Here is a 57,542-nt window from a genome sequence, read left to right as displayed (position 1 = left end):
TTTAAATTATGGGTATGAATTTAATAGGCAGGCTAAGATCAGCAGAATGAATTGAAGCAAGAATGAAAAGATGAATTATTCAATTATTTTGCGATAAGCCTGCAAAGGTTAGTTATACAAATCATAATCAATTCTCCTTTGCTGTTAAAATTGGTCGGCATAATAATCATGTTTTTCGCTATTGTAAATAGCTTAATGAAATTATTTTTCTTATTGGTTATCTTAAATCAATACGACAATTAATATAATAAGGTTACCACCTTACTCAAATTAGGTAAGGTGGTTTAGGGTTATTGAGGGGTTAATGACATCACTACTGTTTCAAATGGCGCTAAAGTTATCATTGCTGTTTTGTCAATAACATTTGGTTTTTGCGCATAAGATTGACTGTGATAATCAACGTTAATTTTAAAATGCGAACTTGCATTTACCGGTAACTCTAAATCATTTTGTAAATCAAGATAATAAATTTGTTGTTTATCTGAAGGATTGCGTAAAGTAATGATGGATTTATCTTGCGTCCATCCAGCCCAACCATATACCCCTAATTTTGTGGGATCTTTACCTATCCAATGAGTATCGAATAATATTTTTTGGTTATCTCTTGTCCAATTCGCCGCCGATGCTAACGTATCCCAATTGTTTGTTGTCATCAGTTCAGGGGTGATATACATTTCTTGTAATTGCGTTCCTGTTGCAAAATAACTCCAAACTTGATCGGCAAAGTCATTTTCGGTTTCTTGTTGCAAATGTTTTGCTTGTTTAGCGTATACAATTCCATGAAGCATAAGTGAATTTAATGGAAATAAGGGGCCTTTTAAGACAATTGAACGATACGTTTCCGCATCTCGATAAGTCAACCATTGTTGAACTTTACTACCTGGCCCATAATAATTGACATCATCACCACCTCGCCAGATAGAGTCGGCATAAAATAACCAAGACGGCGTCGCCTGTGTTCCGGTTGTTAGATTGATATATAAATGGTCATTCGCTTTACGCATATCTCGAATTAAATGGATCGCTGCATCAAAATCACTGGTAAATTGGCTACCTGCGATCACTTTATCCGCATTGCCTGTTCCATCAAGTTTAAACATCGTAATATTCTGATTTTTAATTAATTCTAAAATTCTCTTATGAAAATTAGCGTAGTATTTAGGGCCAGATAAGGCAAGTTTGCCATCCATGGTTTCGTATCCCAGTTTTAACGCATTGGCAACACGAGTATCACGTGGTTTATTGTATCCTCCCCAAGGTGATAACCAAATACCAAGTGCCGCACCATATTTTTCAGATGCGGTTTTTAATTTATTAAATTCATTCGGAAAATTATTACTAAATCCCCAATTACCGGTTAAGTTATCCCAACCATCATCAAACAGGTAACCGTCAAGGGTAACCTGACGTTTTTTAACTAATTCTTCACCATATTGCTCGATACGTAGCAGTGCCTCTTTTTCAGTATAAGGATTGAAAAAACCAATATCTAGCCAAGAGTTGTAATGCAAATACGGGCTATATGGCCGCTCTCGAACTTGATTAAGAAATTCATTTACATTGCGTCTTAATTGCCCTATTTCATAGGTTCCAATATAGGTTTTGTAACTCAAGGTGTGATTGACTTGTAACGGAATCGCTTGCGGAATTTTTTGCAACACACCCCCTTCATAGGCAACGGTATGGGTTAAAGGGTTTTCGGGAATGATAAAAAAGGTATCACTAATAATCGGCGAACTGACAACGGAACCATAAACAAATGGCGCTTGAGAATGAAATGGCATTAATGAAACAGCTGACATTTCAAGCGCCTGTTTTTTCGGTGTGATTTGCAGTTCATAACTGGCAAAATGTTTATCGTCATTGAGAATCAATCGAGTTTGAATCGCAATATCATGACCAGTGAAATTTAAATAAATTTGATTGTCTTTTTGTTGTAAATTATCTAAGTGGAAATCTTTATCGGTCAATTTTTGCCCCGAATTTAGCGTAATCTCAAATAGTGTATTAACAGTGATTAAATCATTGGTTAAGGGATTAGTAATATTAAACGATGTGACGTTTTGTTGATTGTCACTATCAGATAGCCTGATTTGGGTATGTTGCCCTGTTAATTGATATTCTTTAGCCCACACAGCATCAACTGACAAACAAAATGCGGTGAATAACCCAATTGTGATCCAATTTTTGACATGCGTTTTCATTACTACCTCCTGATTTATAAAAATTCGACAAAAGAATTGACGGAAATATGAATATCAGTATAGGTTTTTGAGTGATGATAAATTGTGATCTTGATTGCAGATTACAGGTGGATTGAAATTCTTAAAAAAAGCTTTTATTTGTATCAAAATGAAAAGCTAATTTGGCTTCATTTTGAAATGCAATGCTATTTTTTCCCTAAAATAGAGATATGATTATGTGTACCGAGTTCAACAATGAAAGATGGTTAATAATTAAATAGCGAATTTGCTTTTATTATCTGATGTGACAAAGATCGCATTTTTGATAAAAGCTTGCCAATTTGAATCCGTAGTTTAAATTAAAAACAGTTGGAATAATCGCTATGATTTTTTAAAGTGATAAATTTAAGAAAAATAATGATATGGATAATAAATCCAAGGTATTTTCCATTTAGATGCTATCAAAAAATTATCTAGTTGAACTAAATAATTAATCAAATAATTTGAATTGAACCGTAATACAATGATAACTGTTTATATCCAATGGCATGAATATTACATTCTTTAAATTTGTTGATTTCTGGTATGCTATCTGTTCGTTATTACCTAATGAATAATGACACTATGCAACAAATCAAAGATAACTTAGAAAAAAATCAGATAGCTATTTATTTTTCTGTGGTCATGATAGCTATTGCGCTGGTATTTTGTTTAGACAACACCTCAATATTCGACATGTTTATCAATCCAGCATTAGCATTCATGTTATTTGTCACTTTTTTACAAGTTCCTGTGACTGATATTAAACAGTTTTGGTCTTATAAGCTATTTATGGTGGCATTACTTATAACAAATTTTGTTATTATACCTGTTGGGGTTGGATTATTAGCGCTATTCCTACCTTCCGTTCCCTTGATTAAGCTGGGCGTATTACTTGTGTTACTTGCGCCTTGTATTGATTATGTTGTCACTTTTTCTCATCTTGGACGCGCAGATGCTCGTTTATTATTGATGGCAACACCTTTATTATTGTTGTTACAAATGTGTTTACTGCCTGTTTACTTAACGTTTATGATTGGCGAACAGGTCAATCAGCTTATTCACCTCCAACCCTTTATCCATGCTTTTATTTGGTTAATGGTCATTCCTTTTTGTTTAGCAACTATAATGCAAATCTGGGCTGTGCGAAGTCAAACAGGCAAAAACATGATACATGGGTTAAATATGTTACCCGTTCCTGCCACGGCATTAACGCTTTTTATCGTTATTTTGGCAGTTCTACCTCAGCTTAAAGGTCATTTTTCAGTCGTCCTATCTGTCATTCCATTTTATATAATTTTTGCTATTGTCGCCCCCTTAGTTGGATGGTTTGTCGGTCGTTGTTTTCATGTTTCCGTCGCAGGAAGTCGAGCGATAGCTTTTAGTGCCGGTACTCGAAATGCGCTAGTCATTTTACCTTTAGCGTTAGCCATACCGAATGCAATACCCATTTTACCGGCAATTATCGTAACACAAACACTTATCGAACTAATCAGCGAGCTAGTTTATGTTTATGTAATTGCTAAACTAAAATGAATGCTTAAAAGACAATGGGCTATATGCCCATTTCCATTGTTTATTGCTCGATCAATTTTAATTTAGCGATTACTGGAATGTGGTCGCTTACAAGTGGCCATTTGATACCATTCCACTCATTGTCATCATTGGGAATAATGAATTGCTCAACTTGCCATATTTGATTTCGACTTGTAAAGATATGATCTAAATCTAATCCAGGATTTCCTGCTGGCCAAGTGCGAGTATCGACATTTTCTTTTTTCACCAAAGTCCAGTATTTTTCAAGCTCTTTAATCACTCTATCATTTTTAACAGAATTAAAATCGCCTAACAATACCATAATTCCTGATACCAAATTAGGAAATTCATCATCTAAGTCCAGATCATCAAACACAATACTATTAATAAAACGTGCTTGTGACATTCTTACCTCATCTTCTTCATGCCAATCAAAATGAGTATTGAATACATAAATTGGCGAATCAAAACCCGGCACATTAATTTGGCTTAACATCACGGATCTTTGTTCAAAATCGCCTGAGGGTAACAAAAAAGTTTTACTTTTTACTATTGGATATTTAGACAATATGGCATTACCGTAATTACCGCCTTTCATCTCCGTTGCTTTGCCAAATAAATAGTACATTCCCGTTTTTTCTGCTATTACTTTTGCTTGATCTAGGCCATCGCTACGTGTGGTATTTTGATCGACTTCTTCAAGGGTTATGATATCCGCATCCATTGCTTTAATCGCATTAGCAACTAAATCTAAATTAACCTTATGCTTTCTAAGTCCGCCTGCAATGTTGAAATTTGCAATGGTAATTTCTGGTTGATCTTTATCGGTATACACTTTATTCGGCGAATGTTGATATTGTGATATCACTAAATCTTCTGTTGCCAATGCATATGAAAATAACGAAAACAAACTCACTATAGTCAATACTAAACAATTTTTCTTCATATCTTTATCCTACAACTTTTTGGGTTTCATAAATTCGAGATAGATTAATTGATGCTTTTTTTGATATTAATTGAATTTGAATGGATATGTTGCGATCACAATCACAACTTAATGATTATTTTTTGGAAAATACTGGCATATGGAAATGACTGATGAAAGCCATGCAATGATACATGGCTTTCGCTATCAAGGTTGTGATTATTTATTTTTAATAATCATTTGCACAGGATAATGATCAGAGTAATTATCCGTAAAATCGTCTTTTAAAACGTTAACTTCGATTACGTCGTTTTTTAATGGGGGGGACACATAAATATAATCATAACGCAACGGTGTTGAAGCTTGATCATAAAATACTTTGGTTGGCGCTGTCGCTATAAATGCTTTATTTTTAATTTTCAAGGCATCAATAAAACCCGCATCCAATAAATTTTGCTGGACGGTATAACTTAATTGTCCGTTAACTAGATTTTCTAATATTGGTCTTTGTTTCTGTTTTTCTTTGATATCGTTTAACAGATTACTTTTATCGTAGGTTTCTTTATCCGCCGGTGAAAAAGAGTTTAAATCACCGGCAATAATCCATTTACCATTTGGATCACGGCTATATTTGATAGAATCGATTATTAAGTTCATTTCATCAATTCTTTTTTCTGTCCAAAATGGATTCATATGGGTAATAACAAAATGATAATTGCCAATATCAGCATATAGCGCACCATGCCATAGATTATCCACGACTTTATTAACATTGACTATTGGATATTTTGACGTAATGGCAACAGGAAAAAAAGCGGCATCATCAGGTTTTTCTTTCAATAATACCGCATATTTATGTCCATAACTTGCGGCAAATTTTTCAAGCTTTTCACGAGTAAAAAAATTCATTTCTTGCCAGGCAATAATATCGGCATCTTGTGTTTTTGCCCATTCGATAAATTTCTGTTTTCCGTCTGTTTCGTCTAATTTCATACCATTATAGACATTGTAACTAATGATTTTAAGGTCTTTTACATCGTCAATTGAAGCAAAAACAGTTGAAGTACTTAGGATAAAACTACTGATAATGGCTGCTAATTTTAATTTCCTTTTAATCATAATGATATACCTTTCTTTAATTAAGATTGGTTATTAGTATGAGGTTGATTGAGGTCTAGAAAAATATCTTTTTCTGATTTTTGTGATGTATATCAATATTTTTTTATCTAGGTTAGTGTTTTTTATGACGAATCAGTCAGCAATCAACGAAGTATTCCTTATAAAAATAGATTTTTTATTGATTATTGTTTGAAAATTAAGACATAAAATGAGTAAAAATTATTTTATGCCTTAACACAAAAAAGACGAAGATTAATGCTTATATCAACACTTCAATTCCTTTTATTCTTTCAAGATAACAAAATTCAAATCGCTAATTGATTCGAGTGCATCAGCAATATCATTTAATGCTTCACTATAACCATCACAATTTTTGAAAACTTCGGTGTTGGCATCGATTATTGTTGATTTAAAATCTTTATAACCTTCACTGAAATCACTCCCTGTTAAGGTTAAAATTTGCTGCCAATTATTGAGTTTTGCTTGAATATCATTACGTCCTTGTTCACAAGCGATGGAATTTAAAGCAATATCAGGAATAGAAAATGTCGGTAATTTGTTTAATTCAGGTGTACGTCCAACAAAACGTACTCTATCTAAAGGTATATCATAATCATCTAATTCTTCTACATATTCTGGCGCAATTTTCCAAAACTCCGCTTCCCGGTATATTTTTTTTATCGTCGAGAATTTGGTAGAGTCCCTGATCGTTATTTTCTCCGGTATAGGTTTGTCAAGATCATATTTCCACCAATATTCGCTTTGATCAATAAATAAGTCATTTGTCACACTAAGAGGTAACTCTATTTCCTTTACCTTTCCATCATACATTACTGATACAGTTGTCATACTTGTTTTTTTAGACATTAGTAGCATACCATAATCAGCAGGTTTCATTTTTTCGACTATGAAATAGAAGTTCATTATTACGTAATTATTTAATGTTGGATTAATGATATTAAGTTCATTCTTTCTATTGGGTTTTACCAGAATATTTAAAGTTTCTTGGTTATAAACTAGAGTATGTTTACCAAATTCAAAAGAGTAATCGATCTTTGAAACTGGAGGAATAACGTGTTCAGTTCCATCAATGGTTACTTTTATTTCGTTCGAAGTTGGATTATCGATCATAGTTTGAATTTTACTTGGTACAAAACAGCCGACTAAAGCCAAACTGCAAACAACAATTAAAAAATATTTAATTTTAGTCATTACTTTTATTTAATTTTATCTTTTTTGGGGATTGCGATTTTACCACAATCATATATAAACACCACGCAAAAATTACAAATATTTCATTTATAATCAATAAGATAAATAAATTAAAAAAAGAAAAATTTGTAAATATTGGAATGAATATTCTTAATAAAAAATTAAAAAAAATTTTTTAGATTTAAATAATGTTAAGTGAAAAAAATAACGATTTGTTTAATAGAACCTAATGTCATTTTATAACCCTAAAAAACTTAACATAGCATGATTAGCTGTTATTTAATGGGTTGAAAATAACTTTAAAGCAAAATGGAGCGAAGGTAAATTTCAAATGCTGATAAGATTAAATGGTTAGATTTTATAATAAAACCAATATCTTTTATCCACATAAAGATATTGGTTGTTTTTTAACTATCCTATTTTGGCCAAATAAATCGACCTTTAGCGTCCGGATCTTCTTCAATAAATTTTTTAAGTTTATCGGATTGGTAAAGTTGCTTAACGTCATTCGCCCATGCCGTGTTGAGATCTTCTTTTTTAACGACAACCATTAGCTCTAAATTGGGTGATAATTCTTCTTGAATTAATACATTATCAGCTGGCACTTTACTCAACCATGCCACACCGCCTGGCATAATTGCGTAATCAACTTCGCCAAGTACTCGCGGAATAATTTCTGATAAAAGCGTTTTAAATTTTAAATTATAGCTGTTTTCTATAATATCATTTAAGGTGATTATGCCTGATTGTGTATCTGGTTTAAGCTTGATCCAGCCTATTTTTTGTAACAACAATAATGATCGAGAAGTGTTGGAGGGATCATTCGGGATTGCAATGATTTGATTGGATGCAATATCATTGATTGAATGATGTTTCTGTGAAAATAAAGCAGCAGATATGGAAGGAATGTGTACTAAAGAGACAAGGTCGTTATGGGTCTCTTTGTTATAAACATCAAGATAATCTTGATGCTGTGCAGCATTCATGTCAATACTCCCTTCAACCAGCGCAGTATTAGCATCCCGCAAAGAACTAAAATTGACCAGTTTGACGCTGTAGCCTTTTTTTTCTAATTCGGGCTTAACTACTCGCTCCATTAGAATGTTGTGCATACTAGGGGGTAATCCAACTACAATTTCTTTTTTGTCTGATTGTTTTATGTCCTTGCTTTTGTCTGTGTCACAACTTATCAACACGAGTCCCAATAATATTAAGGTAGGTAAATATAGATACTTTTTCATTATCATTCCTTCTGGATTGTGTTTGCAATATTTACAAAATATAACTCTTTGTTAATGTGTGCTATTTTTATAACGATAGGGTATTTAGAATTATAATTATCAAGCTTTCATTTTGATAATACTTAAAGTTTATATCATTATTCGATTAAGATATATAAATTTTCTGTTTAATCGCTGATCTATTTGTGGTTAAATATATTTGTCATTCAGGACGTTCAAATAAATATAAAGGATTAAAAAGCATGAAAATAAATCTAATCCCCGTCATCTATAATTGCTTACTATTGACCTTGTTAGGATGTGATAATAAGCAAATCGATTCTAAATTCATCATCAATAATTATATTAATAATGGTCAATATGATGTTGCTCCTCACTCAAAACTGATTAAAAAGCAGCGGTTTGAAGGAAGCTATTTTGGTACGATTGAAACGAACACAGATGGTTTGATCACCTTTTACAATTTGAATGATAAAAAAGTCTATTTTGATTATCAGCAGTCACAATATATGATCAAAAATCAGGAGCTTTCAAAATACAAAATTAATTTTGATGATAAACAAAATATTATTTCGATAACTGACTCATCCGGCAACGAAGTTATCCGCTCAACTTATGACGAACAAGGACGAGTTGTGAAACTTGAAAACAGCATTATTGGGGGTTCAAATTATTTATTTATTAATCAAATTACTTATAAAAATGAATTAGTTGTTGAAAGAGACTACGAAATTTTTGATAAAACTGATGAAGCAAATATCGTTCCACTTTACCTCAATAAAAAGCAATACTTTTATAATGCAGAAAAGCAGCTCGTTAATAGCGTCGAACATGCTTTTATTGCTCAAAATGGTCAATATGAAAGCAATGAACACAATCAATTAATCCCCACAGAGCAATTAAACTGCGTTTACGATGATCCTAATCAGTACGGTGATTGGACAAAATTATATTGTTTAAACGAACAAGAAGAAACAAAGCGGTTTATTTTACGCTCTTTCGAATACTATGACTAATGAAGGAATACAGCAATGAAAAGGATCATTTTCGTATGTGGTTTATCAATCATTCTATTTGGTTGCAATAAAAATGAAAAACTGAGTAATGTTGAGCTAACTAACAACTATTTATTGTTTAGTAGTGTTGAGAATATTCCGTATTCAAAACTGATTAAGCAACAAAAGATTATTGGCAGTGATCGCCAACAATATGTATCAGATGATAAAGGTTTTATTATCTCAGTTGATATTGATCATGTGAAGATCACAAACGACTATGCAACGAAAAAAAGCTATTTTTCGATAGATAATCAATATGATTTAGATTTAAATATGGAACTCGATGATAAGCAGAATCTTTTGCATTTAGAGGATTTAGCCAAAAAGATCGAATGGTCTTCAACTTATGATGATCAAAATAGAATAATAAAAATCGAACGTATTTCCAATCCATCGACGATCAGTGATATTCAGTATGAAAATGGAAATATTTCTCGAATTGTTAATACTTATATCCTAAAAGTGGATTTAGCCAATATTTACACGTCAAGCGAAGAAAAGATATTTTTATATAACGATAAAAATCAATTAGATAAAGTTATCATTAAATTTTTTGATGACAAAGAGTCCAAACCAACTGAGACAAAAAGATGTTCCTTTTATGGATATAATGAACAAGGTGATTGGACGAAGTCATATTGTTTAAAAATGAATGAGAATTTTACTTATTTTAATTCACGAAAAATTGACTATTAAAAGTGCGCAAATAAGCCAATTTAATATGATTCTCCCTAATACTGAATAACGATATTAAGGAGAATTAACATACTTGATGGCTTATAATGCGCCTACAATTCGATGTGGAATATATAATTCCTCAAGATATGTGATATCCTCTGGGGTTAACGAGACGTTTAACGAACCAACTGCATCATCTAAATACTTCGTTTTTGTCGCACCAATAATTGGTGAAGTAACGCCTTTCACAAACTGCCATGCTAATGCTATTTGGGTCATTGTTACGCCATATTTTTCAGCAAGTTCATGTACTCGTTTTACAATATTGGTATCAGTTTGTTGGGTACTATCATATTTTTCGATAGCGGTTTTATCCATTTTGCTACGTAGCGTATCGGTCGTCCATTCTAATCGAGCAAGACGACCAGCAGCTAAAGGACTATAGGGTGTTAATGAAACATTGAATTGTTTACAAATTGGAATTAATTCTCTTTCATCTTCACGATACAATAAATTATAGTGATTTTGCATCGAGACAAATTTCGTCCAACCGTTTTGCTCAGCAGCAAGTTGCATATTATAAAATTGGTAGCCATACATAGCAGAAGCACCTAGTGCTCGCACTTTTCCAACTTGAACCAATTTATGTAATGCTTCCATCGTTTCTGCAATTGGTGTGGTATAGTCAAAACGATGTATAATATATAAATCGATGTAATCCGTACCTAATCGTTTAAGTGATCCGTCTATCTCTTTTTCAATTGCCCCTTTTGATAAGTGACCTTCATTAAAATAGACTTTGGTGGCCAAAACAACTTTATCACGAGCAATATTTTTTTTGATTGCTTGACCTAGATACGTTTCACTGGTTCCTGCTGAATAAATATTGGCAGTATCAATAAAATTGATACCCAAATTTAAAGCATGCTGAATAATAGCTTCACTCTCACTTGGATTGAGTGTCCATGCATGCATTTTACTGGCTGGATCGCCAAAACTCATGCAGCCCAAACAAAATCGTGACACTTTAATATCGGTATTGCCTAGTTTTACATAATCCATGATATCCCCCTCTTTTTCCCAACCTAATTGTAATAGTCAGCATTGAACATTGTTGAATCTATTCTAAAACGGAATGTCAATGAGTTAACTCAGCGATTCTTTTAGAGTATCATGAATTAAATTCACCAATACTGTCAACATGCACAACTTTAAGAACATTTAACTGTATTTAAATTAGTTTTAATAGCGTTAAAATACGAATGATTTAATACGTTATGGCATTCATTCCCATAATTCAGCTTGTACCAATCTGATGCCTTATTTAAGTTATAAACATATAATTAATAAAATTAATGATAAAGTAATCGTGAGTTAAAAAGTGCTCAACACCATTAATATGATTAATATATAACCAAAAACAACACATTTTTTAGTAATGTAATGGTCATTATTGCACATTTTATACACTTTCTTTACTTAATTATGCTATTTGCTTAATTAAATTTAATCAATTAAATTTAATTATTTAATCATTAATTTCATCATACAAACTACTTTTTCAACTGAATTCAACTCATGCAAACATGATTATTTATCATTTGTCAGTCGAGAGTGCATAAAATCTAATATCCCCCTACTTTTTAATTGAACAGGAGCTCTTGATGGATTCACAAATATGGGTTTTAGGTGTGTTGATTAGTAGTATATTGTTAATAGTTATCAGTATTGTAAAATTGAAGCTTCATCCTTTTTTAGCCCTGCTATTATCGAGTTTTTATGTGGCCATATTAATGGGCATGAAACCATTAGCAATGATAAGTGCAATTGAAGATGGTATCGGTGGAACACTTGGCTTTTTGGCTGCCGTAATTGGTTTAGGTACTATTCTAGGCAAAATGATGGAAGTATCCGGTGCAGCAGAACGTATTGGGATAACGTTGCAAAAAAGTCGATGGTTATCTCCCGAAGTCATCATGGTGTTAGTTGGTTTAATTTGTGGTATCACCCTATTTGTTGAAGTAGGTGTAGTTCTTCTTATACCTTTAGCATTTTCGATAGCCAAAAAAACACAAACTTCGCTATTAATGTTAGCTATTCCATTATGTACCGCTTTAATGGCCGTACATTGTATTGTTCCGCCTCATCCCGCCGCATTATATGTGACCAATGCTTTAGGGGCAGATATTGGTAGTGTGATTTTATATGGCTTATTAATTGGACTTATTGCCTCATTAGTGGGGGGACCTATTTTTTTACGAATCATTAAAAATAAGATGCCATTTAAAAAAGTCCCTGAAGAGTTTTCTGATTTAAAAGTGCGTACTGAAGACGAATTACCTTCCTTAGCAGCCACTTTATTTACGGTATTATTACCCATAATATTAATGCTGATCAAAACCACAGCAGAGTTAAATATTGATAAGACTACGTCCTTGTATGCAACGCTGGAATTTATTGGAAACCCTATTACTGCAATGTTTATTGGTGCATTTGTTGCTTATTATGTCTTAGGTCTTAGACGCGATATAGGGATGAATAAATTATTAATTCATACCGAAAACTGCTTTTCATCTATTGCTAATATTCTACTAATTATCGGAGCTGGAGGCGCATTTAACAGTATTCTAAAAACCAGTGGATTAAGTGATAGTTTAGCCAATATATTATCGCAATTAGATATGCATCCGATCTTATTAGCTTGGCTTGTCGCCATTATTTTGCATGCTGCGGTCGGATCAGCAACGGTTGCTATGATGGGAGCCACAGCGATCGTGTCACCTATGCTTAGCATGTATCCTAATGTCAGTCCCGAAATTATTACATTAGCAATTGGCTCAGGTGCAATTGGTTGTACAATTGTGACCGATTCATTATTTTGGCTGGTTAAACAATATTGTGGCGCAACAATGACCGAAATCTTTAAATATTATACCAGTGCTACTTTTATCGCTTCTGTGGTTGCGTTAATTTGCACATTTTTATTATCAAGTATTATTTAATCATTCAACATAAGGGAGCCAAAATGAATCAAATCGAAATTGAACGACTTATTAAAGATAATCCTTTAGTTGAAAAGCTGATTAAACTTGAACCCTGTTACTGGTTTAATCCAAATATTACAACATTAGAAATAGGATTAAATTATGTGGGACTTGATCAACAAGATATTGCCGAGGCAAGCAATCGCTTAAAACGATTTGCCCCTTATTTAGCCGCTGCTTTTCCAGAAACTTCAGCAACAAAAGGCATTATTGAATCTGATGTAGTTGAGATAGATCATATGAAAACAGCCTTAGAAACACGTTATAATCAAAATATTGCTGGTAAGTTACTGTTGAAAAAAGATAGCCACTTACCTATTTCCGGCTCAATAAAAGCACGCGGAGGTATTTACGAGGTTTTAACGCATGCAGAAAAGTTAGCCATCGAGCAAGGTTTATTATCTTATCAAGACAACTATAGCAAACTGTTTTCTGATAAATTTAAACAGTTTTTCAGCCAATATAGTATTGCGGTAGGATCAACGGGTAATCTTGGCTTATCGATTGGTATTATGAGCGCCAAATTGGGGTTTAATGTTAGTGTTCATATGTCAGCAGATGCAAGAGAATGGAAAAAACAGAAGTTACGTTCTCATGGGGTGAATGTTATTGAGTATCAGCAAGATTATGGCGTAGCGGTCGAGCAAGGTCGTAAAGCCGCAGAGTCGGATCCTAGCTGTTTTTTTATCGATGATGAAAATTCCAAAACCCTTTTTTTGGGTTATTCCGTTGCTGGTGAGCGTCTAAAACAACAATTTGACCAAAAGGGCATTGTCATTAATCGTGACAATCCTTTATTTGTTTACTTACCTTGTGGTGTGGGCGGTGGACCTGGCGGTGTAGCTTTTGGTTTAAAAATGGCGTTTGGTGATCATGTCCATTGTATCTTTGCTGAACCTACCCACTCACCTTGTATGTTTTTAGGTGTTTATACAGGCTTACACGATAAGATTTCAGTGCAAGATATCGGCATTGATAATCTAACCGCGGCAGATGGTCTGGCGGTAGGACGCGCATCAGGCTTTGTCGGTCGTGCAATGGAACGTTTGTTGGACGGTTATTATACGTTGTCAGATCAAGAAATGTATGATTTATTATCTTTACTCAATCAAACCGAAAATATTCAATTAGAACCCTCGGCACTTGCTGGTATGAAAGGCGCTATCATAGTCAATCACGATTTACAGTATCAGCAACGTCTACAATTAACACCGCAACAACTAGAAAATGCTACTCATTTGGTTTGGGCAACAGGTGGCGGAATGGTACCAGCAGAGGAGATGCAAAAATATCTTAATGCCGGCACCAACTAACTATCCATGACAGATAAATATCCAATAATGATATTTATCTGTCATGAAACGCATGCTTATTATTCTTTAACACATCAACATTATTTTATTCACAGTGAAATAAAACGAGAGCCTAGTGACTTAATCTAAGCGATGTTATCAGATAACAGCGTTTAATAAACGCATATAAGCTGACATTGTGGGTTTAGCGATATATCGGCATGATAAAATAAAATTTAAATCACCTAGATATTCCTTATTATGCGAGCGAATAAAAATATAAAAAGAGAATATAAGGAAAAGTCGACGGTATTTAAAAAGTATGATTAACTTTTTAGGAACGTATTGCTTTCAAATGAAATGAATTATTTTTGTAATATTTGCTTATTTTTTAAAGCGCTGTCAAAGTCAGCTACAAATATTTATCGCAGGAACTCTTATTGTCAAAACTGTTATAGCAAGAACGAGTTTATGGATTGAATTGGTGCCAGTGGTCGGACTCGAACCGACACGCTTTTAAGGGCGGCGGATTTTGAAAACTAAAACCAACCATTAAAAAACAATAACTTAAAAATAAATCAATAATTTACAATGTCAATAAAAGGCGATATTAGTCAATAATGGGCAACTCTACCGCCAATTTACCGCCATTTATTTTATGTTTGATAATGGATTTAGTGAGGTTGCTTCCTCAAGATGATCTGGCGCAAAATGAGCATAACGCATTGTTGTTTTAATGTCAGTATGTCCCAGTATTTTTTGTAATACTAAAATATTACCGCCGTTCATCATAAAATGGCTGGCAAAGGTATGACGCAGTACGTGGGTTAATTGCCCCTCAGGTAATTCGATCCCCGCCCGTTCAATTGCTCTTTTAAAAGCTTTTTCATGTGTTCCGCTAAAAATCTTATTATTTCGTTTGGGAATTTGGTTATATAGTTTTTTCGTAATTGGTACCGTACGATTGCGACGCCCTTTTGTTTTTGTGTAGGTGATTTTATAAGGTTGTATTTGTGTTAACTTTAAATTGGCTATTTCAGACCAGCGCGCCCCTGTTGACAGCCCAATTTTGACCATTAATAGCAAATTAGCAACGTTGCTACTTGCACATTCATCTAATAATAATTTTATTTGTTCATTAGATAAGAACGCCATTTCTGATTCATCGGTTTTAAATTGTTTGATATTGCCGATCGGGTTGGGTTGATTCCATTCGCCAAGGCGTGCCAGTTCGTTAAACATGGCGCGCAAATAAACCAACTCAAGATTAAGTGTTCTTAACGATATTGTTTTAACTGAATCAGTTCGATAAATTTCGCCGTTCATGCGCTTTTTGCGGTAATCTGTAAATGTTCTAGTAGTGAAATCATTGACTAAAGGATCATTAGTTGACCGGCAAATAAACTCAAGTATCTTCTTTACTCGCTCGCCGTCTTTTAGTGTCTGCCCGTGGGACTGGTACCAAGTATTAACCAAATCAGACATACGCCGGCGATCTTGTTTTTCAGCTATCCACGGCTTAGTCGCTGCTTGTTCATCAATATAATTTTCATATGCTAGCGCTTCGCCTTTCGTGCCGAATGTTTTACGGATTCTGCGCCCACCGTCTAAATATTTTTCAAACAGCCACTTGCCGCCGGATTTTTTACGTACACTCATCCCAGAATTTTAGCCTTTTGCGCTTGGAATTCTTCTTCTGTGATAATGCCCTTTTCTTTTAATGATGCTAGGCGTTCTAATTGCTCAAATGGGTCATTACTAGCGGCATTTTGTTGGGTGTTTGTGCTTTGCTCTTTACTTTGTTTTAGTTCTTCTATTGCTTGCTTAACCATGTTGGTAAATGGTACCACGCCTTTTTTTGAAACATTTTCGACTGTGTAAGTGTGTCCGTCGGCGGCGATTGTAATTTCACCTGATAGAAATTTGGTTTCCCCACCAACTGATGAGATATGACTTAAATCTAACGCAACTTGTTTTAATCCAAAAAAAATTCCTTTATCTAAAAATATTACCCTATGATTGGTTAAAATAATTAACCATGTTTTACCGTCCATTTTTCCCGATGAAACAGCGATTGGCGCTTCGCCGGGCATTGCGATTTGCGGAAAGTGCAAAAATTCTTTTTTTGTAAAAAAACCGTCATCATTAGAAAGTTTTTTTAATCGTTCAAATTCGGCTAGTAATTCAGCCTTTGTTGCTGTTTTATAATCAATCATTTCTACTGCTCCTTTAATTTCTTTCATTATTTAGTTCTTAAAAATACTACTCTTTAATAACTGATATTCGTCATCAGTAATAGCGCCACTATTTTTTAGTGCTGCAATTCGCTCCAGTTTCTCTAATGCCTCGGTCGAAACCTCGATTGCTCCCCTTTCTTCTGTTCCCCTATTTATCCCAGGATTTCCATTGCCAGTACAAAGCCATATAGGATTAACTCCGGTGTCTAGAATACATGTCAAAACAAGATCGTGAGGGAAAGATTCCCTGTGTATTCTATTTCCTATAACGCTGGCAGAAACTTTCATTAAATCGGCAGCATCTTTAATTGTTCTCACATCATAAGCAATCATTATTCTTTCTATAACATTTCGAATATTTAAATCATATTCCATTTAATCACCTCAAAAATAATAACATATTGTTATTGACACTTAACAATACGTGATGATAATCTATAAAACATAACATAACGGATGGACTTTAACCGTCAATAAAGGTCAATAATTCCAAAGAGGACATAATGCACTATGCAAAACGCAATTTCAATCAATTTAAATACAGCGCCGTTTGTCACCGTCGATCGATACTCCGAATTAACGGGGCTACCGGTCGAAACGGTCAAAACGCACATCAAAAAGGGGCTTATCCCAACCAAAAAAAAACCGGTATCAGAAAAATCGAGCCGCACCCGCACCCTGATCAATATGTTTGAGATTTCGGCTGTAGCGGCATCGGAAAGCAAGATCAAAATCAATCTAAATTTTGGAGGCTAACATGAGCCACGCAATCTATTTGAGCCCTAAATCGTCTAATACGCCTACTGTGATCTACGTTCGCGTAAATCAACATAATTCGGCAGGTTGGATCGAAAAAACTAACGGGCAAACAATTAAATTATTTAAAAAATTAATTTCTCGATGAGGTGTTTATGTTTGGTGATGAATCAATAGAACGGGCTAATGAATTGAAATTTGAATGCGATGCAATAAAAAAAAGCATTTTAAAAAGTGCAGAAAATCTGCACTTAGATCCATCTCATCTTGCTGATGAATTGATTAAAGCCTTTATAAAGGTAAATCAACATTATCATCATCAAGATCACGCTGAAAACGATGTGAAAGCGCACTGATAAAATCAGCTAGATTTTCAGCATCAGCTTTGTTCATTTTTATTTCCTCTTTTTTTGTTAGGGAATTTAATTATAACAGGTTCTTTTTTTGTTGGGGAACAAAAAAGAAGTGCGGGGCTAGGCGCACTAAATCCTAGTCATTTTAGGGGGTTACATGAACGCAATACCAATACCAAACACTCAAACAAATATCCCACGTAATTTTTTACGTGATTTTCACCAAATTTTGAGCAGTAAGCGCAGTCTGGCTCGTGCCGCGTTTAACCGATTGGCACCGGATCAAAAACGGCTGTTATTGCTAGCTGCGGACGTTGGCGCTCGATACAGTCACGTCAACGCAGACGGCGCACCCGCGTACACGTTCAATTTAAATTTTGATTCCCTCACAGACGACGAGATCGACCGATTGAAACGGGGATTAAACAAACTGCAAATAATTATTAATTCGTTCGCGTTGTGTGAGCGGGACGATTTTAAACGGGAGAATCGACAATGACAACAGCACCAAAAACACCAAAAACACCAGAACTAACACGCCAATTGTTCGTAACGATAAATGATGCCAAGCGTGATTTACGCCGCGGGTTGTGTGACGTTTTTACTGCTAAGTTGGAACGGTTAGCCGCACATATTCGTTCTGACGATCTGAGTGCGTCCGAGGCGGCGGATCTACTGCGTGACGAGGCGGAATACATGCGCGAACAAATGCGGGAGGAACTTTAACGTGGCTGATTTAGCGGATATTGCTCAGGAACGGATCGACATTTTTACCACTGCCGCGCTGAGCAACAAACACGTTTACACCGGTGAATCGGCACGTTTCTGCATCAATTGTCAGGAGCCTATCCCCGACGAGCGCCGTCGTGCAATACCCGGTTGCAGTCTGTGTATTGACTGCCAACGCGAGGAGGAACTACAAGGGCGAAATTTTGTTTAGTTGTCATTTTCGTCCAATTGGACGTAGATCGGGGCTGAGTTACGCAGCACTCATATATAGAAATTTTTTTGGAGATAACTCAATGTTTAACTCGTACAAAATCGTGACCGTTTCGGATTCTCAATTTGAACTAATTGCCCGCGGTTGTATTTCAGCGGTTATTGTTAATGATCCCGTCCTACCAGAAATACAAAAAACAGAACATTTTATTTTAGCCCACGGCGACGCCGCAATGATTGCTCGTGTGGATCGACATTATCCCAGCGCTATCACCGGCCGCGTGGTTATTGAATTTAGTTTAGTTGAACCGCGCAGTCACAACGAACAATTCGAGCTAACCGAATTGTGCGTAGAACAACTCAAACGGAGTTTTTGCCCTCAAATCTGGAGCTAAATATTATATGTGTGTAGAAAAAATAAAAATCCGACATCCTCTATTGAGGTATTTTGGCGGTAAATTTAGACTGGCCCCGTGGATAATTTCGAATTTTCCTAACCATTCTGTTTATGTTGAGCCGTTCGGCGGTGCGGGTAGTGTTTTGCTACGAAAAAATAAAATCGCCCGCGAGGTTTATAACGATATTGATTGTTCAGTGTTTAATTTATTTAAAATTTTACGCAATCCTCAATCTGCAAAAAAATTAATTCAGTTAATCGCGTTAACCCCGTTTCACAGAAACGAGTATCTAAACGCCTGTTATTGCAATAGTTCTGACGAAATAATTCAGGCTAGTCAATTATTAATCAGATCGTTTATGTCGTTTTCTTCAAATGGGGTACATCAAAAAAATTCTGGGTTTTCTGGTGGCACTAAAAAGGGGGGCACCACCGATGCAACAACGTGGGCAAAAATACCTGCTAATTTGTTGGCAATTGTTGAGCGATTACAGGGGGTGATTATTGAAAATATTTCCGCGATCGAATTGTTAGATCGGCACGACAGCCCAGAAACCCTATTTTATTGCGATCCGCCCTACCTGCACGCAACCAGAACAACTACCACGGGATATCAATACGAGATGACGTTGGTTGATCATGAAATTTTTTTAAACAAAATTAAACGCGTCGAGGGGCGGGTTGTTATTTCCGGTTACAACAGCGAGTTATATAACGACATGCTAAACGATTGGGACAGGAAATGCACTAATGCACGAGCTGCGTCACAACGTGGCTCAATAATTAGGACTGAATGCATTTGGATTAAATATTGAAATTAGAGGAAAAACGGATGACTGTCCAAAAATCATTTTTAAAATGGGTCGGGGGGAAGTCCCGTATTATCGACCAATTGTTACCTCATCTCCCTGTGTCAGACACTCTACGGCTGATTGAGCCGTTTGTTGGTGCGGGTAACGTGTTTGTAAACACAAATTATAAAAATTATCTGTTATCAGATAAAAACAGCGATTTAATTAATGTGTACGTTTGGCTGAAAAATGACCTCACGAGGTTAATTAACGCTACCAAAAAATTATTTGATAACGACGTTGATTTTTATCAGATACGCACTCAGTTTAATTGCCGGCTATTTCCCCCGTCGTCGTTGGAACGTGCGGCGGCGTTCGTTTATTTGAATCGTCACTGTTTTAATGGAATCTGTAGATATAACCAGCGTGGCGAGTTCAACGTACCCAGCGGCAAATATAAACGCCCCTATTTTCCGCAGGATGAACTGATCTCATTTAGTAATAAATTGATATCCGTACCCACTGACATTATGGCGGCGGATTTTACCACAATAATTAAATCTGCTGGTTTTGGCGACGTTGTTTATTGTGATCCGCCGTATATATCAGGTACCAAAAACGATATTTTTACCGGTTACACCGCTCACAAATTTAACTACCCAGTTACTAAATTATTACACGATTTACTCGTCCACGCTGTCCAACGAGGTGCGTCGGCGATCGTTTCTAATAGCGATAACCCAGTCGTACGAGGCATTTTTAGTGAGTTTGAAATTTACGAAATCGACGCCCCGCGCTCAGTTGCAGCCAACGGCAACCGCAGATCGGCACGTGAAATTATTGCTGTTTTAACGCCGGATATGGTTTAGAGGGGGGTGAGCATGAACGTACTATCACTATTTGACGGCATCAGCTGCGGCCGTGTTGCGCTCGAACGTGCAAATATTCCCGTATCTAAATATTATGCTAGCGAAATTGACAAATACGCAATCCAGATCAGTCAAAAAAACTATCCCGATATTATTCGTTTAGGAGATGTAAATAATTGGGAAAGTTGGGATATTGACTGGTCTCAGGTTGATCTGATTCTGGCCGGCTCTCCCTGTCAGGGGCTCTCATTCGCAGGTAAACAACTGGCATTTGACGACGCACGCTCAGCGCTATTTTTTAGATTTGCTGAAATATTGGCACATGTTCAGTCACTCAATCCTGATGTTAGATTTTTACTCGAGAACGTACGAATGAAAAAAGAATATGAGAACGTGATTACGTCAATTGTTGGTGTTGAGCCGGTCATTATAAATAGTGCGTTGGTATCAGCGCAAAACCGTAAACGATTGTATTGGTGTAATTGGAATGTAGAGCAACCAGCAGACAAATGTATTTTTTTACGCGATATTTTGTTGGAGGATTGCTACGCATTAACCGACAAATCACAAACAATATTAACCACATTATTCAAGGAGAATGAAAAATCGATGCTGAAACGGAAAAAAATGGGGTTAATTGTTAGCGATCATTTATGTTCTGATGCCTGGTTAAAATGGTGGCGTAAAAACGGCGATTTTCAAGCACAAAAAAAATACTCATGCATTTGTAACCATGCGCAAAAGGCTATCACATTAACCGCTCGTCAATACGCCAGCTGGAATGGTAATTTTTATCAATTGGGCGACAAAAAATTTAGAAAACTGACACCTGTCGAATGCGAACGACTTCAGACATTACCGGATAATTTTACCGAGGGGGTTAGTAACTCCCAACGCTATAAAATGTTGGGCAACGGCTGGACAGTTGATGTTATTGCATACATCCTCAGATCAATGAAATAACATGACCACCTCAATCATTCAGCGATTACCACCAATCAGCGATAGGGCGCGATTTGCCCTGTCTGTTGTTGTTCGTGATTTTTACGATCGCGTCGGGCAATTTTTGCCAAAAAAATTTATTCAACCCAAATCGCCGCGTAACACTGAGCGTCGGGCGCCGGCTGACCTGTCAATTATTGAGCGCCCGCTGTGGGAACAAATTCCGCATGAGTATAGCTATTTTCACCCATTTTTTAGTGATACACCGCAATTTGTCGGTAGTTATTTTGCTCGTAAATACGGGGAACTATACCAAAAACGCGGATCCAATGCTGCCAACACCTATTTACGGACGTGCGGATTAACCCGTTGTACGCGCGTGCAGGCGCAGTATACGTTTAGCGCGGGGGGTAGTTTAATTGCTCAGACGTTTTACAGGCAATTGTCGTCCCTGCCAACGTTAGACAAATCCGACGTTGACACGCTCAGTCAAAAAATTGGTGATTATTTTCATAATTTGGTGTTGCAATATCTGGATACTGACGAATTTAAATTGACATCGGCCGATTCAACCGTTGACGAGTTGCCTCTCTATCGATTTGCCCTGGAGCAGTTGTCTGCGTTAAAAATCACCGCCCCCTATTACACTGAATACAAAAAAAATCAGATTACAGGGCACCAAATTGTTATAGCGCTCGCTAAATTGTCAGACGGTAACTGGTGGAAAAATCAGCTCCGCCGCCGCTGGGCATTCCAGCGTGAACATTTGGCGATCGCCGCTGGGCAGGTTCAACGGTTAGCCAGTCCATACGCCAGTCGCACCTGTGTTGGTGAATGGCGCGAACAGAAACGCAAAAATCGAGAATGGCTCAAAAACCAATGTATCGAAAATGCCGAAACCGGCGAACAATTCGAGCTGGTTTTGCAGGTTGACAAATCGAACGCCAACCCGGCGATCCGTCGCTGCGAACTGATGATCAGGATGCGAGGGTTTGAGGATATCGCCGACGAATTCGGTTATCAAGGGGCATTTATAACATTGACTGCGCCATCAAAATATCACTCTGTACATGCACAAGGCGGGTTTGTTACCAATTGGAGCGGCGTCACACCACGCGACACACAGCGTTATTTATGTGGCGTCTGGGCAAAAATTCGTGCCAGCCTCAATCGTCGTGGTATTCAAATTTTTGGTTTTCGGGTTGCTGAGCCGCATCACGACGGCACCCCACATTGGCATATTTTGGTATTTATGCGCCCGGAACACAAACAACAGTTACACGACATTATGCGGAAATACGCACTAGACGAGGACGGCGACGAGCCAGGAGCGCGTGAAAATCGATTTAAATTTGTTGATATCGATAAACAGCGGGGGTCTGCCACAGGGTACATCGCTAAATATATTTCAAAAAATATCGACGGTTACCAACTGTCCGATGAGGTCGACGACGAAACCGGGTTGAATTTACGGGATATGGCCAGAAATGTTTCTGCCTGGGCGAGCCGTTGGGGGATTCGCCAATTTCAACAAATCGGCGGTGCGCCAGTGACGGTTTGGCGTGAATTACGCAGGCTCGGCAGTCAAAAAATTGATAGTCCCGAAATTGATCCTGTTCTGGCGGCAGCAGATGCTGGGGACTGGGCAGCATACACCGAACTACAGGGGGGCGCAACAGTTAAACGCCGCGAACTGCGCGTTAGATTGTCGTACGAATCGGAACAAAACCAATTTGAGGAGGACGTCAAAAAAATTCGGGGGGTCTACTCACCTATTATTGGCGCCGTCTCATTTGTTTGTACACGGCTGATTAAATGGTTGATCGTACAAAAAAATAGGCGCGACAGCGCCCCTCGGAGTTCTGTCAATAACTGTACGGAGGTTGAAAAATCACCAACGGACGATCAGCGTCTAAAAATCAAAAAAGAACTCAAAAAAAGGAATATTTTATTTGATAATTGGCATATAGATGGTTTGCTTGCTGGAAGTTTAATCAGTTTTAATGAAAATATACTCTTCAAATGGCTTGGAAATAGATTGATTGATATAAATTTACCTAATTTTTCATCAACAAATGAAAGTATGCTTATAAAACGTAAAAACATCAAACAGATATTTGGTAAAAAAATTAAGCTAATATATCCAGAATTATTTAATGAGGTTTTAGATAACTCAAAAATACTGGCGGCTGAAACTTTATTAAAAACCAGATTACAAGATGAATTTATTAAAAAAATGTATGAGCCGGAAAATATAATCAAACCAACAACAGAACAGAGATCATCAAATGATATGTTAGATAAAATTTTCCAAACCCTAGAAAAGAAAAATATTAAATTTAGCGATTGGCTTAAAAACCCAAATATTTTGACCAGTTTTTAATAGGTGGAATGATGAAAAATAGAGATTCAAAGGAATTTTTAAGAAGATTTAAAAATACATTAACCAGGCGTTATATATTAAGAAGAGAATTGTCAAGAGGTGGCGACGATGTAACTTTGTTTACATATGATCGTAAATCTAAAAAAAATAAAATTGTTAGATTTTTCAATTTTGCAGATACTCCTAATATCACATTACAAAAAATACTCAATGATTTTGATCGTTTTAAAATAAAAGAAGTCAGTCAACATACTAACATTTTAACTATAAACGAAATCAATGTATTTTCTGATATGATGAACTTTGATTATATAGGATTAGATGCTGATTACTTTGATTGCGTTTCATTAGAAGAAAGAGCAATTAACTACATTCCAATGTTTGAACGTTACCGAATCATTTATAGCATATTATCTGCTTTATTACATTGTCATGAATATGGCTTGTTTCATCAAAATGTAGGACCTCAAAACATATTTGTTTCAGAAAAAGAGGTAAAACTATCCGAGCCGAGTTCTTGGGTTATTCCTATACATCATTGCTATTCAATTTATAAAGAATATGAAGCACCAGAATTTAAAAAAGGCAATATAGCAAATGAACAAACGGAGATTTATTCAGTTGGGAAAGTATTTAAATATTTAAACACAATAAATGGTGATAGTAATAACATAGCAGATATGATTATACAAAAAGCAACAGCATTTGATGCTGCCGCAAGATTTAAAAGCATATTTGAGTTTAAGCAAGAAGTAAGCAAACTCATAGAGTTGAGTAGATATTTATAAAACCAAAAACACAGTTTGTAAAAACTGTTCAGGCGTCTATACCGTTTAGGAAAAATACACATGTTGACAATAAAACTAAAATCGATATATATTAAAAATACGTTAGCAAAATCTAGCGTCAGACGTGGAAATCTGAATTTTTACAGGAGCGCAACCGCTTAAGCGGTATTTTTATGCGTTAAACTTAGTCACATCTTTTCAATGGTGGGCTGAGTGGGTCAGCCGTAAGGTTGGCTGGTCTTCCTGTAAGCCAGTTTCCACACCTGCTTGGTTCACCTCCAGAGCGTGGAAACTCTTTAGGTGATTAAACTTTTTTACAGGAATTTAATCATGAAAATCTCACAAATTACACCCGTTGACACATCAGAAAATGTTGTTATTCATTTAAATCAATTCGCAAAAATCGAACAGGCCGAGACAATCGCCCGCGCTTGCATAAACGCACATTCAACCCCTGCCGATTTTATGGTTATGATTTGCTGTATAGCGGATTTATTGCATGCAGTGATTGAAAAAACAGAATAAAATAAATATTAGGTGGTCGATGCTCTTGCTTATCAGGGAAAATTCATTTATCATCAAAATACGTTAGGTAACTCACTTTCTATACGGTGATCGGGTATCAGTGGTGGTACACTGTACCCCTTAAGGCTCTTGGTTGAGCCTTAATTCTTTATAACTGCTTCTTAGTAATTTTTTCAGCTTCATCCTCTGTTAAATCTAAAATTAAACCTTCTCTAATAGGTGAATTTATCGTCTGATTAAAACCGCTAAATAGTTTTATATAAAAATCAATAACATAATAAAATTTTTTCTTGAAATTTTCGTTTTAAATTAATATACTGTATTTAATTACAGTATATTAATTTTCATTAGGAGCTACTCAAATGGGTGATATTGAACTAAAAAATCAAATTAAATTAGAACGTGCAGAATTTATCAGTAGGTTGATGATTGATGCCGAATTATCTCAACGTGACGTTCAGATTGGATTGTGTTTGCTGCATGAATCTCTGTTAAAAATACAAAAAAACACTGAACATAAACCTAACTCGATCAACTCGGATTAACCATGTCCAATGCCAGTTGTGGGCTAATATCACGGCTGGCCAAATAGGTATTTATCCGCCCCAATCCACGCGCGCTAGGACTTAAAACCCGATCAAATTCCGATTTTATTCTAAACGTCAGGCCGCATTCAGGATCAGAACACGAACAATATTGATAGTTTAACAGTTTATGAGTGCGTGCGGTTTTTGTGATCACTGCGCGTTGTCCGCATTCTGGGCAAAATAGTAAAGGTGTTCGGCTCATGTTATTCCCCGGGAAGTTCTACACGAGCCAATTATAACAGATTTTAATCAGTTTGCGGAATAATTACTTCAAAATCAAATAGTAATCGATTGGAAAATGGTGAATTAATGATGTCCTGATCGTTGTTCACTGAATCACGGATTAAATCTTGCAAAACTTTGGTTTCTGTGGCCATATAGTTTTTTCGCAATTTAGTTACATCGCCAGTATTCGACCCGTTGGCAGGAATTACCCCGGATAGACCGGCAGGGAATCGATGTGCGTTCAATAGATCCTGTGCTGAAATGTTTTTGATATTGGCAAATTCGTCTTTGGCCGAGTTTAGATCGCCGACGGGTATTAGTTTTATACCGTCAGGGTTACCCTCCGGAATGCTTACAAACATATTTTTGAAATTACCTACCCCTTTTGAGTTTTCGATCCGTTCTTTTATTTCGTTTTCGACTTCATCAGAAATATTTGGATCATTAACGTAAAAAATGTAGCCCATGTGTGCACCATTATTATAATAACGACGGCGAAACATAGTTGATTCACTGTTCAACATTGCACTATTAACACCACCAAGGTAATCTGGTAGCCCGTATACGTGCTGCTGAGTATCTGGTATTTTCACCTGTATTACGTCGTCAACTGAATAGATAACAGTTTCGTTTTTGTTGGGAAAAACCCAGCCGGTGATCTCGTTTTCATCCTGGTTTTTTTGTGCCCTTAAATATAGTGACATTAACGGCATTAATCCGACTACATTACCGAACACGTTACGCAGTTTTAATAAATAACAATCACCAAAAATGATTAAATCTAAAAATGCTCCCATTGCTTGCATGTTGTTTAAACCACCGCTTTTGTAAGTGCTCAATAACATGTTGCGCCGTGCCTGTACTATTCCGCCGTGCTGAGCGTTAATATTGGGTAATTGTGACAACGCTAGCCGATCAACGGGTAGAATATAACAATCTCTTTCATATTCGTTGCGAGCGCCATAATAATAAGTGAGGTCGGTTAATACTGTTTCTGGCCGTTCAAATGATATTGAACTCATTCGAGTTGTTTTAGTTTTTTTTCGTTTAAAAGGATTAATCATTTTTGTAGTACCCATTTTGATTGTCGTTTTTTTGTGTTGTTCAATGGCTCGTTAAACACAGCGTGCGCGATTGCAAAAAATTCGTCTGCGTGTCCTGTCAATTCTGTTCGACTAGCGGCATATGTGATCTGATTTGATTTGGCCGTAGTTTGTTGCTCAATTGACATAAACGCCGTGATTAGGTTTTTTTGCTCCTCGTCCCACTCGATCCGCCCCTCTTCTACGACGTCAACCATTTTTAATACCAATTGATTTTTTATGTTGACGTTATAGTGAATGTCTCGCACTTCACGGCGAGCAAACTCTTTAATATGCTCATAAACACCATAGCCGATTCCAGTTATATCTATGCCAATATACGTGATGTTGAATTTTGATTTAATCTTCTTTATCTCGTTGGCCATGTATTTAAAATTCATGCCTCGCCATTGATAAATTGCTAATATTCTAAATTTTTCGTCGGGATGTAATGGCGGTGCCACTAATACAAACGTGGCATTATCCCTCGTTCGGCTGGGATCAAAACCTGCCCATACCTCACGATTTCCAAATGGTCGATCTGCCTTTAAGTCCAGATCTTGCCACGCACTAGCGTCGGTTATGCATTTTTGCAATTTTTCGAAGTCAAATACCCCCTTTCCGCTTTCGGCAAATTTACAACAATATAAAATCTTGAACGCTTGAATACTATTCGATTCTTTCAGGTCGTCGATATCGACTTTATCAAAACCGAGATTGATAGCATCTTCCATTGTGATCAACAGCCGCCAGAATTTATCCGGGCAAATGGTACCGTTCATTCGTAGCGTTTCATCGGCCGGAAAGTCAATATTTTTGCGTTTAGGTGATCCGTCTTTCCATTCCTCGCCCGACCATAATTTGTAACAAGGGTGATCTTTGGTGCTAGGTGTTGAAAATAACGTTATTCTAAAATCGCCCAGCGTTGCCATAGCTTTTGCACCGGTATAAAGTTCAATGAATTTTGACATCCAAAAAACTTCATCAAAATAAACATTACCGCTATAGCTTTGTGCTGTGCTTACGTTATTGGCACATAAAATCAAATTGGCGTGGTTGCTCAGTGTGATAAAATCGCCGCCCTTTATTTCAACCCCGAAAAACTCATCTGCAATACGTTTAATGTACATTGCAAATACGCGGGCTTGCGCTTTAGACGATGATACAAATATCTGATTATTTCCCGTTAATACAGCATCTTCAAACGCCTCAAAAGCAAAATAGAAGGTAAATCCGATCTGCCTACTTTTTAAGATAAATCGATAACGTGATGCCGTTTTATGCTCTCTAACATATAACTGGTGGGGATATAGCAACGTTTTTGCAACATTATCAAAATCTTCTTTCGTAATGCCGGAAACGTCATTTTTTCGCTTTTTACGCGGTTTTCTGCCGGGTTTGTCATTCAGTTGTTGTAAATTGTTGCTATCGCCTGTACTTGTTTTTACAGCATCCGCAACCGGCGTTAGTTCAGATTTTAGTTGATTCTTAGCTCGCGCATTGATTAATTTAACGTGCTGAATAATTAAATTATCAATTTCTTTTAATTCAATCTCGGTCTTGTTATCACGAGCGACTAATAGCGCTAACCGACGATTGATAGCATCTTCTACCGATTCTTCACTCAGCAGTAATGACCATTTGTATTTTTCTGCCCAATAGTAAACGATCCTCACATTTTTTAAATGCAACGATTTAGCTATCTCTTTCGGCGTATGGCGTTGTAAATAAAGCGCTTGCGCCGCTTTTATTAATTCGGGATTGTATCTCATGTGACTATTGTCTAACAATCACGTAAAACACTCATCAAAACCTTTTCGGAAAAGGCTTTATATCCGAATCACATCTGGTGAAAATTCAATTATTAATCGTTAACATACACACATCGATTAAATCAATTCAACCAAGTTAAAAATATGGCAGAAATAAAAATTAGTGATTGGTTATGCATCGCGCAGGAGGGTAAAACCATTGACGGTCGAGAAATCAAACGGGAATGGCTCGAAAGCGTTGTGAAAAATTATAGTGCAGAATTATATCAGGCTTTAGTTTGGTGTGAGCATGAAGATCCATTCTGGCGGCAATTTTCTGCCAACTTGGGCACGGTTGAAGAATTAAAGTTAGAGGAAAAAAAAGGGAAGCTAAGGCTGATGGCTCGTTTACGTGCTAACGCTATTCTTCAATCAATGAATGAACAAGAGCAAAAAATCTATTCATCGATTGAAATTTTACCGGATTTCCCCGAAGACGGTGATTTTTACCTTGTCGGGCTAGCTGCAACCGACCAGCCAGCAAGCGCTGGCACTTCACGACTTGCTTTTTCAGCTAATAAACAGGGTTTTCGAGCAGAGCCAGTTTTACTATTTAATTCTGAAAAAAATAATTGCTTACAAAGCAAAAAAATTAATTTATCAAAACTCACTAAAAGAGAGAATTTTAGCATGACACAAGACGAAATTGATGCGCTACTTGCCGAGCTTGAAGAAGCCAAGAGCGCAATTGCAGAACTCCAAGAACAAAATAAGACACTGATTGAACAGCTTGAAAATGGTAACGCCGAAGCAGCACAAGCAACAGCCGAAGAAATTCAAGGCAAGGCTGAGCAGGCAATCGATAACATTGAAGACGCTAAAGAAGCAACCGAAGCCGCGGCCGACAATGCTGAGTTTTCACGAATTAAAAAAGAAATGGCGCAACTCAAAGCAGAGCACAAAGCACTAACAGATAAATTTAATGCATTGATGAAAACCCCAGTGAGTCAAAAACCGGGTATTAGTTCACAAACATTTAGCATTGATTTGCACTAAGCACTAATAAACTATGAGATAAAACATATGTTAAATCAAAAAGCAGAACAGTTAATACAAAAATATTGCACGGCACTAGCTAAGCAAGCCGGCGTCATGGATATTACTAAGCAGTTTTCGTTATCTGATCCGATGGATACACGACTTCGTGAGGCTATTTTACACAGCACCGAGTTTTTAAAAATGATAACGTGTTTTGACGTTGATCAACTGAAAGGGCAGGTTGTTGTTACGGGCACTTCTCAATTATTGACGGGAAGAAAGTCAGGCGGTCGATTTATCAGAAAATTGGGCGTAGATGGTAACACTTACGAATTAAGCGAAACCGACTCATGTGCGGCATTAGATTGGGCAACGTTAAGTGTCTGGGCTAATTCGGGCGGTGAAGGTGAATTTTTTCGCATGATGCAGAGTTTCATCGATAAGCAGTTCGCCCTGGATATGCTCCGCATTGGCTTTAATGGTGTCAGTGTTGCAAACACTTCCGATCCCGACCAGTATCCAAATGGTGAAGATGTTAACAAAGGTTGGCATCAAATCGCTAAGGAGTGGAATAACGGATCTCAGGTTTTAACCGGCGGTGTCACTTTAGGTGTTGGTGGAACATATGAAACATTGGATGCCATGGCCTCGGATCTTGTCAATCATCTACCCGTTGAGTGCCGCAACGATCCAAATATCGTGATATTAGTTGGTAGTGATCTGCTTGCGCGTGAACAGTTCCGCTTATATAGCAAAGCCGACACGCCAACTGAAAATCTAGCTGCGGCGCAACTTGATACAATTATCGCAGGTAAAAAAGCCTTTGTTCCGCCATTTATGCCGGGTAAACGAATTGTGGCAACCACACTTAAAAATCTTCATATTTACACGCAAAAAGGCTCTCGACGCCGTGCGGCTGAAGATGTGCAAGATCGCAAACAGTTCGAAAACAAATATTGGCGCAACGAAGGTTATGCATTGGAAGTGCCGGAATTGTATGTCGCTATTGATGAAAGCGCAATTTCATTTGTTTAGTTTAATTTGTATTGCCGCTGGTTGTGAGCTAGCGGCTCAATAAAGGGTAAGTTTATGACAGTTGTTTTATCACCATTTCAACAACATCGGGAAAAAATAGCTCAAATCAACCAAGAAACGGCCATTTTAGTTGATTCTAAAGAGAGTCTGCATATTGTTAATGCTGAGTTGGAGCGGGATATCAAATACCTGCGCACCTTTGGTAATAACATGGCAGAGCGTAATGAATACAAATTAAACGTTGTATTGCCCAAATGGTTACCAAAAGCCGAGCGTTATTTGCAAGAAGAGCGTATCTACCCTAACCCAATTTTTGTTTGGTGCATAATTTGGCTGTTTGATACTCAGCAGTTCGATCAGGGTCTCGATTGGGCAGAAATTGCAATAGAGCAAAATCAGGACACGCCGACGGCGTGGAGCATGAAACTACCGGGTTTTGTGGCTAGGGCTGTATTTGAGTGGGTCGAAACCACGGCCGCCAATGGTCACTCAATCGAGCCGTATTTTAGTCGAGTGTTTGAACTTGTAAAAAACAAGTGGCGATTATATGAATCGGATAAGGCCGAATGGTACAAATTTGCTGGTTTATATCTATTACGCGATGAAAACGGCACGCCAAAAGCCACTGCGATTGATAATGTCGACACGTTAAAACAAGCGCAAGAACTATTGACACAGGCGCATGAAATTTACAGCAAAGTTGGTGTAAAAACTATGCTAGGGAACATTGAGCAACGAATTAATGCATTAACAAAATAACAGACTACACACAACCACCAGCGCCCAGCAGATGCGGATCCAGCATTTGCGAAATTCAAAATCTGTGTACGGGCGCTTTTTTAGAGGTATTTATGTTTAGTGGACAAGATTTTTCACAACAAAAAGTCATTATTAAAAATGACGGTTTTTGGCCTGATTTAGATTTATCTGAATTTCAAGTTGAACGGGCCATGTCACCAAACATTAACGCTCGGTTATTACGTGATGCGGTTGTGTCGGCAGTTGTTGAGATCAATTTGACGCTAGAACAATACAAAAAAACACAAATATCTAACGGAGTTAATACAGCATCAAAATGCGGAGTAGTCAGCGTTGATGACATATCATCAACAGTGATTATTTATAAAAAAGCTGTTTTTGCAAGGGCTAAAGCCGATTTGGTCGGTGAATTTGTCAGTATTGCTAGTCGAGATGACAAACTCGGCGAAAGCCAAAAAGAAATGCAGGCTGCATTGCTCGCGGAAAGCACACGAGAAATTCGTAAATTATTGGGTCTACGACGCTGTGGGATTGCGATAATATGAGTTTAATTAATGAGTTAACCACATTTTTAAAGGGTAACCTGCCTCCTGCGTTATATCGTGGGCAAAAATTTGGTTCGTTCATGGGCAATCTGGAAATCGATCGGGTATTTAAATTGGTAACAAAACAGCCAACAGAGCAACTTTTATGCGCAAAACTGAGATACGATGCCGTAATAACGTTTGACGAATTCCCGTACCGAGTTTATGACCCGTGTTTAGTATTTGCATTAGTTATGTGCTGGTTAGAAAGCAAAAACAGTGATGACGAACAATTTAATAATGTCAATCCAGATATAGATGTATCAGAAAACGACGAACAAACGGCGTATCTAATGATTTCAGTGCCACTATTCGAAAACATTACGTTAATTGAGCATGAAAACGGGTCAATACCTCATCGAGGCAAGCGTTACCGATTAGGTGAGACTAGTATTTGGATGCACCCAGAACAGGTAAATATCAATGCGAATTAGCGGCGAACTAAATAAAGTTCAATTAAAAGAGTTGCAAGCCGCCATTAAAAAGCTGGAGATGCAGAAACATAAAAAACAACGTCTTTTGTGGCGTATAGCAAAGCTGGGCATGATTCCGGCAATAAAAAGGAATATTAAAGAACAGAAAGACTTTAATGGTTCTGGTTTTAAAGAAAGGAAAGGCAAGCGTAAAAGCCCACTTTTGAAAAAAATAGCTAAACATATAGTAGTTAGAGAAATGCCGGCGATTGAAGCGGTGAAACTCTATTTTAAGGGACATTATAAAAGCACGTCGGATAAAAGCATCCCTATAGGCGTAGTTGCTGATGTGCAACAAAATGGGCGAACAATTCGACAAAATGCTAAACAGTTTAAAAAGCAATCTAATAGCAAAAAAAAAGGTTCGATTACAAAACAACAAATTAAAAAATTAAGAGAGCTAGGACATACGCACTCAAGAAAAGGAAAAGAAGTTAAATCATCGGTTAAGTGGCTTCGTGAAAATTATTCAAAGGCACAGGCAGGCGTAGTAATAAAAAGAATGGTCGATGAGCTAGTTAAGCAATTTTGGTCAGTAAAAATCCCTAGCCGTGCGTTTATGGGTATAACTGATAACGAATTTTCCAAAATATTAGAACGACAACTTAAAAATATTAGCTTTGGCTGGGATGTAAAAGCCCAAAACATGAAGAGGTAAAAATTAAATGACTTGGCCAACAATTACAATTAACCAATTAAATCTACTACAGGGCGAAACGGACGAAGTGGAGCGCCGCTTTTTGTTTGTCGGCAATGCTAGCAAAAACAAGGGGCAAATTATTTCAGTCAATGCGCAAACTGATTTCAACAGTGTATTGGGTAATGATGATAGCGCACTAAAAAAAGGCGTATTAGCAGCATTAGAAAATGCCGGCCAGAATTGGTTTGCCAGTATTGCAATACTCAATGACGGTCAGGACTGGACAGACGCTGTTATGAAGGCTCAGCAAATCGGATCGTTTGAAGCTGTCGTTTATGCTGAAAACATCAACAGCAAGGCTGAAATCAACAAAGCTATCACACTCCGTAAAAACCTCATTGCCAAATATGGCCGCTGGGTACGTTTTATTTTAGGTGTTGAGGGGCTACAATCCAATGAAACATGGGCTAAATATGAGTCAAGATTAGCTACGTTGCAAAGCGGTATCGCAGAATATGCTATCACATTAGTACCGATGATTTGGGGCAATGAGCCGTTTGTTAACGCTGGGCGATCATGTAATCGTTCTGTGACTGTTGCCGACGCGTTGGCACGGGTTAAAACGGGTGCAGTCAGTAATTTAGGTCGTGATACCCTGCCCGTTGATGCGGCGGGTATCGAACTGCCATTGGCAACATTACAAACACTGAACGCAAATCGTTATAGCGTGCCGATGTGGTACCCAGACTATGACGGCATTTATTGGGCAGATGATCGCACGTTAGATGTTGAGGGCGGCGATTATCAATCAGCCGAAACCGTACGCGTTATCGATAAAGTCGCACGAAAAATCCGATTATTAGCTATCGCTAAAGTTGCGGATGCGTCATTTAACAGTTCAGCTAATTCAATCGCTGTTCACCAGCAATATTTTGCTAAACCACTGCGTGAAATGTCTATTACTACGCAGATCAATGGTATTGAGTTTCCGGGCGAGGTCAAAAAACCGCGAGACGGCGATATCGTTATCACGTGGCAATCACAAAAAATTGTCGATATTTACGTCGTAGTGCGCACGCGTGATATTCCAATGCAAATAACTATTAGTCTGATGTTAGATTCATCATTAGATCAGTAATCAGGAGTAAAAAATGGGTTCGAGAATTTCGGGAAAATCATTTGACGTCAATTTTGGCGGTGAATTAATACAAGTTAAAAGCGTGACGTTAACTATCACTGATAACAGCGCCACAGCTACAACCAACGGTGTGCCCGACGGGCATATAGCTGGGTCGGTGTCAGCCGAGGGCGCAATTACGTTGACCAGCAAATATTTTAATAAATTAATCGATATTGCCAAAGCGGCCGGATCATTTCGTGATATGCCAGAGGCTGATTTTATGTTCTATGCCAATACCGGGGATGAGGAGCAAAGGATCGAAGCGTTTGGATGTAAGTTGAAAATTTCGGATCTGCTCAATGCTGATAAATCCAGTGACGATGAAACTACGCATACTATCGATTATATGGTGACATCACCCGATTTTGTCAGCATTAACGGAGTACCGTATCTATCAGCAACAGATACACGCAATTTATTAAATAACTAGATAACTAGGTTTTTACAATGACAGATGATGAATCGTTACTAGTCAAAATTGGTCTGGTCGGATTTATGCTCGGCATAGCTAAATTGTTAGCAGGAGACGAGGCGATCACGTGGCGAAAAGTTGTTGGCAGGTCTTTGCTTGGTACCGGCTCCTCGCTGATTGCCGGACTAATCATGATCCCCCACCCCAATGCGCCGCAATTGGTTGTTGTTGGAGCCGCGGCGTTGTTAGGTATTTTAGGGCATTCATTAATTGAATGGGTTGTTATCACCTATATAGATAAGAAGAAAGAGGATAATAAATGAATTTGTCACAACACTTTAAACTTTCAGAATTTGCGTGTAAATGCGGTTGCGGCCGTGATGATATCAATCCGAAATTGATTGATGTGCTGGAGGACGTGCGGATTCATTTTAACACCCCAGTCTACATTAACAGCGGTTGCCGCTGTCCACAGCATAATCAATCCGTGGGCGGAACGCGGCACAGCCAACATATTTTAGGTAATGCGGCTGACATCAGCGTCAAACGCGTTAATCCTAAATCTGTGGCTGATTATTTGGAAACCAAATACCCGGATAAATTCGGCATTGGTCGCTACAAAACATTTACCCACATTGACCTCAGAGCAATTAAGGCGCGCTGGGGTTCAAATGAATAAAAGCCGGCTGGTCATTGTTGGAATTTTTGTATTAATGGTTTTCGGATCTGGTGTTTATTTTGCGTCATTACAACATGATAGCAAATTGTTAAAACAGATAAATCAGCTGAATCGTGAAACAAACCGACATCAATTAGTTATTAACAATAAATCGCACGAGCTGGAAATAAAATTACAACAGGTTAAAACATATGAAAGACAAAATCACAAAAAACCGCAGGCCGCTGGCGATGCTACTAATAGCAATTGCATTAGTTCTGATTTTGTCGAGCTGTTCAATCAACAAACAGCAGAATACGAGAATATTTTATCAGCAAAACACGTTAACGAAATGCGTTGAAACATTGCCGCGTATCGAAAATAACACAGCATCGGCAATACAAAACGCATTAATTGAATGGCGCGGCATTTATATTGACTGCGCACTCAGACACAACATTTTAATTGAAACAATAATCGAGGTAGAACATGAAAATCACATTAACAATTAATGGCACAGATATTACATTCGAGCCGACAAAGCTCGCTTATAACTCGTATATCAATGATATTACGATGAACGACAAAATCGCTCCAGCAACTAATTTTTTACGTCGTACTGTCGTCGCAGACGATAAAGAAAAGTTAAACGAGATCCTAGAAAAACACGTCGGCGCGGCATTACAAATTATTGAGAAAATTATTAAACAATTTGTTCCCGATTTGGAAATTGAGATAAAAAACTAAACAGGCGAGTTAGTAAAATTAGCAAAAATTCGTTGGAACAACTGCTAATTTTGCGCCGCTACTATTTGCCTACTGAGGACGATAGCAGCGAAAACCTCGCCCGTGCAGCATGGTTAGATAATCATTTATCCGAGGTAACGGCTGCGGCAGTGGCTAACGGTATAGGTAGAGCATTTAAGGGCGTTAAATAATGTCATCATCATTAGATTTTACAATTAGATTGACGGATCGCGTTACAGCACCGCTGAAACGTGTTCAGGCACAATTTAAATCGTTTAATGCGACCGCAGCCAATTCGTTTAAAAAAATTGGTGGCGGCGGGTTGGCGCTGTTTGCCGTTGCTAAAAGCATAACTGCCCTTCTATCTCCTGCCGAAGAAATGGAGCGTGCGCTAAAAAACGCCAGTATCGGCGGTGTTTCGTCAATTGATAACCTGCGCACTGCTGCTAAAAAATTTAGTGCTGAGTATGGTACCAGCGCGCTTGATTTTGTTAACTCCGCATCATCAATTAAAAGCGCCCTAGCCGGTATTAGTGATCACGATGTACCGCAAGCAACTGCTGCAATGAATTTATTATCAAAGGCAACCGGTGACAACATGGAAACGTCAACGGCTTATATTGAACAAATGGCGTCAAGCTATAAAAACACCATGAATAAGGTTGGTCAACTAAATTTTGCACGTCACGCCGCCGGCATTGCCGCCTATGCAAAATCAAACTTTAATGTATCAACCCAACAACTGCAAAGCATGATGCAAAGCACAAAAGGTACAGCGGCTAATAACGGCGTCAGCATGGCCGAGCAGTCAGTTGTACTGAGCATGGCGAGCAAAAGTCTTGGTAATGGTGCTGCTGGTTCATATGCAGCACTGTACAAAAACTTAGGCAAAGCTGGCAAAGAGTTAGGGCTTTCGTTTGCTGATGCTAACGGCAAAATGTTATCAATGCCGGATATCATTGAAAAAATACAGGGCAAATTTGGTCAAGATTTATCAAAAAACATAAAAGCCCAACAAGCTCTTGATAAAGCACTGGGGGGCGGAGCTGACATTATCAAAGTGCTCGCAAATAATTCTGGTGAATTGCGACAACACATGAAAGAGGTCGGCAAAGGTCAGAATTTTAAACTAATGCAGCGAATGGCCGAGGCGAATGTGAAACCGCTCGATCGGATCAGCGCTCAATTCATGAACATTAAAGAATCTCTCGGCCGCGCATTATTACCAGTTTTAACACCTGTTATGAATACGATCGGAGGATTAATTGGTAAATTTTCTAAATGGCTGGAACTGTTCCCTAATTTAGCCAAATGGTTAGGTATTGTCACAGTGGCGTTTATGGGGCTGGCTGCTGTGGCCGCGATTTTCGCAATTATTTCTGGGGTTGTCTCGTTGCTACTCTCGCCTATTATGTTGATCGTTTTGGCAATCGGTGCGGTAATCGCTGTTTGTTGGATTTTTCGGGATAAAATCGGCGCTGTTATCAATTGGGTTATTGATAAATTTCAGGCGTTTTGGACAGCGCTCAGTCAAACGTGGTTTATTCAGGCGTTGATAAAATTTTTCCAATTTCTGGGGGCAGTTTTTTCGACTGTTTGGCGTGGGATTTCCGCGGCGTTTGATGCATGGATATCAGTAATTGGCTGGCTGTTTAATACAATTGTTTCCGCATTTTCAACAATCATCGACGTTATAGGGGATTTTTGGAACAGCATCCGTGACACCTGGATCATTAATCTGCTGGTCGATAGTTTCAACTGGTTGTTTGATCTGGTGTGTTCAGGTTGGGATCTGATTATGTCGGCGTTCGACGCGTTGGTTGACGGGCTGTGTGCTGCCTGGGATTGGTTTGTGGGATTTTTCACCGATTTTTCGTTTTTTGATTCGTTTTCTGAAATCGGGAGCGCGTTGATCGGGATGTTCTCGAACACCTGGAAAAGAGTTAAAAACATGGGAGTTGCGGTTATCAACGCTATTATCGAGGGACTCAATTACATACCGGGCGTAAATATTGAGCTGCTAGAATACGAGAAAATTGACGAGCCGGAACGCGCCCCTGTCAACCCTGCTAAATCGCCGATTACTAGCACTGTTGTTAGTGAAATAGAGCCTGGAGGGTTGTCTCGTGAAATTCGCAATAACAAATCTCAATCTATCGATAATAGTAAAAATATTCAATCGGTTACTATAAACAACGCGCAGCCACTGACGCCTGCGCAATTACAGGAGTGGGAAACGCTCTATGCTGGATAAGTATTTTGATTTACTGATAACTGATCGCGATTTTATGCTCAATGCCGGCTATGAGCCAATTTTAGCAAAAAATCAACAAAGCATTGGGCAGGATATTCAGCACGCAATTATCGAAAGCGGTTTAGCCACTGAATTAGTTGCTGAACGATCGCCCACAATGCGTTACGACGTATACACTAAAATTATTTTACTCGTGGAAAGCGATCGTCGAATTGTGCCTGGCACGGCGCACATCAAAGAGGAAACGGCAGGACGGCTTTATCTGACTGCTGACACATACGAATTTGGAAAAATTGGAGTAACAATCGATGGCTGATTATCAGAAAATGTTTGAAAAAATCCTGCACGACCATGGTCTACCTATTGACGAAAACGCCGTACGCAGCGAGTTCGAGGAGTTGGTCAGAACTGAAGGGCTGATTACCAACACGTCGAAATATTCGCCGTTTTGGCGTCTAATTTTAGCTATTGTCATTCAACCTTATATTTGGCTAAAAAATGCATTTATCAAAAACGTGCTGATGAATATGTTTTTAATGACAGCCCGCGGTCAATTTTTAGATTTGTTTGCTAATGCTGTTAATTTAGAGCGTAAACCAGCAACAGCGGCAACAGGTGAAATTCTATTTACTAAATCAAATCAGAATCTATCGGTGGTTATACCTGCGGGCACTGTCATCAGTTCTCCAGAAATTAACGGCGTTACGTATCAATTACAAACCACTCAGGAGTATAGTATCCCTGTGGGCGTTGAACGTGCACGTGTTCCTGTGGTGGCAGTCGGCAGCGGTGAAAATTACAATTTAGCCGCAGGTTATTATCGTTATTTGGTTGAACAGATCGACGGCATAACAGTTGCCAATGATGACAATTGGCTGATCTCTCCGGGCGCTAATATTGAATCAGATGATGATTTACGAGAACGCGTCAGAAACCAGTACAATTTTGTCGGGCATTACCATACAGATGCGGTTTACCGTGGTATTGTGACAACAATTACCGGGATATCAACTAAACAAATCTATTTTGTTCACGATGCGCCTCGTGGCCCCGGTACGGCTAATCTGTATCTATTATTAAACGATGGCGTTGATTCGACCTATTTTATAGACAAAATAAACGACCATATTATGGGGCACGGCTACCGTGGTCACGGTGATGATTTACGTTGTTTTGCAATACCAGATAAAAAAATTGATATTAACGTCAAATTGTATTTTGATCGTGAACAACAGCCGTCTGATGTCAATCAATACGTATTGAATGTTGAAAATTTTATCCGTTGCGCATTTCGTCAGAACAATGACTACAACGTAACACCAGTAAACGCTTTTTCCCGTTTTAGTATCTCAAAATTAAACGAGGAACTACATGATCAGTTTTGCGAATTGCATTCGATTGTATTTGACATTGGCGACATTGTCAGCGAATTAGAGGTACCTCGACTGCGAACACTAAAAATTAGTGCCGAGGTTACAGAATGAAATTACAAATTAAATTGCCAATTTGGATGAACAAAGGCGAGCCGTTAAAACTGGCTAACGCCGCAGTTCAATACTGGGAACGGATGTATAAATGGTTGCAATTCCCCATTTTGCAGTTCGACCCGCTAACCTGTGATGCGCGGCTGTTATTTTTATACGCGTATCAACGAGACATTCAGCGACTGAATAATGAATCCCTCCAGCTCTATCGAAGACGCATTAAATACGCGTGCTCTAACGCCGCTGATTCTGGATCCGTTGCCGGGTTTAGAAATATTTTTGAGCGTTTAGAAATTGGTGCAGTTCAAATACTGGAACGTCAGCACGGCTACGATTGGGACGTTATTATTCTGAGATTATCAGATAACCAGTTAACAAATAATCGTGAATTACTAACTGAAATTATCAGACAATACGGCCGAACGTGCAGACGTTATTATTTTGAGATTGTTCACACGCAACCAATTCGTTTTCGATGCGGTGATTTCAATAATAATCAGCGTTACAACGGATCTGAATTTGATTTTAAACGAACACACCTGTCAGCGGTAATTGTTAGCGTTGGCGGATTTGGTGAAATAAAAACTCTACGGGGTACAACATGAGTAAAACGGCAATAATAAAAACAGGCGAACAATTTTTTATGCGTCAACTGAGCCAATCCCAACCGATAACGTTGGATCGGGTAATTTTTGCAAATATTGACGGAGTTAACGGGGATACCGATATCGATTTTAACGGTTTGATACCGTCCGCTGATCAGGTTGTACACACAGCGCCTGTCACTCAGACCGGGTTATTAAACGATAGAACCGTGGTTTATTCGGTTATTTTAGATACCGGTGTCGGGGATTTTTTGTTTAATTATATCGGGCTGATTAACGCGGAAACTAATACGCTATGTATGGTAATGCATACTGATCTAACTCGAAAAATAAAAACCGCTGGACAACGACAGGGTAATACTATCACTGAATCAATTTGGTTAGAAATCGATAACGCGTCTGAATCAACGGGTATTACAGTTAATGCAGAAACCTGGCAAATTGACTACTCAAAACGATTGGCGGGTGAGGATGAGCGCATCCGATTAACAAACTATGATTTATATAATCGATTGGCAATTCATTACGGTTTTGAAATAACCAAAACTGGCGATCAAATGGCTGTATCGTCAGGTTTGGCGTACGTTGCCGGTTTACGTGTTGAACACAAAACTGAAACCTCGATAAACATTGAAAGCAATCAATCGCTATATATTGATGCGTGGCTGGCTGGTACCGCAACTGGCGAATGGTCAGTAAACTATAATTTAATTACAGGTACAAATTTACGGGATTACGAACACGCCGGATCTGCTCATTACGTTGAACGTGTTGCCTCAGTTGACGCCAATGGTCAGCTGATTGTTGTTAAACCGAAATCATTTGTCACCACGTCCGATCGTGCGTCAACTGATAACTGGGGGATAGTCCGACTCAGCTCGGCAACAAATAGTGAATCTGAATTAGAGGCGTCCACACCGCTGGCCGTAAAAATCACTCACGATTTGGCATCGTCAGCGAATGATAGCGCTAGTCACGCACACGAAAAATTGTCCGCTATTGAGCCGGTTGTGTCCCAGTTGCACGATAAAATATCTATTAACAACAACAAAACCACAATTTTTTCACCCAATAAACAATTTGGGTACGTCATTGACAATGACGGCACGATTGGTCGCTGCGATAGCGACAACCGTTATTCATGGGCGTTTGATCGTTCAGGCGTTTTAACAGGCGGACGAGTGCCGGCAGCAAACGTTATCGATTTATCAAAACACGTTGAACAATTATTTTCGCAGGGCTGGAGCGATCGTGCTGGTTTTGTTAAATTGCCGTCTGGGGTTTTGATCCAGTGGGGGCAGGTCGATTATTACGAATCATGGGGTGCGAATGGCGGAACTGGTAATTTTTTTACCTCGTTCCCTAACGCGTGTCTGTCGATCGTGTGTAGTGACCGCGACGCTGGTGCACACTCGATCGGCGCCTGGCCAATATCACGATCTCAATTTAAATTCTGGGGTCGTTCCAGCGAGTCGTCTTTTAAAAACTCAGCCATAACGTATTTAGCTATAGGGGTATAAAATGAGATTTTTTTTCGATCACGATTCCAATTCGTTTTACATTGACGCTGTCAACGATTCGATCCCGCACACGGCGATCGAAATCACGCAGCAGCAACATCACGATTTATACGCTGCAATCAACGCTGGTTGCGTTGTATTTGATGATTTGTCGTATTCAGAGCCTAGGCCGTCTCAGTTTCACGAGTGGGACGGCCAGAAATGGGTCAAAAATATTTCTAGCTATGATCGTTATATCATTGAGCAGAATCAGACTGTGAAAAATTTATTGATTTCTGATGCTAACGAACAGATAGCTGTGTTACAGGATATTATCGATCTCGATATGCAGTCCGCGGATGAGGAGCGGCAGCTCAAACAGTGGAAAAAATACAGAATTTTGTTAACGCGTATTGACGCGAATCAAACTGAAATAAATTGGCCAGCGAAACCGGAATAATCAATTATGTGGTGTGATAAAACATTTTCATTAGCAAAATATCAACAGATGAACTATGAGATTATAGCGATTGAGCCGTATCCAATTACTAATAGCAAATTTTTATCCCCCACCGAGGCGATTAACGCACTGCAACGCCAGATCGACAGCATAACGCCGGTTGCTGTTATGATGATTTCGTCTGTAACAGAAGCTGATTTTATTCATAGGTTAACGGCGTTTAGCCGGTGCTGGGATTTGCCAGAAATTACGCGCGCATTGAGAACAGCCAAAACTGTGCAGGATTTGGAAATAACAAAAATGGTTATCCCAAGCCCTGCCGATCGCAGGGTGGTCAAACAATTGTCATCTAATAACACTCGTGCAATTATTAATGCTCAAACATTGAAATTGGCACAACACTGCCCTCAGTCGTCAATAAACAGCGTAATGCGTGAACTGCAACAGTTTGCACAGAAAAAATCTGAAATTTTAAATAATGTCGCAGACAATACGGCATCATTAACTGGCGGTTGTGTTGATGTTAATTTTTTCTATGGTTTGCCCTGTGAGCTCTATAAAAATTTGCCCAACAGCGAGCATATTTTTACGTTTTTGTTAGCGTTTTCAGATATTAATTTAACCCCTGTTTTGGAGCTAGTGTATGATCGAGAACTCGTCAGCCAATAACGGATCGTCAGGACGCGTTGATAATATTGTATTGGCGTTGGATGGTGAGTCAATCGTATTAAAAAATCCGTCAGTTTCCGTTGAGTATGATTTGCCAGAGGATGACCAGAGCGGACAATCCTCGTCAACAAACAGTAGTGAAAAAGGGATTAAGCCAAAAAAGTTAAGCGTTAGCGGTTTGATTGAGTTCTCAACGCCGGATCGGCTCAGCCGTTTAATCGAATTGTCGTATCAAACAGAAAACGGCGGTGCAAAAAAATTATATCGTATCGCCAACGCCACGGCTAACGTCGTCAATCTACGTGAGGCTGTTTTCAGCGGAAAGGTTTCGGTTTCTCCTCACTCATCACTGCTCGCGTGGCAGGTGGCCTTCACGCTATCAGAGCGGAAATCTGTCCCCGAAAAACGAGAAACTCGCGCGCAACAACTGGCGGTAGAAAACGGTGATGAGCACGTCGGGGCGATAATTGAAGAGGTGCCAGGCGAGGAGGCGGAAAACGCTGAGCTTTCCTGGTTTGAGCAGAATGTTTTGGCGCGGGCTAATGATGCGTTAGGGTAGTCAAATGAGAATAAACAAATGTGCAATTGTCAATGGCGAGCGCATTCAGATTATTGATTGTAATATCGTTTTGGAATTAAATTCGTGTGGACGTGGTTTTATTACCGTCCCTGCTAACGATTCATACATAAACAAAACGTTGATTATAAACGTTGGATACGGCAATGATTTGCAGCGATTTTTTACCGGATACGTCGAGGGTGAGCAGCCTGCGGCACGCAACACTAAAAAATTATTTGTTCGTGAATTAATCGGATGTTATCAACAAACGATTGATTGCTCGTTTCAACATCCAACATTAAAAATTGTTACTGATTATTTAGCGTCAAAAAACGGTTTACAATTCGATTTGCCAGCCGCTGATTATGTTAATACTAAAATCCCGCATTTTAAACACGCAGGAACAGGCGATCATCTATTACGCGAGATCGGCAGAGCGTTCAGCATTCCGGAATACGTTTTTTTTCAAACGCCGACAGGCAAAATCTATTGCGGTAGTTATAGTGACAGCTATTTTTCTGATAAAAATATCGATTTGGGCGACAATTTAAATAAAGTTTCGTCGTCTACCGCTGGATCAAATATGGTGGAAATTCCACTGGTACCAAAATTACGGCCTGGAGTAAAAATAAACGGAAAAAAAATTACTACTGTCAATTTGATTAACGATAATATGACGATCTCGTTTGAGGATGTCACCGTTAAAAAATCGGCAGCACGCCGTCAAATTGAACGAGAATTCCCAGAGTTGGCAGACGGCTATCATCTGTCAAAATTAGCCCGTGTTGTCGCAATTTCGGACGAAACTAATCTAGGTGATATATCAACACCATTTCGCCCTAAATACGCAGTAAACGTGCAATTATTGGATGAAAACGGCAACGAATCTAAAACACCGGTCTATAAATCCGTTCCCTTGCCGGTAACCAATATCGGATCTGAGGGGGGATCGTATCATTATCCCGAGGTAGGTACCGAGGTTGAGATAGGTTTTATTAACGGCAGACCAGACCAACCAGTAATACGCAATATTTACCCAAACAACAAAACAATGCCCTGCATCAAAAAAAACGAACATCTGCTACAGCAGCGTGCAGAGGTTTTTACTAAAATTGACCACGTAGGCAACATGACCCGCGAGAGCGATCAGACGGTAACTGATAACGCCCGCGATTATTGTTTAAATAGCGATTCGTCAACAGAAAAAACAACAACCAAAACAGTTTCGGTTGCTGCAAATTATACAGTTAATGTCTACAGTAATTACAAATTGTCCGCTAACACGTTAAGTGCGATTTCGTTAGGTGATTTTACAGTCGGCACCAACTCGAACCAGGTGCAATACGTGGGCAAAAATTACACGTTAAACGTTGACGGGGATCAGTGCGTCCAAATAAAACAAAATTGTGATTTAACGGTGACTAATAGTATCACAACCACCGCTAGCGAAATTCGTGAAACGGTTGCCACTATTCGTCAATCAATAGCCGGTGCCCAACAACAAATACTGGCGCCGTCGGTTTGGTTGGGATCGTCAACAATAAATATTTCGCAACTGATGCTAGACACGTTAGAATTAATTGAACGCCTCGCAGAGCTGACCGCTCAACACACACATCCAAATACCAGCCCTCCTACAAATTCGGCGGCAATTAACGGCGTTAAATTAGATGCTCTCAAATTGGATGAAAAATATTCGCCAATTATAGCTAAATAGTCGTTGTTTTGATTAGCCCCTGCTGGGGCGTTTTATTGTGCTCTTATACATCGAAATAGCGTTTTCTATTATTTTCGATTGCGGCGTGCCTGTCAGTTTACTCAGTTCAGATATGAGTTCAATTGTTTCAATTGGTAGTTTGTATCCTCGCGATTTTACCCGTCGCTTTTCATCACTACGTTTTTGGATTTCTGATCTCGATAATGCCACGTTAGCCCCCTATTGATTTTTAATTAATCAATTGATATATTAGGATCATCGGTGGGGTGGCACCCCCACCGTTGATTGGAACTAGTAAACAGGTATCGCTACCGTTATTAGAACCAAGAGAATTAAGATCCTAATCATCTTATTCTCTCCTTATTTGCCCCCGTCTGCGGTCGGGGGTTTACCGTATCAGCACCCCGCTGATGTTTATAATTATAGATGCACCTACCTATAAAATCAACTCTTTTTTCAAAAAATATCCAATTATTAATTTATTAATCATCAAAAATCAAAATTTAAACACCAAATCGATCGCATGACCAAAACGGCGCTACACCGCACCCGCCTACAGGCTTTGGTCACGCATTTTTTTTCAGTTTTATTTTACTACAAAACAAATTGCCGGAGCTTATTGTGAAAAGGATCGGAAAGGATCGTAAGAAACTGAAATAATTGAAAGGTTTTTCACTTTTTTACAGTTTTTGATTGTGCAAAAGGATCGTTGATAAACGTTAATTAATTGATTTATTTGTATATTTTTATTTTAGGTGAGGTTATAAAATGATTTAAATTAAAAGAAAAATAAATATCTATATAAAAATCAGATAGATATTTATTTTGAAAACTGAAATTTATTAAGAGTTAATTTTGTATTTCACCGTCAATACAACCTACAGCAAAAGTATGCATCGGACTACCGTCTTCACTACTAATCCCGCTAGCTATACCGAGTAATACAAAAGCACCTGTACCTAAATATTCATTCATCTCATTTATTTCTTGATGATTAAATATAATAACACTTTTGATATTCGAATAATCAATATTTGTGTTTTGTACTTTTAAGTTATCTAGATCTACCATTTCTTGATTCCTCATAATTAATATTATTAGGCGAACTGAATAAGGTTGACCTTACCGTGAAAAAGAAAACGGCGAGCCTTTCAGCTCCCTTGTCCAGCCCACCAAGTTAATTATTGTACCTGATTAATGGCATTATATAAAAGATCTGAAACACAACACATTGCGATCAGTGTCTCATTTCGGTCTAAATTTCCATTAATGGTTAGTCGGGTGACTAGTTCTGCTTGCTCTAGTTTAGAAAAACTATTTAAGTCTAATTCTACAGTATCAACTAAGGTATTTTTTGATTGGGGAACATGCTTTTTCATGATTACATTCTCTTTTGATAAATAATTAAAGTAATCACCACCGCAAAGGCTAATCATTGGAGGTGAACTGAACAAGGTTAGCCTTACCGCTCAAAAGAAGACGGCGCCCCGTACGGAGCCCTCACCCAGCCCACCATTGAAGATGTGACTAAGCACGCATAAAAATACCGCTTAGTGCGGTTATGCTCTTTTGAGTAAGCAGGAGGCTAATCCTGACGTTAGATTTTGCTAACGTGAATCCAATTTAACGAAAGAGTGTTTTTATGTCAATGATTATTTATTATTAAAAGCAGAGTAGAGTATAAACTATATTAAAAAAATATTCACCGCCATTTTACCGCCACTTGTCTTTTTTAATAATTTTTTAAAGGGAAAGTTATTAATGTAAGTTATTGATTTTATTGGTGCCAGTGGTCGGACTCGAACCGACACGCTTTTAAGGGCGGCGGATTTTGAATCCGCTGCGTCTACCAATTTCGCCACACTGGCATTAGAAGTGTAAATAAGTAAACGTTGGCAATTATACTAAGCTTTGCAATAACTGCAACTGATATTATGATAATGTGCTTTGAATGCCTAAAAAATCAACTACCAACGACGCTTCCATGCCGGTAATTTTTTCAAAATGATATAAGCGGTTTGTTTTGCTACCGAATAGTCCACATTATGGTTATTGGCATACCGTAAAGTCACTTCATGCCATTTTTGGTCAAAGGTTTTCATGGTACCATCCTGATTGGCACAATATTTACAATAACTTTTAGATAGATCATGCAAAGGATAATCAGCAATTGAAGTCATTGGCATGCCACACGCAATACACATTTTCATTTTTAAAATCTCGATAAATTTAACTATTGTGATTAAATCTTACCTAACTAAGTCCTAAAAATCCTACTCCGACTAAGTCAAGATTACAAGATATTGTATAAGCAAGCGCATAAAATTATTCTATTAAATCAAGTTCTACTTGTGATGAGCGCTGTTCAGATGGGGATCTTTGCTGAAGCATTGCTAAATAACGACGCTTATAAGCACGTTGTTGACATAAACGTAAAACTTCCTTTTTTTGTTTATCGGTATAGCTTAACCAGTCGAAGCGTTCTTCTCTTGAACGATTACAGCCTATACAATACCCTTGTTTATCGGTTTCGCAAACACGTTTACATGGACTGGGTATATCAAAAAATTCAATCTGATCCAATACGTTATATTTCCTGTCAACAAATAATAAATGCTAGTTAATGCCCTTTTAACCCAAAGCTTTCACACAGAATTTTAAAGCAATCATCACAATCATGTGTTGATGCATTGAGTAATGTTTGGGTTGGTGCATGAATCAGTTTGTTGGTTAGCCGACGTGAAAATTCAGCAAGCACATCTTCAATATTCTCACCTTGCCGAAATGCATTTAAAGCTTTTTCTTCTTGTTCACGTTGTATACTTTCAGCATTTTGACGATACTGTTTTACATAATCAATCACAGAACGCATTTTTAACCAAGCTAAAAAATGCTCAGCTTGCTCTCGGATAATATGTTGTGCTTCTTGAGCTGCTACCATTCGTTGTTGTAGATTGTTCTCAACTGTTTTTTGCAAATCATCGACCGAATAAAGATGTACATGGTCAAGTTTACTGATCTCTTCTTCTACATCTCGAGGAACCGCTAAATCAATAAACAGCATTTGACGGTTATTTCTCGCTTGTAAACTACGCTCTACCATACCTTTACCAATAATAGGGAGCGGACTCGCCGTTGAGCTTATGACAATATCTACATCTTTAAGACGATTTGCAATGTCAGGTAAAGAGATAATTTCAGCATCAATAAGTGAGGTTAGTTTAAGGGCTTTTTCTCGAGTTCGATTAGCCACAATAACATGATTGAACCCATGCGGTTTTAAATAACGAGCAATAAGTTCAATTGTATCGCCTGCCCCAACTAACATCACATTTAAATTTTGCGTTGTTTTAAAAAGATTTCGGGCTATAAGACAAGCGGCATAAGCAACTGAAGCCGTATTTGAGCCTATTTTCGTTTCTGTTCGTACTATTTTCGCTACACGAAATACCGTTTGAAATAGCTTTTCTAAATTGAGTGACAAACTATTATTTTGCTGAGCATAACAATAAGCTTGTTTAACTTGACCTAATATTTGGGGTTCGCCAAGTACCATTGAATCAATTCCACTTGCCACAGACATTAAGTGTTCTACTGCTTGCTTGCCTTGTTTCCAATAAAGCATGTCGTGATAATGTTGAATGTCAATATGATGAAACTGCCCTAGCCAGTTTTCGACAGATTGTTTTAAGCTTAAATAATCAATTTGGTGCTCAAAGCTAAGATAAATTTCTGTGCGATTACAGGTTGATAAGATCACACATCCTTCAACAAGCGGATGTTGATATAAGCTGTATAATGCTTTATCAATAATTTCATTGGGAAAAGCGAGTTTTTCTCTCAGCGACACGGGTGCCGTTTTATGATTGACACCTAATATAGTGATTGACATTGCATTTTTCTTATATAATTGTTTGTAAGATATGACGATTTATAGCACCTTTATGTCAGATTATTATACATGAAAAATTGAAAACGTTAATTTCTCATTACCTTTTTTATTCTTTTAATAATCAGTTATAATGCTTTACTCATTATTGATTAACATTGTAGAGGCAATTATGTTTAAATTTAGATACGCTTTGATCTTACTGCCTTTGTTACTTACAGCCTGTCAAGTTACTAAACATAAAAACACCGCAACCATTGAAGAACAATGGCAACTTCACCAACAAGATCTTAAACAAATAAATGCTTTTCAAGTTAATGGAAGTATTGCACATTTTAATGAAAACTCTCGAAGTTATGGTCGGTTTTTTATTGTTCAAAAATCGATAGATCGTTATGAACTCAAACTTACTACACCTGTTGGAACCAATATTTTAACATTAATTGCAGAACCGGATTATGCAGAAGTGATCGACAAAAATGGCAAACATTATACTGATTATAATGTTGAAAGTTTGATGAATAAAATCGCCAAGATCGATGTACCTTTAAATTCATTACATAATTGGCTTAAAGGATTTTCTAACGACAGTATCAATGATAAAATCGATAATTCGGGTCGTTTAGCATCAACCGAATTTTTGCAACAAGACAAGAAGTGGCTATTAAAAATATCGAATTACATGACGAAAACTTTTAATAATAAATCGGTAGATTTACCTGCAATAATTGAGCTTTATCATGATAATGAACGAGTACGTTTAAAAATTGATAATTGGATTTTACGGTAATAAGGTTTTTTCATGAATCAATGGCTTTCACCCGCTAAATTAAATTTATTTTTATATATTACCGGACGTCGTCCCGATAATTATCATAATTTGCAAACACTATTTCAATTTATCGATATGAGTGACAGATTATCTTTCAATCTTCGTGAGGATGATAAGATTAATTTAGTCACTCAATTTAGTGATATCCCTTCAGATAAAAATTTAATTACTCAAGCGGCCCAGCGATTAAAATCTTATACCGGTCGACATGAGTTAGGGATTGATATTGCGATTGATAAAATCATTCCTATGGGTGGTGGGCTAGGTGGCGCATCATCGAATGCCGCAACGACGTTAGTTGCACTAAATCAGTTATGGAATCTTAATTTATCACGCCAAACATTGATCGAGATTGGTCGTAATATCGGTGCCGATGTACCAATTTTTATTTATGGACACACAGCATTAGCACAAGGAATTGGCGATCAGTTGCAATCGGTTGAATTTCCTGAATATTGGTATTTGGTCACCTACCCTAATATTGCAATCTCAACAGTCAAGGTGTTTAACGATCCAGATCTTAAGCGAGATACCCCTATTCGAAGCGTTAATGAATTGCTATCCCTACGTCAATTGAGTAACGATTGTGAAGTAGTAGTGCGTAAGCGTTATCCAAAAGTAAACGCAATCATTACTCATCTTTCGCAATTTGCTCCAACTCGATTAACTGGCACTGGCGCTTGTGTTTTTACGCAATGTCAATCAAAGGCTGAAGCCGAAAAGCTACAAGATACATTGAGTGACTTTGATGTAAAAAGTTTTGTGACCAAATCGTTAAACAACTCTCCGCTTTATAGCAATTAAATCAAGATTTTCATTTACGGTTATTAACCCTTAACGAAACGGTTAAGGGTTATTTAACATTATTATTCTGAATCATTTAATCCACAGAATCACTAGGAATCACATATAAGCGTCGATTATAATATTCAACACAGTACAAACCTTGATAACTTTTATACCCCTGCCGAGATAATCTCGATTTTAACCAAGCTTCACTTTTGCCCAAATCCTCTAAAACATCATTTCTTGGCTTTTCATTTTCTAAAACGATAGCGGAAATATCTTTATCCCCTTTTTTAACGACCGTTAATTGTCCATTAGGCTCCAAAATCGCTTTTTCAACAGAATTGATATTAAAGACATTTTTCATCCGCAATAGTACGGCAAAACTTGATATATCCAGATTTACTGATGTGAAAGCATCCAACTTTATTTTGCCCTTATCCATTAATACGATTGGATTACCAACAATAAAGGCTTTGGCATTTTGGCTGTTTTTTTTCAAATAATTCGAGGTATACATTATTGCCGTCCACATGAGTAATACAATTAAAAAATCATAAACGGTTAATTTAGGATTATAGATAATACCGCCAGCAATACCACCCAAAATCATGTTACCAATAAAATCGATGCTCGACATTTGGGACAACGATGTTTTTCCGGTAATTTTTAAAAACAAAATAATGCAAATAAAAACAACCAATAATTTTAAGGCAATGACTAAAAAATCATAGTAATTCATTTTAGTATTACTCCAATAATTTATTGAACGATATGCATAAAATAGTAATGTTTAAAAGGACTGGATCGTATTAAATATTTAACGTTAGAAAAGAGTGTATTAATTATTTAACGTTAGAGATGAATCATAAAGTATAGTTAAGGCATTGTATCACATACTTTTCAGATAAAACTGCGCTTTTTACTATTACATGATTAATTGAACTGTTGAATGTAAAGCTTACCAGAAAAAAGCAAATTCATCTTTTCATTCAGATAATGTTTTATAAATCGAGCAGGTATAACTTTACTAACTATTACCGTTTATGAGACAATCCATATTGTATTATCCTATTTTTAACCAAGTAATAGCATTATTTATAATTTTTACGATTATCAATTGAAGTTATTTTCTAACTTAATATAGGAAAAATAAAAATGAGACAAAATCAAACTGATCTGGCTGCTCTTTTTTTACGTATTGCTTTAGGTGTGATGTTTTTGGTTCATGGTTTCACTAAGTTACTCGTCTTTACACCATCTGGTACAGCACAATATTTTGAATCGCTTGGATTCCCCGATTTTGTTGGTTATATCGCCATTGTATTTGAAATTGGTGGTGGTGCATTATTGTTAGTTGGTATATTAACCCGTGTCATTGCTATTTTAGCCATTATTGAATTACTCATTATCACCATTATCCATTTTAATAATGGATGGACTTTCAGCAATACCGGTGGTGGTTGGGAATACCCTGCTTTTATGGTCATTACCGCTTTTAGTCTTGCACTATTAGGTAATGGTCGTTATAGCGTTCTAGGTCAAAAACATTCTGAACTTATTGAATAGTCGTTTGAATAAATCGTTTTTATTGATGCAATAATTGACTAGGAAGATATCATAAAATCAAGGATATCTTCCTGAAATAAGATTGAGGTAACTGAACTAGATTATTTTATTTCTTTGATAGGCTTAAAAAAAAGACAGTTTTTTTCAGCACTATAGGCGTTAAATTCTTTTATTCCATCTCTTGTTTAAAATTCAATCAACCACCTTTCGTCTGCACTCATAACAATTGATATCACATTGAGACAAAACAATTTATACACCACTAAAACAAAATTGAAATTTACAAAATTTTAATTAAAAAACAAAAAAAAAGTTGCGAGCTAACTTTTTATGTTATATTTTATTTAGAAATTAGATTAATAAATCAACTTAATGGTTTTTATTTTATGAATTGTTTTTGCGCTTTTGTTACTAAACATCATCATCACCATCATTCCTGAATAGTCTTCGGGCGATTGGTGCTGGAAGACATTTGGTCTTCCGGTGATATCGCGAAAGCAAATAGAAAACCCTCGGAAGATCAAACTTCCGAGGGTTTTTTGTTTGTGGTTTATAAATTTTTTGGATAAGTTGGAGAATAATATGTTGGATAATTCGCGTTTACGCATTGCGATGCAAAAATCTGGTCGTTTAAGTGATGAATCAAAAAAATTGCTGGCACAGTGTGGCATTAAAATTAATCTTCAAGAACAACGTTTAATCGCATTTGCTGAAAATATGCCTATCGATATTTTACGTGTTCGTGACGACGATATTCCCGGTCTGGTTATTGACGGTGTGGTAGATATTGGAATCGTGGGTGAAAATGTTTTAGAAGAAGAAGTACTGGACAGACAAGCGGAAGGGCAAAATCCTCAGTATAAAAAATTACGTCGTTTAGATTTTGGCGGTTGTCGGTTATCCATTGCTGCCCCCCGTGATTTCGATTATACCGGCCCTGAATGTTTAAATAATCTCCGCATTGCCACCACTTATCCTCACCTACTTCGTCGTTACCTTGCTGAATACAATGTGACATTTAAAACTTGTTTGTTAAACGGATCGGTGGAAGTTGCCCCTCGAGCAGGATTAGCTGATGTTATTTGTGATTTAGTATCTAGTGGCGCAACGCTTGAAGCGAATGGTTTACAAGAAATCGAAATTATCTATCAATCCAAAGCATGTTTAATTCAACGAGAAGGCGAAATGCCAGCCACCAAGCAAGCACTGATTGATAAAGTCATGACGCGTATTCAAGGGGTAATACAAGCTCGCGAATCAAAATATATTATGTTACATGCCCCAACTCAGGTATTAGATCAAGTGGTTGCCTTATTGCCGGGTGCTGAAAATCCAACAATATTACCGCTTACTGGCGAACAAAATCGAGTCGCATTACATATGGTTAGTAGTGAATCGTTATTTTGGGAAACCATGGAAAAACTAAAAGCATTAGGTGCAAGCTCAATTCTTGTATTACCAATTGAAAAGATGATGGAGTAAAGTATGAAACTCTCTTATTGGCAACAATGTTCAGAACAAGAACAAACTGCTTTATTGACTCGTCCAGCGATGACTGCATCAGACTCAATTAGTCAATCTGTTGCAGATATTTTAGCTCAAGTTAAGCAATCTGGTGACGAAGCCTTAAAAGCCTTAAGTAACAAATTTGATAAAGTTCAGATTAATCAAGTTAAACTGAGCAATAGTGAAATTAAAATGGCAATCGATCGGGTTAATCCTGATTTAAAACAAGCTATGCAATTAGCTGTTAGTAATATTAAAAAATTTCATCAAGCTCAGGTCAAACAGACAATTACCGTTGAAACAATGCCCGGTATTACATGTCAACTTGTGACCCGACCAATTAATTCAGTTGGGCTCTATATTCCAGGGGGATCTGCACCGTTGTTATCTACCGTATTGATGCTTGCCATACCCGCTAATATTGCAGGTTGTCGCAAAGTGATACTGTGTTCACCCCCACCAATAGCGGATGAGATCTTATATGCCGCTGAGCTGTGTGGCGTTACCGAAATTTATCAACTAGGTGGTGCCCAAGCTATTGCTGCCATGGCATTTGGTACAGAGTCTGTGCCTAAAGTAGACAAAATTTTTGGCCCCGGTAATGCTTATGTAACAGAAGCAAAACGTCAGGTTAGCCAACGCCTTGATGGTGCGGCAATTGATATGCCTGCGGGGCCATCCGAAGTGCTCGTTATTGCAGATAGTTCAGCCAATCCTGCATTTATTGCTGCTGATTTGTTATCACAAGCTGAACATGGCCCCGATTCACAAGTTGTACTCCTTACTCCTGATGAAAAACTGGCTCAAGCGGTCTCATTAGAAGTTGATAAGCAGCTTGCCCAATTATCACGCCAAGCTATTGCCGAAAAAGCGTTACAAGCAAGTCGACTTGTTGTCACTCAAGATTTAGAACAATGTGTCGCAATCAGTAATCGTTATGGGCCAGAACATTTAATCATTCAAACCCAAAATGCCGATGAACTTGTCGAGCAGATTACTAGTGCTGGTTCTATTTTTCTTGGTGACTGGTCGCCTGAATCAGCTGGCGATTATGCATCGGGTACTAACCATGTATTACCGACTTATGGTTACACAGCTACCTACTCCAGTCTAGGATTAGCTGACTTTCAAAAACGGATGACAGTTCAAAAATTAACACCTGAAGGGTTAAAAGCCATTGGTAATGCAGTAGAACTAATGGCGCAAGCAGAACAACTCACAGCCCACAAACAAGCGGTTACATTGCGTTTAGCAGTTTTAAATCAAACGAATCAAAGGTAGGTATAGCAAATGGATATTAATCAATTAGTGAGAAAAAACGTACAAAAATTGACACCTTACCAATCCGCCAGACGTATTGGCGGTCAAGGTGATGTTTGGCTCAATGCGAATGAATACCCTGTTGCGCCACATTTTGAATTAACACGGCAAACATTAAATCGTTATCCGGAACCGCAACCACAGCAAGTGATCAGGGGCTATGCACAATATGCCGGTGTACAACCCGATCAATTACTTGTCAGTCGAGGGGCAGATGAAGCGATTGAACTTTTGATGCGAGCATTTTGCGAGCCTGAACAAGATAGTATTTTATATTGTCCACCGACATATGGCATGTACCAAGTTAGTGCAGAAACATTGGGTATAAAAACTAAGATCGTTCCGACAACAAAAGATTGGCAACTCGATCTTAACGGTATTGAACAAAATATTGAAAATGTTAAGTTAATTTATGTCAGTTCACCAAATAATCCAACCGGTAATTTAATTAATGCCCAAGATATTAAAACCCTGCTTAATATGGCCCAAGACCGTGCTTTAGTTATTATTGATGAAGCTTATATTGAATTTTCACCACAATCATCGGTAGTCAGTTGGCTAACTAATTATCCACACTTAGTGATTTTACGGACTTTATCTAAAGCATTTGCATTAGCAGGGTTACGCTGTGGATTTACGATTGCGAACAAACCCGTCATTGATACTCTACAAAAAGTGATTGCGCCTTATCCATTAGCCACACCTGTCGCGGATATTGCAGCACAAGCACTGAGTAAAGACGGCATCAATACGATGAAGTTAAATGTTCAATACATTAACAATCAAAAACAGAAATTTGCCGATCAACTCTCCCAATTATCCATAGTTGAAAAAGTTTACCCAAGCTGGTCTAACTATTTATGTGTTAAATTTCAGGATGATAAAGATCTCTTTACTATCCTTTGGAATCAAGGAATTATTTTACGCGATCAAAGTAAATCAATGGGTCAAAAAAATATTATACGCATCTCCATTGGTACTCAAATTGAATGTGATGCGGTTATAACAGCACTAAAAACGATAGAATAGGAGTCATCATGTTACAAAAATATTTATTTATCGATCGAGATGGAACCTTAATTACAGAGCCGCCTATTGATTTCCAAGTTGATCGTTTTGAAAAGCTTGCTTTTGAGCCTAATGTCATACCGGCTTTACTCAAACTACAAGCCGCAGGCTTTAAATTGGTCATGGTGACCAATCAAGATGGGCTAGGAACCAGTCGCTACCCACAAGCTGATTTTGATGGTCCACATAATCTGATGATGCAAATCTTTCAATCACAAGGTGTGAACTTTGAAGAAGTACTTATCTGTCCGCATTTTCCTGAAGATAATTGCCAATGCCGGAAACCTAAAATTCAATTAGTACTACCTTATTTGTCTAGCGGTAAATTAGACAAAACCAATAGTTATGTTATAGGTGACAGGGTCACAGATATACAACTTGCTGAAAATATGGGAATTAATGGACTACATTATCACCCAACACATTTAAATTGGAACGAGATTGCTCAACGATTAACAACAGCCGATCGTTATGCAAAAGTTGAACGACACACCAAAGAAACCAACATACTGGTTGAAGTTTGGTTAGACCGACAGGGTGGAAGCCAAATCAATACCGGCATCGGTTTTTTTGATCATATGCTTGACCAAATTGCTACCCATGGAGGAATTAAGCTTAATATCCAAGTTAAAGGTGATTTGCATGTTGATGATCATCATACCATTGAAGACACAGGGCTTGCTCTAGGCGAAGCGTTGAAAATTGCCCTTGGCGATAAACGAGGTATTGCTCGCTATGCGTCGGTTATTCCTATGGATGAATGCTTAGCGAAGTGTTCAATGGATATATCTGGTCGCCCTTATTTGAAATTCAATGCGCAATTTACTCACCCAAAAGTGGGCGATAT

At 37.8% G+C, this 57,542-nt stretch carries 64 protein-coding genes, 1 tRNA gene and 1 other annotated feature (1 of these 66 only partly in view); of the genes, 45 read left to right on the top strand and 20 right to left on the bottom strand.

Features of this window, described 5'->3' with window-relative positions:
• Positions 1–290: 290 nt before the first annotated feature.
• Positions 291–2,204, bottom strand: a complete 1,914-nt coding sequence (locus tag A9G10_RS03785) for an enterotoxin (RefSeq protein WP_065558350.1) — start codon at positions 2,202–2,204, stop codon at positions 291–293.
• Between the two features lie 603 nt (positions 2,205–2,807).
• Between A9G10_RS03785 and A9G10_RS03780 the strand changes: the two genes are divergently transcribed.
• Complete coding sequence (locus A9G10_RS03780) at positions 2,808–3,758, top strand: arsenic resistance protein (protein ID WP_143425945.1); 951 nt, start codon at positions 2,808–2,810, stop codon at positions 3,756–3,758.
• 40 nt (positions 3,759–3,798) lie between these two features.
• On the opposite strand, the gene A9G10_RS03775 is transcribed toward A9G10_RS03780, so the two are convergent.
• The 4 genes from A9G10_RS03775 to A9G10_RS03760 form a co-directional block, all read right to left on the bottom strand.
• The gene (locus A9G10_RS03775) at positions 3,799–4,704 is read right to left on the bottom strand and encodes an endonuclease/exonuclease/phosphatase family protein (RefSeq protein WP_065558348.1); all 906 of its coding nucleotides are present in this window, start codon (positions 4,702–4,704) and stop codon (positions 3,799–3,801) included.
• Between the two features lie 198 nt (positions 4,705–4,902).
• The gene (locus A9G10_RS03770) at positions 4,903–5,802 is read right to left on the bottom strand and encodes an endonuclease/exonuclease/phosphatase family protein (RefSeq protein ID WP_081299010.1); all 900 of its coding nucleotides are present in this window, start codon (positions 5,800–5,802) and stop codon (positions 4,903–4,905) included.
• Between the two features lie 282 nt (positions 5,803–6,084).
• Positions 6,085–7,014, bottom strand: a complete 930-nt coding sequence (locus A9G10_RS03765) for a hypothetical protein (RefSeq protein ID WP_065558347.1) — start codon at positions 7,012–7,014, stop codon at positions 6,085–6,087.
• 416 nt (positions 7,015–7,430) lie between these two features.
• Positions 7,431–8,255 (bottom strand): MetQ/NlpA family ABC transporter substrate-binding protein, encoded by an 825-nt coding sequence (locus A9G10_RS03760; RefSeq protein WP_065558346.1) that lies wholly within the window; start codon positions 8,253–8,255, stop codon positions 7,431–7,433.
• Positions 8,256–8,497: 242 nt separating this feature from the next.
• Here A9G10_RS03760 and A9G10_RS03755 point away from each other — a divergent pair, with 242 nt between their 5' ends.
• Both A9G10_RS03755 and A9G10_RS03750 read left to right on the top strand, forming a co-directional pair.
• A complete protein-coding gene (locus A9G10_RS03755; protein WP_065558345.1) occupies positions 8,498–9,271 on the top strand; it encodes an RHS repeat domain-containing protein in 774 nt (257 codons plus the stop codon).
• A 15-nt stretch (positions 9,272–9,286) separates the two neighbouring features.
• A complete protein-coding gene (locus A9G10_RS03750; RefSeq protein WP_065558344.1) occupies positions 9,287–10,009 on the top strand; it encodes a hypothetical protein in 723 nt (240 codons plus the stop codon).
• Between the two features lie 81 nt (positions 10,010–10,090).
• On the opposite strand, the gene A9G10_RS03745 is transcribed toward A9G10_RS03750, so the two are convergent.
• Positions 10,091–11,053, bottom strand: coding sequence for an aldo/keto reductase (locus A9G10_RS03745; RefSeq protein WP_065558343.1), 963 nt, complete (start codon positions 11,051–11,053; stop codon positions 10,091–10,093).
• A 602-nt stretch (positions 11,054–11,655) separates the two neighbouring features.
• On the opposite strand from A9G10_RS03745, the gene dsdX reads away from it, so the two are divergent.
• Together dsdX and dsdA are read left to right on the top strand one after the other, a co-directional pair.
• Positions 11,656–12,993 carry a D-serine transporter DsdX gene (gene dsdX, locus A9G10_RS03740; RefSeq protein ID WP_065558342.1) on the top strand — a complete coding sequence of 446 codons (1,338 nt, stop codon included), beginning with the start codon at positions 11,656–11,658 and terminating at the stop codon, positions 12,991–12,993.
• A 23-nt stretch (positions 12,994–13,016) separates the two neighbouring features.
• On the top strand, positions 13,017–14,348 hold the full coding sequence (dsdA, locus tag A9G10_RS03735) for a D-serine ammonia-lyase (RefSeq protein WP_065558341.1): 1,332 nt from the start codon (positions 13,017–13,019) through the stop codon (positions 14,346–14,348).
• A gap of 630 nt (positions 14,349–14,978) precedes the next feature.
• Here the strand turns inward: dsdA and A9G10_RS03730 are convergent.
• From A9G10_RS03730 to A9G10_RS03720, 3 genes are read right to left on the bottom strand one after another with little or no spacing between them, the layout of a single operon-like run.
• Positions 14,979–15,986: a phage integrase gene (locus A9G10_RS03730; protein WP_143425944.1), complete on the bottom strand. Its 1,008-nt coding sequence runs from the start codon at positions 15,984–15,986 to the stop codon at positions 14,979–14,981.
• Positions 15,983–16,570: a PH domain-containing protein gene (locus tag A9G10_RS03725; RefSeq protein ID WP_218837326.1), complete on the bottom strand. Its 588-nt coding sequence runs from the start codon at positions 16,568–16,570 to the stop codon at positions 15,983–15,985. Before A9G10_RS03725 ends, A9G10_RS03730 begins: the two co-directional genes overlap by 4 nt.
• 3 nt (positions 16,571–16,573) lie before the next feature.
• The gene (locus A9G10_RS03720) at positions 16,574–16,939 is read right to left on the bottom strand and encodes a helix-turn-helix domain-containing protein (RefSeq protein ID WP_065558340.1); all 366 of its coding nucleotides are present in this window, start codon (positions 16,937–16,939) and stop codon (positions 16,574–16,576) included.
• A 135-nt stretch (positions 16,940–17,074) separates the two neighbouring features.
• Here A9G10_RS03720 and A9G10_RS03715 point away from each other — a divergent pair, with 135 nt between their 5' ends.
• From A9G10_RS03715 to A9G10_RS03655, 11 genes are all read left to right on the top strand, one after another.
• Complete coding sequence (locus A9G10_RS03715; RefSeq protein ID WP_065558339.1) at positions 17,075–17,320, top strand: hypothetical protein; 246 nt, start codon at positions 17,075–17,077, stop codon at positions 17,318–17,320.
• 848 nt (positions 17,321–18,168) lie between these two features.
• Positions 18,169–18,399: a DUF2732 family protein gene (locus tag A9G10_RS03700; RefSeq protein ID WP_065558336.1), complete on the top strand. Its 231-nt coding sequence runs from the start codon at positions 18,169–18,171 to the stop codon at positions 18,397–18,399.
• 1 nt (position 18,400) lies between these two features.
• Entirely contained in the window at positions 18,401–18,613 is a 213-nt protein-coding gene (locus A9G10_RS03695) for a TraR/DksA C4-type zinc finger protein (RefSeq protein ID WP_065558335.1), read from the top strand.
• A gap of 82 nt (positions 18,614–18,695) precedes the next feature.
• The gene (locus tag A9G10_RS03690; RefSeq protein WP_065558334.1) at positions 18,696–19,007 is read left to right on the top strand and encodes a hypothetical protein; all 312 of its coding nucleotides are present in this window, start codon (positions 18,696–18,698) and stop codon (positions 19,005–19,007) included.
• 7 nt (positions 19,008–19,014) lie between these two features.
• Positions 19,015–19,824 carry a DNA adenine methylase gene (locus A9G10_RS03685; protein ID WP_065558333.1) on the top strand — a complete coding sequence of 270 codons (810 nt, stop codon included), beginning with the start codon at positions 19,015–19,017 and terminating at the stop codon, positions 19,822–19,824.
• 17 nt (positions 19,825–19,841) lie between these two features.
• Complete coding sequence (locus A9G10_RS03680; protein WP_065558332.1) at positions 19,842–20,669, top strand: DNA adenine methylase; 828 nt, start codon at positions 19,842–19,844, stop codon at positions 20,667–20,669.
• A gap of 12 nt (positions 20,670–20,681) precedes the next feature.
• Positions 20,682–21,632, top strand: a complete 951-nt coding sequence (gene dcm / locus A9G10_RS03675) for a DNA (cytosine-5-)-methyltransferase (protein WP_065558331.1) — start codon at positions 20,682–20,684, stop codon at positions 21,630–21,632.
• 1 nt (position 21,633) lies between these two features.
• Positions 21,634–23,994 (top strand): replication endonuclease, encoded by a 2,361-nt coding sequence (locus A9G10_RS03670; RefSeq protein ID WP_065558330.1) that lies wholly within the window; start codon positions 21,634–21,636, stop codon positions 23,992–23,994.
• Positions 23,995–24,005: 11 nt separating this feature from the next.
• Positions 24,006–24,782, top strand: coding sequence for a protein kinase domain-containing protein (locus tag A9G10_RS03665; RefSeq protein ID WP_065558329.1), 777 nt, complete (start codon positions 24,006–24,008; stop codon positions 24,780–24,782).
• A 330-nt stretch (positions 24,783–25,112) separates the two neighbouring features.
• Positions 25,113–25,307, top strand: a complete 195-nt coding sequence (locus A9G10_RS03660; protein ID WP_065558328.1) for a hypothetical protein — start codon at positions 25,113–25,115, stop codon at positions 25,305–25,307.
• 362 nt (positions 25,308–25,669) lie between these two features.
• Positions 25,670–25,852: a hypothetical protein gene (locus A9G10_RS03655; RefSeq protein WP_065558327.1), complete on the top strand. Its 183-nt coding sequence runs from the start codon at positions 25,670–25,672 to the stop codon at positions 25,850–25,852.
• Here A9G10_RS03655 and A9G10_RS03650 read toward each other — a convergent pair.
• Genes A9G10_RS03650 through A9G10_RS03640 form a run of 3 tightly spaced genes read right to left on the bottom strand, consistent with a single transcriptional unit; the run spans position 25,839 to position 28,973 of the window.
• The gene (locus tag A9G10_RS03650; RefSeq protein ID WP_065558326.1) at positions 25,839–26,096 is read right to left on the bottom strand and encodes an ogr/Delta-like zinc finger family protein; all 258 of its coding nucleotides are present in this window, start codon (positions 26,094–26,096) and stop codon (positions 25,839–25,841) included. The genes A9G10_RS03655 and A9G10_RS03650 overlap by 14 nt on opposite strands.
• Before the next feature lie 43 nt (positions 26,097–26,139).
• Positions 26,140–27,198, bottom strand: coding sequence for a phage portal protein (locus A9G10_RS03645; RefSeq protein ID WP_065558325.1), 1,059 nt, complete (start codon positions 27,196–27,198; stop codon positions 26,140–26,142).
• On the bottom strand, positions 27,180–28,973 hold the full coding sequence (locus A9G10_RS03640) for a terminase large subunit domain-containing protein (protein ID WP_065558324.1): 1,794 nt from the start codon (positions 28,971–28,973) through the stop codon (positions 27,180–27,182). The genes A9G10_RS03645 and A9G10_RS03640 overlap by 19 nt, the downstream gene beginning before the upstream one ends.
• Before the next feature lie 144 nt (positions 28,974–29,117).
• On the opposite strand from A9G10_RS03640, the gene A9G10_RS03635 reads away from it, so the two are divergent.
• From A9G10_RS03635 to A9G10_RS03535, 22 genes are all read left to right on the top strand, one after another.
• Entirely contained in the window at positions 29,118–30,008 is an 891-nt protein-coding gene (locus A9G10_RS03635; protein WP_065558323.1) for a GPO family capsid scaffolding protein, read from the top strand.
• 27 nt (positions 30,009–30,035) lie between these two features.
• Positions 30,036–31,025: a phage major capsid protein, P2 family gene (locus A9G10_RS03630; protein WP_065558322.1), complete on the top strand. Its 990-nt coding sequence runs from the start codon at positions 30,036–30,038 to the stop codon at positions 31,023–31,025.
• Between the two features lie 54 nt (positions 31,026–31,079).
• Positions 31,080–31,784, top strand: coding sequence for a phage terminase small subunit (gene gpM, locus A9G10_RS03625; protein WP_065558321.1), 705 nt, complete (start codon positions 31,080–31,082; stop codon positions 31,782–31,784).
• 92 nt (positions 31,785–31,876) lie between these two features.
• Positions 31,877–32,329, top strand: coding sequence for a head completion/stabilization protein (locus tag A9G10_RS03620; protein WP_081299004.1), 453 nt, complete (start codon positions 31,877–31,879; stop codon positions 32,327–32,329).
• Positions 32,326–32,802, top strand: coding sequence for a phage tail protein (locus tag A9G10_RS03615; RefSeq protein WP_065558319.1), 477 nt, complete (start codon positions 32,326–32,328; stop codon positions 32,800–32,802). Before A9G10_RS03620 ends, A9G10_RS03615 begins: the two co-directional genes overlap by 4 nt.
• Positions 32,792–33,499 carry a hypothetical protein gene (locus A9G10_RS03610; RefSeq protein ID WP_065558318.1) on the top strand — a complete coding sequence of 236 codons (708 nt, stop codon included), beginning with the start codon at positions 32,792–32,794 and terminating at the stop codon, positions 33,497–33,499. The genes A9G10_RS03615 and A9G10_RS03610 overlap by 11 nt, the downstream gene beginning before the upstream one ends.
• A gap of 7 nt (positions 33,500–33,506) precedes the next feature.
• Entirely contained in the window at positions 33,507–34,619 is a 1,113-nt protein-coding gene (locus A9G10_RS03605) for a DUF2586 domain-containing protein (RefSeq protein WP_065558317.1), read from the top strand.
• Positions 34,620–34,632: 13 nt separating this feature from the next.
• Positions 34,633–35,091 carry a phage protein gene (locus A9G10_RS03600; RefSeq protein WP_065558316.1) on the top strand — a complete coding sequence of 153 codons (459 nt, stop codon included), beginning with the start codon at positions 34,633–34,635 and terminating at the stop codon, positions 35,089–35,091.
• A gap of 17 nt (positions 35,092–35,108) precedes the next feature.
• The gene (locus A9G10_RS03595) at positions 35,109–35,396 is read left to right on the top strand and encodes a hypothetical protein (protein WP_065558315.1); all 288 of its coding nucleotides are present in this window, start codon (positions 35,109–35,111) and stop codon (positions 35,394–35,396) included.
• Entirely contained in the window at positions 35,393–35,752 is a 360-nt protein-coding gene (locus tag A9G10_RS03590) for a D-Ala-D-Ala carboxypeptidase family metallohydrolase (protein ID WP_065558314.1), read from the top strand. The genes A9G10_RS03595 and A9G10_RS03590 overlap by 4 nt, the downstream gene beginning before the upstream one ends.
• Positions 35,745–36,092 carry a hypothetical protein gene (locus tag A9G10_RS12750; RefSeq protein WP_065558313.1) on the top strand — a complete coding sequence of 116 codons (348 nt, stop codon included), beginning with the start codon at positions 35,745–35,747 and terminating at the stop codon, positions 36,090–36,092. The genes A9G10_RS03590 and A9G10_RS12750 overlap by 8 nt, the downstream gene beginning before the upstream one ends.
• Positions 36,093–36,220: 128 nt before the next feature.
• Positions 36,221–36,478, top strand: a complete 258-nt coding sequence (locus A9G10_RS03580) for a putative phage tail assembly chaperone (RefSeq protein ID WP_065558312.1) — start codon at positions 36,221–36,223, stop codon at positions 36,476–36,478.
• 32 nt (positions 36,479–36,510) lie between these two features.
• Positions 36,511–36,669, top strand: a complete 159-nt coding sequence (locus A9G10_RS12745) for a DUF6890 family protein (RefSeq protein ID WP_179855803.1) — start codon at positions 36,511–36,513, stop codon at positions 36,667–36,669.
• The gene (locus tag A9G10_RS03575) at positions 36,669–38,732 is read left to right on the top strand and encodes a phage tail tape measure protein (RefSeq protein WP_065558311.1); all 2,064 of its coding nucleotides are present in this window, start codon (positions 36,669–36,671) and stop codon (positions 38,730–38,732) included. Before A9G10_RS12745 ends, A9G10_RS03575 begins: the two co-directional genes overlap by 1 nt.
• Positions 38,722–39,048 (top strand): DUF2590 family protein, encoded by a 327-nt coding sequence (locus A9G10_RS03570; RefSeq protein WP_065558310.1) that lies wholly within the window; start codon positions 38,722–38,724, stop codon positions 39,046–39,048. The genes A9G10_RS03575 and A9G10_RS03570 overlap by 11 nt, the downstream gene beginning before the upstream one ends.
• Positions 39,041–40,216, top strand: coding sequence for a baseplate J/gp47 family protein (locus A9G10_RS03565; protein ID WP_065558309.1), 1,176 nt, complete (start codon positions 39,041–39,043; stop codon positions 40,214–40,216). The genes A9G10_RS03570 and A9G10_RS03565 overlap by 8 nt, the downstream gene beginning before the upstream one ends.
• Complete coding sequence (locus tag A9G10_RS03560) at positions 40,213–40,821, top strand: phage tail protein (RefSeq protein WP_065558308.1); 609 nt, start codon at positions 40,213–40,215, stop codon at positions 40,819–40,821. Before A9G10_RS03565 ends, A9G10_RS03560 begins: the two co-directional genes overlap by 4 nt.
• Positions 40,818–42,341 carry a phage tail-collar fiber domain-containing protein gene (locus A9G10_RS03555; RefSeq protein WP_065558307.1) on the top strand — a complete coding sequence of 508 codons (1,524 nt, stop codon included), beginning with the start codon at positions 40,818–40,820 and terminating at the stop codon, positions 42,339–42,341. Before A9G10_RS03560 ends, A9G10_RS03555 begins: the two co-directional genes overlap by 4 nt.
• A 1-nt stretch (position 42,342) precedes the next feature.
• Positions 42,343–42,780, top strand: a complete 438-nt coding sequence (locus A9G10_RS03550) for a tail fiber assembly protein (RefSeq protein WP_065558306.1) — start codon at positions 42,343–42,345, stop codon at positions 42,778–42,780.
• 6 nt (positions 42,781–42,786) lie between these two features.
• The gene (locus tag A9G10_RS03545) at positions 42,787–43,449 is read left to right on the top strand and encodes a hypothetical protein (protein ID WP_065558305.1); all 663 of its coding nucleotides are present in this window, start codon (positions 42,787–42,789) and stop codon (positions 43,447–43,449) included.
• On the top strand, positions 43,424–44,008 hold the full coding sequence (locus tag A9G10_RS03540; RefSeq protein WP_065558304.1) for a baseplate complex protein: 585 nt from the start codon (positions 43,424–43,426) through the stop codon (positions 44,006–44,008). The genes A9G10_RS03545 and A9G10_RS03540 overlap by 26 nt, the downstream gene beginning before the upstream one ends.
• 4 nt (positions 44,009–44,012) lie before the next feature.
• Positions 44,013–45,725, top strand: coding sequence for a hypothetical protein (locus A9G10_RS03535; RefSeq protein WP_065558303.1), 1,713 nt, complete (start codon positions 44,013–44,015; stop codon positions 45,723–45,725).
• 12 nt (positions 45,726–45,737) lie between these two features.
• On the opposite strand, the gene A9G10_RS12980 is transcribed toward A9G10_RS03535, so the two are convergent.
• The 7 genes from A9G10_RS12980 to hemA form a co-directional block, all read right to left on the bottom strand.
• The gene (locus A9G10_RS12980) at positions 45,738–45,935 is read right to left on the bottom strand and encodes a ribbon-helix-helix domain-containing protein (protein ID WP_081299001.1); all 198 of its coding nucleotides are present in this window, start codon (positions 45,933–45,935) and stop codon (positions 45,738–45,740) included.
• 639 nt (positions 45,936–46,574) lie between these two features.
• The gene (locus A9G10_RS03530) at positions 46,575–46,796 is read right to left on the bottom strand and encodes a hypothetical protein (RefSeq protein ID WP_065558302.1); all 222 of its coding nucleotides are present in this window, start codon (positions 46,794–46,796) and stop codon (positions 46,575–46,577) included.
• 110 nt (positions 46,797–46,906) lie between these two features.
• Complete coding sequence (locus tag A9G10_RS03525; RefSeq protein ID WP_143425943.1) at positions 46,907–47,104, bottom strand: hypothetical protein; 198 nt, start codon at positions 47,102–47,104, stop codon at positions 46,907–46,909.
• Between the two features lie 402 nt (positions 47,105–47,506).
• A tRNA-Leu gene (locus tag A9G10_RS03520) sits at positions 47,507–47,593 on the bottom strand.
• 99 nt (positions 47,594–47,692) lie between these two features.
• A complete protein-coding gene (locus A9G10_RS03515) occupies positions 47,693–47,935 on the bottom strand; it encodes a zinc ribbon domain-containing protein (RefSeq protein WP_065558300.1) in 243 nt (80 codons plus the stop codon).
• Between the two features lie 115 nt (positions 47,936–48,050).
• Complete coding sequence (locus tag A9G10_RS03510) at positions 48,051–48,308, bottom strand: DUF1289 domain-containing protein (RefSeq protein ID WP_065558299.1); 258 nt, start codon at positions 48,306–48,308, stop codon at positions 48,051–48,053.
• Positions 48,309–48,345: 37 nt separating this feature from the next.
• The gene (gene hemA / locus A9G10_RS03505; RefSeq protein WP_065558298.1) at positions 48,346–49,617 is read right to left on the bottom strand and encodes a glutamyl-tRNA reductase; all 1,272 of its coding nucleotides are present in this window, start codon (positions 49,615–49,617) and stop codon (positions 48,346–48,348) included.
• A gap of 169 nt (positions 49,618–49,786) precedes the next feature.
• Here hemA and lolB point away from each other — a divergent pair, with 169 nt between their 5' ends.
• Both lolB and ispE read left to right on the top strand, forming a co-directional pair.
• Complete coding sequence (lolB, locus tag A9G10_RS03500) at positions 49,787–50,404, top strand: lipoprotein insertase outer membrane protein LolB (protein ID WP_065558297.1); 618 nt, start codon at positions 49,787–49,789, stop codon at positions 50,402–50,404.
• Between the two features lie 12 nt (positions 50,405–50,416).
• Entirely contained in the window at positions 50,417–51,250 is an 834-nt protein-coding gene (gene ispE / locus A9G10_RS03495) for a 4-(cytidine 5'-diphospho)-2-C-methyl-D-erythritol kinase (RefSeq protein WP_065558296.1), read from the top strand.
• Between the two features lie 76 nt (positions 51,251–51,326).
• Here the strand turns inward: ispE and A9G10_RS03490 are convergent, their stop codons facing one another.
• Positions 51,327–51,974, bottom strand: coding sequence for a DUF421 domain-containing protein (locus A9G10_RS03490; RefSeq protein WP_065558295.1), 648 nt, complete (start codon positions 51,972–51,974; stop codon positions 51,327–51,329).
• A gap of 416 nt (positions 51,975–52,390) precedes the next feature.
• On the opposite strand from A9G10_RS03490, the gene A9G10_RS03485 reads away from it, so the two are divergent.
• The 5 genes from A9G10_RS03485 to hisB all read left to right on the top strand — a co-directional run.
• Positions 52,391–52,801, top strand: coding sequence for a DoxX family protein (locus A9G10_RS03485; RefSeq protein WP_065558294.1), 411 nt, complete (start codon positions 52,391–52,393; stop codon positions 52,799–52,801).
• Positions 52,802–53,219: 418 nt separating this feature from the next.
• Positions 53,220–53,345: a sequence feature (His leader region), on the top strand.
• Positions 53,346–53,383: 38 nt separating this feature from the next.
• Complete coding sequence (hisG, locus tag A9G10_RS03480; protein ID WP_065558293.1) at positions 53,384–54,283, top strand: ATP phosphoribosyltransferase; 900 nt, start codon at positions 53,384–53,386, stop codon at positions 54,281–54,283.
• A gap of 3 nt (positions 54,284–54,286) precedes the next feature.
• Positions 54,287–55,588, top strand: coding sequence for a histidinol dehydrogenase (hisD, locus tag A9G10_RS03475; RefSeq protein ID WP_065558292.1), 1,302 nt, complete (start codon positions 54,287–54,289; stop codon positions 55,586–55,588).
• A gap of 9 nt (positions 55,589–55,597) precedes the next feature.
• Positions 55,598–56,656: a histidinol-phosphate transaminase gene (gene hisC, locus A9G10_RS03470; protein ID WP_065558291.1), complete on the top strand. Its 1,059-nt coding sequence runs from the start codon at positions 55,598–55,600 to the stop codon at positions 56,654–56,656.
• 8 nt (positions 56,657–56,664) lie between these two features.
• Positions 56,665–57,542, top strand: the 5' portion of a protein-coding gene (gene hisB / locus A9G10_RS03465; RefSeq protein WP_065558290.1) for a bifunctional histidinol-phosphatase/imidazoleglycerol-phosphate dehydratase HisB. The gene runs 190 nt beyond the window's last position; the window shows 878 of its 1,068 coding nt (coding positions 1–878); its start codon is at positions 56,665–56,667; the stop codon falls past the right edge of the window.

The sequence above is a fragment of the Gilliamella sp. wkB308 genome, from assembly GCF_001690185.1.
Classification (GTDB): domain Bacteria; phylum Pseudomonadota; class Gammaproteobacteria; order Enterobacterales; family Orbaceae; genus Gilliamella; species Gilliamella apicola_I.
The sequence above is the reverse complement of the archived record's forward strand: the minus strand, read 5'-3'. Positions and strand labels throughout refer to the sequence as shown.

Bases quoted from the DNA above. Each gene is read 5' to 3' on its own strand.
- A9G10_RS03785 (WP_065558350.1), bottom strand. From the start codon at position 2,204: ATGAAAACGCATGTCAAAAATTGGATCACAATTGGGTTATTCACCGCA.
- A9G10_RS03780 (WP_143425945.1), top strand. From the start codon at position 2,808: ATGCAACAAATCAAAGATAACTTAGAAAAAAATCAGATAGCTATTTAT.
- A9G10_RS03775 (WP_065558348.1), bottom strand. From the start codon at position 4,704: ATGAAGAAAAATTGTTTAGTATTGACTATAGTGAGTTTGTTTTCGTTA.
- A9G10_RS03770 (WP_081299010.1), bottom strand. From the start codon at position 5,802: ATGATTAAAAGGAAATTAAAATTAGCAGCCATTATCAGTAGTTTTATC.
- A9G10_RS03765 (WP_065558347.1), bottom strand. From the start codon at position 7,014: ATGACTAAAATTAAATATTTTTTAATTGTTGTTTGCAGTTTGGCTTTA.
- A9G10_RS03760 (WP_065558346.1), bottom strand. From the start codon at position 8,255: ATGAAAAAGTATCTATATTTACCTACCTTAATATTATTGGGACTCGTG.
- A9G10_RS03755 (WP_065558345.1), top strand. From the start codon at position 8,498: ATGAAAATAAATCTAATCCCCGTCATCTATAATTGCTTACTATTGACC.
- A9G10_RS03750 (WP_065558344.1), top strand. From the start codon at position 9,287: ATGAAAAGGATCATTTTCGTATGTGGTTTATCAATCATTCTATTTGGT.
- A9G10_RS03745 (WP_065558343.1), bottom strand. From the start codon at position 11,053: ATGGATTATGTAAAACTAGGCAATACCGATATTAAAGTGTCACGATTT.
- dsdX (WP_065558342.1), top strand. From the start codon at position 11,656: ATGGATTCACAAATATGGGTTTTAGGTGTGTTGATTAGTAGTATATTG.
- dsdA (WP_065558341.1), top strand. From the start codon at position 13,017: ATGAATCAAATCGAAATTGAACGACTTATTAAAGATAATCCTTTAGTT.
- A9G10_RS03730 (WP_143425944.1), bottom strand. From the start codon at position 15,986: ATGAGTGTACGTAAAAAATCCGGCGGCAAGTGGCTGTTTGAAAAATAT.
- A9G10_RS03725 (WP_218837326.1), bottom strand. From the start codon at position 16,570: ATGAAAGAAATTAAAGGAGCAGTAGAAATGATTGATTATAAAACAGCA.
- A9G10_RS03720 (WP_065558340.1), bottom strand. From the start codon at position 16,939: ATGGAATATGATTTAAATATTCGAAATGTTATAGAAAGAATAATGATT.
- A9G10_RS03715 (WP_065558339.1), top strand. From the start codon at position 17,075: ATGCAAAACGCAATTTCAATCAATTTAAATACAGCGCCGTTTGTCACC.
- A9G10_RS03700 (WP_065558336.1), top strand. From the start codon at position 18,169: ATGACAACAGCACCAAAAACACCAAAAACACCAGAACTAACACGCCAA.
- A9G10_RS03690 (WP_065558334.1), top strand. From the start codon at position 18,696: ATGTTTAACTCGTACAAAATCGTGACCGTTTCGGATTCTCAATTTGAA.
- A9G10_RS03685 (WP_065558333.1), top strand. From the start codon at position 19,015: ATGTGTGTAGAAAAAATAAAAATCCGACATCCTCTATTGAGGTATTTT.
- A9G10_RS03680 (WP_065558332.1), top strand. From the start codon at position 19,842: ATGACTGTCCAAAAATCATTTTTAAAATGGGTCGGGGGGAAGTCCCGT.
- dcm (WP_065558331.1), top strand. From the start codon at position 20,682: ATGAACGTACTATCACTATTTGACGGCATCAGCTGCGGCCGTGTTGCG.
- A9G10_RS03670 (WP_065558330.1), top strand. From the start codon at position 21,634: ATGACCACCTCAATCATTCAGCGATTACCACCAATCAGCGATAGGGCG.
- A9G10_RS03665 (WP_065558329.1), top strand. From the start codon at position 24,006: ATGAAAAATAGAGATTCAAAGGAATTTTTAAGAAGATTTAAAAATACA.
- A9G10_RS03660 (WP_065558328.1), top strand. From the start codon at position 25,113: ATGAAAATCTCACAAATTACACCCGTTGACACATCAGAAAATGTTGTT.
- A9G10_RS03655 (WP_065558327.1), top strand. From the start codon at position 25,670: ATGGGTGATATTGAACTAAAAAATCAAATTAAATTAGAACGTGCAGAA.
- A9G10_RS03650 (WP_065558326.1), bottom strand. From the start codon at position 26,096: ATGAGCCGAACACCTTTACTATTTTGCCCAGAATGCGGACAACGCGCA.
- A9G10_RS03645 (WP_065558325.1), bottom strand. From the start codon at position 27,198: ATGGGTACTACAAAAATGATTAATCCTTTTAAACGAAAAAAAACTAAA.
- A9G10_RS03640 (WP_065558324.1), bottom strand. From the start codon at position 28,973: ATGAGATACAATCCCGAATTAATAAAAGCGGCGCAAGCGCTTTATTTA.
- A9G10_RS03635 (WP_065558323.1), top strand. From the start codon at position 29,118: ATGGCAGAAATAAAAATTAGTGATTGGTTATGCATCGCGCAGGAGGGT.
- A9G10_RS03630 (WP_065558322.1), top strand. From the start codon at position 30,036: ATGTTAAATCAAAAAGCAGAACAGTTAATACAAAAATATTGCACGGCA.
- gpM (WP_065558321.1), top strand. From the start codon at position 31,080: ATGACAGTTGTTTTATCACCATTTCAACAACATCGGGAAAAAATAGCT.
- A9G10_RS03620 (WP_081299004.1), top strand. From the start codon at position 31,877: ATGTTTAGTGGACAAGATTTTTCACAACAAAAAGTCATTATTAAAAAT.
- A9G10_RS03615 (WP_065558319.1), top strand. From the start codon at position 32,326: ATGAGTTTAATTAATGAGTTAACCACATTTTTAAAGGGTAACCTGCCT.
- A9G10_RS03610 (WP_065558318.1), top strand. From the start codon at position 32,792: ATGCGAATTAGCGGCGAACTAAATAAAGTTCAATTAAAAGAGTTGCAA.
- A9G10_RS03605 (WP_065558317.1), top strand. From the start codon at position 33,507: ATGACTTGGCCAACAATTACAATTAACCAATTAAATCTACTACAGGGC.
- A9G10_RS03600 (WP_065558316.1), top strand. From the start codon at position 34,633: ATGGGTTCGAGAATTTCGGGAAAATCATTTGACGTCAATTTTGGCGGT.
- A9G10_RS03595 (WP_065558315.1), top strand. From the start codon at position 35,109: ATGACAGATGATGAATCGTTACTAGTCAAAATTGGTCTGGTCGGATTT.
- A9G10_RS03590 (WP_065558314.1), top strand. From the start codon at position 35,393: ATGAATTTGTCACAACACTTTAAACTTTCAGAATTTGCGTGTAAATGC.
- A9G10_RS12750 (WP_065558313.1), top strand. From the start codon at position 35,745: ATGAATAAAAGCCGGCTGGTCATTGTTGGAATTTTTGTATTAATGGTT.
- A9G10_RS03580 (WP_065558312.1), top strand. From the start codon at position 36,221: ATGAAAATCACATTAACAATTAATGGCACAGATATTACATTCGAGCCG.
- A9G10_RS03575 (WP_065558311.1), top strand. From the start codon at position 36,669: ATGTCATCATCATTAGATTTTACAATTAGATTGACGGATCGCGTTACA.
- A9G10_RS03570 (WP_065558310.1), top strand. From the start codon at position 38,722: ATGCTGGATAAGTATTTTGATTTACTGATAACTGATCGCGATTTTATG.
- A9G10_RS03565 (WP_065558309.1), top strand. From the start codon at position 39,041: ATGGCTGATTATCAGAAAATGTTTGAAAAAATCCTGCACGACCATGGT.
- A9G10_RS03560 (WP_065558308.1), top strand. From the start codon at position 40,213: ATGAAATTACAAATTAAATTGCCAATTTGGATGAACAAAGGCGAGCCG.
- A9G10_RS03555 (WP_065558307.1), top strand. From the start codon at position 40,818: ATGAGTAAAACGGCAATAATAAAAACAGGCGAACAATTTTTTATGCGT.
- A9G10_RS03550 (WP_065558306.1), top strand. From the start codon at position 42,343: ATGAGATTTTTTTTCGATCACGATTCCAATTCGTTTTACATTGACGCT.
- A9G10_RS03545 (WP_065558305.1), top strand. From the start codon at position 42,787: ATGTGGTGTGATAAAACATTTTCATTAGCAAAATATCAACAGATGAAC.
- A9G10_RS03540 (WP_065558304.1), top strand. From the start codon at position 43,424: ATGATCGAGAACTCGTCAGCCAATAACGGATCGTCAGGACGCGTTGAT.
- A9G10_RS03535 (WP_065558303.1), top strand. From the start codon at position 44,013: ATGAGAATAAACAAATGTGCAATTGTCAATGGCGAGCGCATTCAGATT.
- A9G10_RS03530 (WP_065558302.1), bottom strand. From the start codon at position 46,796: ATGGTAGATCTAGATAACTTAAAAGTACAAAACACAAATATTGATTAT.
- A9G10_RS03525 (WP_143425943.1), bottom strand. From the start codon at position 47,104: ATGAAAAAGCATGTTCCCCAATCAAAAAATACCTTAGTTGATACTGTA.
- A9G10_RS03515 (WP_065558300.1), bottom strand. From the start codon at position 47,935: ATGAAAATGTGTATTGCGTGTGGCATGCCAATGACTTCAATTGCTGAT.
- hemA (WP_065558298.1), bottom strand. From the start codon at position 49,617: ATGTCAATCACTATATTAGGTGTCAATCATAAAACGGCACCCGTGTCG.
- lolB (WP_065558297.1), top strand. From the start codon at position 49,787: ATGTTTAAATTTAGATACGCTTTGATCTTACTGCCTTTGTTACTTACA.
- ispE (WP_065558296.1), top strand. From the start codon at position 50,417: ATGAATCAATGGCTTTCACCCGCTAAATTAAATTTATTTTTATATATT.
- A9G10_RS03490 (WP_065558295.1), bottom strand. From the start codon at position 51,974: ATGAATTACTATGATTTTTTAGTCATTGCCTTAAAATTATTGGTTGTT.
- A9G10_RS03485 (WP_065558294.1), top strand. From the start codon at position 52,391: ATGAGACAAAATCAAACTGATCTGGCTGCTCTTTTTTTACGTATTGCT.
- hisG (WP_065558293.1), top strand. From the start codon at position 53,384: ATGTTGGATAATTCGCGTTTACGCATTGCGATGCAAAAATCTGGTCGT.
- hisD (WP_065558292.1), top strand. From the start codon at position 54,287: ATGAAACTCTCTTATTGGCAACAATGTTCAGAACAAGAACAAACTGCT.
- hisC (WP_065558291.1), top strand. From the start codon at position 55,598: ATGGATATTAATCAATTAGTGAGAAAAAACGTACAAAAATTGACACCT.